General features: G+C 62.3%; 60 protein-coding genes (1 of these 60 only partly in view). 25 read left to right on the top strand and 35 right to left on the bottom strand.

Annotation, left to right across the window (positions count from 1 at the left end; genetic code table 11):
* Window positions 1–215 precede the first annotated feature (215 nt).
* The 3 genes from CKW40_RS21515 to CKW40_RS21505 all read left to right on the top strand — a co-directional run bounded on the left by CKW40_RS21515 (window position 216) and on the right by CKW40_RS21505 (window position 2,369).
* Window positions 216–1,109 (top strand): branched-chain amino acid aminotransferase, encoded by an 894-nt coding sequence (locus CKW40_RS21515; RefSeq protein WP_095201870.1) that lies wholly within the window; start codon window positions 216–218, stop codon window positions 1,107–1,109.
* A 145-nt stretch (window positions 1,110–1,254) separates the two neighbouring features.
* Complete coding sequence (locus tag CKW40_RS21510) at window positions 1,255–1,572, top strand: hypothetical protein (RefSeq protein WP_095201869.1); 318 nt, start codon at window positions 1,255–1,257, stop codon at window positions 1,570–1,572.
* Window positions 1,573–1,730: 158 nt separating this feature from the next.
* Complete coding sequence (locus CKW40_RS21505; RefSeq protein WP_095201868.1) at window positions 1,731–2,369, top strand: MBL fold metallo-hydrolase; 639 nt, start codon at window positions 1,731–1,733, stop codon at window positions 2,367–2,369.
* 183 nt (window positions 2,370–2,552) lie between these two features.
* Here the strand turns inward: CKW40_RS21505 and CKW40_RS21500 are convergent, their stop codons facing one another.
* The 3 genes from CKW40_RS21500 to CKW40_RS21490 all read right to left on the bottom strand — a co-directional run bounded on the left by CKW40_RS21500 (window position 2,553) and on the right by CKW40_RS21490 (window position 3,951).
* On the bottom strand, window positions 2,553–2,996 hold the full coding sequence (locus tag CKW40_RS21500) for a BA14K family protein (protein ID WP_095201867.1): 444 nt from the start codon (window positions 2,994–2,996) through the stop codon (window positions 2,553–2,555).
* A gap of 213 nt (window positions 2,997–3,209) precedes the next feature.
* A complete protein-coding gene (locus CKW40_RS21495) occupies window positions 3,210–3,422 on the bottom strand; it encodes a cold-shock protein (RefSeq protein WP_008877668.1) in 213 nt (70 codons plus the stop codon).
* Window positions 3,423–3,738: 316 nt separating this feature from the next.
* On the bottom strand, window positions 3,739–3,951 hold the full coding sequence (locus CKW40_RS21490; protein ID WP_006202520.1) for a cold-shock protein: 213 nt from the start codon (window positions 3,949–3,951) through the stop codon (window positions 3,739–3,741).
* A 500-nt stretch (window positions 3,952–4,451) separates the two neighbouring features.
* Here CKW40_RS21490 and CKW40_RS21485 point away from each other — a divergent pair, with 500 nt between their 5' ends.
* Window positions 4,452–4,877 (top strand): Kazal-type serine protease inhibitor family protein, encoded by a 426-nt coding sequence (locus tag CKW40_RS21485; RefSeq protein WP_095201866.1) that lies wholly within the window; start codon window positions 4,452–4,454, stop codon window positions 4,875–4,877.
* Window positions 4,878–5,045: 168 nt separating this feature from the next.
* Here the strand turns inward: CKW40_RS21485 and CKW40_RS21480 are convergent, their stop codons facing one another.
* The 7 genes from CKW40_RS21480 to CKW40_RS21455 all read right to left on the bottom strand — a co-directional run bounded on the left by CKW40_RS21480 (window position 5,046) and on the right by CKW40_RS21455 (window position 8,629).
* Complete coding sequence (locus CKW40_RS21480; protein WP_143748356.1) at window positions 5,046–6,107, bottom strand: hypothetical protein; 1,062 nt, start codon at window positions 6,105–6,107, stop codon at window positions 5,046–5,048.
* Window positions 6,097–6,885, bottom strand: coding sequence for a hypothetical protein (locus tag CKW40_RS43070; protein WP_143748355.1), 789 nt, complete (start codon window positions 6,883–6,885; stop codon window positions 6,097–6,099). The genes CKW40_RS21480 and CKW40_RS43070 overlap by 11 nt, the downstream gene beginning before the upstream one ends.
* Window positions 6,886–7,203: 318 nt before the next feature.
* Window positions 7,204–7,428 carry a hypothetical protein gene (locus CKW40_RS21470; RefSeq protein ID WP_095201863.1) on the bottom strand — a complete coding sequence of 75 codons (225 nt, stop codon included), beginning with the start codon at window positions 7,426–7,428 and terminating at the stop codon, window positions 7,204–7,206.
* Window positions 7,429–7,527: 99 nt separating this feature from the next.
* Window positions 7,528–7,665, bottom strand: coding sequence for a hypothetical protein (locus CKW40_RS43870; RefSeq protein WP_179298059.1), 138 nt, complete (start codon window positions 7,663–7,665; stop codon window positions 7,528–7,530).
* 39 nt (window positions 7,666–7,704) lie between these two features.
* Window positions 7,705–7,971, bottom strand: a complete 267-nt coding sequence (locus CKW40_RS21465; RefSeq protein WP_095201862.1) for a hypothetical protein — start codon at window positions 7,969–7,971, stop codon at window positions 7,705–7,707.
* Window positions 7,968–8,237 (bottom strand): hypothetical protein, encoded by a 270-nt coding sequence (locus CKW40_RS21460; RefSeq protein ID WP_095202021.1) that lies wholly within the window; start codon window positions 8,235–8,237, stop codon window positions 7,968–7,970. The genes CKW40_RS21465 and CKW40_RS21460 overlap by 4 nt, the downstream gene beginning before the upstream one ends.
* 185 nt (window positions 8,238–8,422) lie before the next feature.
* Window positions 8,423–8,629 (bottom strand): cold-shock protein, encoded by a 207-nt coding sequence (locus CKW40_RS21455; protein ID WP_095201861.1) that lies wholly within the window; start codon window positions 8,627–8,629, stop codon window positions 8,423–8,425.
* Between the two features lie 326 nt (window positions 8,630–8,955).
* Here CKW40_RS21455 and CKW40_RS21450 point away from each other — a divergent pair, with 326 nt between their 5' ends.
* On the top strand, window positions 8,956–9,192 hold the full coding sequence (locus CKW40_RS21450) for a hypothetical protein (protein ID WP_095201860.1): 237 nt from the start codon (window positions 8,956–8,958) through the stop codon (window positions 9,190–9,192).
* Between the two features lie 187 nt (window positions 9,193–9,379).
* Window positions 9,380–11,014, top strand: a complete 1,635-nt coding sequence (locus CKW40_RS21445; protein ID WP_095201859.1) for a tetratricopeptide repeat-containing sulfotransferase family protein — start codon at window positions 9,380–9,382, stop codon at window positions 11,012–11,014.
* Between the two features lie 80 nt (window positions 11,015–11,094).
* On the opposite strand, the gene CKW40_RS21440 is transcribed toward CKW40_RS21445, so the two are convergent.
* The 3 genes from CKW40_RS21440 to CKW40_RS21430 form a co-directional block, all read right to left on the bottom strand.
* On the bottom strand, window positions 11,095–11,664 hold the full coding sequence (locus CKW40_RS21440; RefSeq protein ID WP_095201858.1) for a dihydrofolate reductase family protein: 570 nt from the start codon (window positions 11,662–11,664) through the stop codon (window positions 11,095–11,097).
* A 92-nt stretch (window positions 11,665–11,756) separates the two neighbouring features.
* Entirely contained in the window at window positions 11,757–12,110 is a 354-nt protein-coding gene (locus CKW40_RS21435) for a DUF1428 domain-containing protein (protein ID WP_095201857.1), read from the bottom strand.
* A 100-nt stretch (window positions 12,111–12,210) separates the two neighbouring features.
* Window positions 12,211–12,633, bottom strand: a complete 423-nt coding sequence (locus tag CKW40_RS21430) for a VOC family protein (RefSeq protein ID WP_095201856.1) — start codon at window positions 12,631–12,633, stop codon at window positions 12,211–12,213.
* Window positions 12,634–12,888: 255 nt separating this feature from the next.
* On the opposite strand from CKW40_RS21430, the gene CKW40_RS21425 reads away from it, so the two are divergent.
* Window positions 12,889–13,503, top strand: coding sequence for a glutathione S-transferase family protein (locus tag CKW40_RS21425; protein ID WP_095201855.1), 615 nt, complete (start codon window positions 12,889–12,891; stop codon window positions 13,501–13,503).
* 41 nt (window positions 13,504–13,544) lie between these two features.
* Here CKW40_RS21425 and CKW40_RS43865 read toward each other — a convergent pair whose 3' ends face one another.
* The 6 genes from CKW40_RS43865 to CKW40_RS21395 all read right to left on the bottom strand — a co-directional run bounded on the left by CKW40_RS43865 (window position 13,545) and on the right by CKW40_RS21395 (window position 21,346).
* Window positions 13,545–13,718 carry a hypothetical protein gene (locus tag CKW40_RS43865; RefSeq protein ID WP_095201854.1) on the bottom strand — a complete coding sequence of 58 codons (174 nt, stop codon included), beginning with the start codon at window positions 13,716–13,718 and terminating at the stop codon, window positions 13,545–13,547.
* A gap of 123 nt (window positions 13,719–13,841) precedes the next feature.
* Window positions 13,842–14,150: a HigA family addiction module antitoxin gene (locus CKW40_RS21415; protein ID WP_095201853.1), complete on the bottom strand. Its 309-nt coding sequence runs from the start codon at window positions 14,148–14,150 to the stop codon at window positions 13,842–13,844.
* Between the two features lie 27 nt (window positions 14,151–14,177).
* Complete coding sequence (locus CKW40_RS21410) at window positions 14,178–14,456, bottom strand: type II toxin-antitoxin system RelE/ParE family toxin (protein ID WP_095201852.1); 279 nt, start codon at window positions 14,454–14,456, stop codon at window positions 14,178–14,180.
* Between the two features lie 92 nt (window positions 14,457–14,548).
* Complete coding sequence (locus CKW40_RS21405; protein ID WP_095201851.1) at window positions 14,549–16,075, bottom strand: ABC-F family ATP-binding cassette domain-containing protein; 1,527 nt, start codon at window positions 16,073–16,075, stop codon at window positions 14,549–14,551.
* Between the two features lie 401 nt (window positions 16,076–16,476).
* Entirely contained in the window at window positions 16,477–19,584 is a 3,108-nt protein-coding gene (gene uvrB / locus CKW40_RS21400) for an excinuclease ABC subunit UvrB (RefSeq protein WP_095201850.1), read from the bottom strand.
* A gap of 127 nt (window positions 19,585–19,711) precedes the next feature.
* Complete coding sequence (locus CKW40_RS21395; protein ID WP_095201849.1) at window positions 19,712–21,346, bottom strand: DUF2778 domain-containing protein; 1,635 nt, start codon at window positions 21,344–21,346, stop codon at window positions 19,712–19,714.
* A gap of 518 nt (window positions 21,347–21,864) precedes the next feature.
* Between CKW40_RS21395 and CKW40_RS21390 the strand changes: the two genes are divergently transcribed.
* The 3 genes from CKW40_RS21390 to CKW40_RS21380 are packed head-to-tail and all read left to right on the top strand — an operon-like array spanning window position 21,865 to window position 26,426.
* On the top strand, window positions 21,865–22,734 hold the full coding sequence (locus tag CKW40_RS21390; protein ID WP_095201848.1) for a protein-L-isoaspartate O-methyltransferase family protein: 870 nt from the start codon (window positions 21,865–21,867) through the stop codon (window positions 22,732–22,734).
* A 48-nt stretch (window positions 22,735–22,782) separates the two neighbouring features.
* Window positions 22,783–25,491, top strand: a complete 2,709-nt coding sequence (locus CKW40_RS21385; protein ID WP_095201847.1) for a spermidine synthase family protein — start codon at window positions 22,783–22,785, stop codon at window positions 25,489–25,491.
* Window positions 25,491–26,426 (top strand): hypothetical protein, encoded by a 936-nt coding sequence (locus tag CKW40_RS21380; protein ID WP_095201846.1) that lies wholly within the window; start codon window positions 25,491–25,493, stop codon window positions 26,424–26,426. The genes CKW40_RS21385 and CKW40_RS21380 overlap by 1 nt, the downstream gene beginning before the upstream one ends.
* Window positions 26,427–26,440: 14 nt before the next feature.
* Here CKW40_RS21380 and CKW40_RS21375 read toward each other — a convergent pair whose 3' ends face one another.
* Entirely contained in the window at window positions 26,441–27,370 is a 930-nt protein-coding gene (locus CKW40_RS21375; protein WP_095201845.1) for a LysR substrate-binding domain-containing protein, read from the bottom strand.
* 100 nt (window positions 27,371–27,470) lie between these two features.
* Here CKW40_RS21375 and CKW40_RS21370 point away from each other — a divergent pair, with 100 nt between their 5' ends.
* Window positions 27,471–28,847 carry a clavaminate synthase family protein gene (locus CKW40_RS21370; RefSeq protein WP_095201844.1) on the top strand — a complete coding sequence of 459 codons (1,377 nt, stop codon included), beginning with the start codon at window positions 27,471–27,473 and terminating at the stop codon, window positions 28,845–28,847.
* Window positions 28,848–28,968: 121 nt separating this feature from the next.
* Here CKW40_RS21370 and CKW40_RS21365 read toward each other — a convergent pair whose 3' ends face one another.
* Window positions 28,969–30,225, bottom strand: a complete 1,257-nt coding sequence (locus tag CKW40_RS21365) for a hypothetical protein (protein ID WP_095201843.1) — start codon at window positions 30,223–30,225, stop codon at window positions 28,969–28,971.
* Window positions 30,226–30,385: 160 nt separating this feature from the next.
* On the opposite strand from CKW40_RS21365, the gene CKW40_RS21360 reads away from it, so the two are divergent.
* Together CKW40_RS21360 and CKW40_RS21350 are read left to right on the top strand one after the other, a co-directional pair.
* A complete protein-coding gene (locus tag CKW40_RS21360; RefSeq protein WP_095201842.1) occupies window positions 30,386–31,414 on the top strand; it encodes a CapA family protein in 1,029 nt (342 codons plus the stop codon).
* 315 nt (window positions 31,415–31,729) lie between these two features.
* Window positions 31,730–32,683, top strand: coding sequence for a DUF3137 domain-containing protein (locus CKW40_RS21350; protein ID WP_179298058.1), 954 nt, complete (start codon window positions 31,730–31,732; stop codon window positions 32,681–32,683).
* A 17-nt stretch (window positions 32,684–32,700) separates the two neighbouring features.
* Here CKW40_RS21350 and CKW40_RS45970 read toward each other — a convergent pair whose 3' ends face one another.
* Window positions 32,701–32,826, bottom strand: a complete 126-nt coding sequence (locus tag CKW40_RS45970; RefSeq protein ID WP_439331002.1) for a DUF2314 domain-containing protein — start codon at window positions 32,824–32,826, stop codon at window positions 32,701–32,703.
* Between the two features lie 17 nt (window positions 32,827–32,843).
* Window positions 32,844–33,194: a DUF2314 domain-containing protein gene (locus CKW40_RS45965; protein ID WP_244571238.1), complete on the bottom strand. Its 351-nt coding sequence runs from the start codon at window positions 33,192–33,194 to the stop codon at window positions 32,844–32,846.
* Window positions 33,195–33,635: 441 nt separating this feature from the next.
* Here CKW40_RS45965 and CKW40_RS21340 point away from each other — a divergent pair, with 441 nt between their 5' ends.
* From CKW40_RS21340 to CKW40_RS21330, 3 genes are all read left to right on the top strand, one after another.
* Entirely contained in the window at window positions 33,636–33,878 is a 243-nt protein-coding gene (locus CKW40_RS21340) for a DUF1344 domain-containing protein (RefSeq protein WP_095201840.1), read from the top strand.
* Window positions 33,879–34,082: 204 nt separating this feature from the next.
* The gene (locus tag CKW40_RS21335) at window positions 34,083–35,705 is read left to right on the top strand and encodes an FAD-binding oxidoreductase (protein WP_095201839.1); all 1,623 of its coding nucleotides are present in this window, start codon (window positions 34,083–34,085) and stop codon (window positions 35,703–35,705) included.
* Between the two features lie 14 nt (window positions 35,706–35,719).
* Complete coding sequence (locus CKW40_RS21330) at window positions 35,720–36,343, top strand: hypothetical protein (protein ID WP_095201838.1); 624 nt, start codon at window positions 35,720–35,722, stop codon at window positions 36,341–36,343.
* Window positions 36,344–36,347: 4 nt separating this feature from the next.
* On the opposite strand, the gene CKW40_RS21325 is transcribed toward CKW40_RS21330, so the two are convergent.
* The 3 genes from CKW40_RS21325 to CKW40_RS21315 form a co-directional block, all read right to left on the bottom strand.
* The gene (locus CKW40_RS21325; protein WP_095201837.1) at window positions 36,348–36,869 is read right to left on the bottom strand and encodes a hypothetical protein; all 522 of its coding nucleotides are present in this window, start codon (window positions 36,867–36,869) and stop codon (window positions 36,348–36,350) included.
* 163 nt (window positions 36,870–37,032) lie between these two features.
* Window positions 37,033–38,163 (bottom strand): hypothetical protein, encoded by a 1,131-nt coding sequence (locus CKW40_RS21320; protein WP_095201836.1) that lies wholly within the window; start codon window positions 38,161–38,163, stop codon window positions 37,033–37,035.
* Between the two features lie 6 nt (window positions 38,164–38,169).
* A complete protein-coding gene (locus CKW40_RS21315; protein WP_095201835.1) occupies window positions 38,170–38,604 on the bottom strand; it encodes a hypothetical protein in 435 nt (144 codons plus the stop codon).
* Between the two features lie 742 nt (window positions 38,605–39,346).
* On the opposite strand from CKW40_RS21315, the gene CKW40_RS21310 reads away from it, so the two are divergent.
* Window positions 39,347–40,285 carry a diacylglycerol/lipid kinase family protein gene (locus CKW40_RS21310; RefSeq protein WP_095201834.1) on the top strand — a complete coding sequence of 313 codons (939 nt, stop codon included), beginning with the start codon at window positions 39,347–39,349 and terminating at the stop codon, window positions 40,283–40,285.
* 17 nt (window positions 40,286–40,302) lie between these two features.
* Here CKW40_RS21310 and CKW40_RS21305 read toward each other — a convergent pair whose 3' ends face one another.
* The 5 genes from CKW40_RS21305 to CKW40_RS21285 all read right to left on the bottom strand — a co-directional run bounded on the left by CKW40_RS21305 (window position 40,303) and on the right by CKW40_RS21285 (window position 45,766).
* Window positions 40,303–41,271, bottom strand: coding sequence for an ankyrin repeat domain-containing protein (locus tag CKW40_RS21305; RefSeq protein WP_095201833.1), 969 nt, complete (start codon window positions 41,269–41,271; stop codon window positions 40,303–40,305).
* 192 nt (window positions 41,272–41,463) lie between these two features.
* Window positions 41,464–41,865, bottom strand: coding sequence for a hypothetical protein (locus CKW40_RS21300; protein WP_244571237.1), 402 nt, complete (start codon window positions 41,863–41,865; stop codon window positions 41,464–41,466).
* A gap of 159 nt (window positions 41,866–42,024) precedes the next feature.
* The gene (locus CKW40_RS21295) at window positions 42,025–42,942 is read right to left on the bottom strand and encodes an NAD(P)-dependent oxidoreductase (RefSeq protein WP_095201832.1); all 918 of its coding nucleotides are present in this window, start codon (window positions 42,940–42,942) and stop codon (window positions 42,025–42,027) included.
* The gene (locus tag CKW40_RS21290; protein ID WP_095201831.1) at window positions 42,939–44,153 is read right to left on the bottom strand and encodes a mandelate racemase/muconate lactonizing enzyme family protein; all 1,215 of its coding nucleotides are present in this window, start codon (window positions 44,151–44,153) and stop codon (window positions 42,939–42,941) included. Before CKW40_RS21290 ends, CKW40_RS21295 begins: the two co-directional genes overlap by 4 nt.
* Window positions 44,150–45,766 carry a GMC family oxidoreductase gene (locus tag CKW40_RS21285; protein WP_095201830.1) on the bottom strand — a complete coding sequence of 539 codons (1,617 nt, stop codon included), beginning with the start codon at window positions 45,764–45,766 and terminating at the stop codon, window positions 44,150–44,152. The genes CKW40_RS21290 and CKW40_RS21285 overlap by 4 nt, the downstream gene beginning before the upstream one ends.
* Before the next feature lie 83 nt (window positions 45,767–45,849).
* Here CKW40_RS21285 and CKW40_RS43065 point away from each other — a divergent pair, with 83 nt between their 5' ends.
* Complete coding sequence (locus CKW40_RS43065; protein ID WP_143748353.1) at window positions 45,850–46,041, top strand: hypothetical protein; 192 nt, start codon at window positions 45,850–45,852, stop codon at window positions 46,039–46,041.
* A gap of 197 nt (window positions 46,042–46,238) precedes the next feature.
* Here CKW40_RS43065 and CKW40_RS43060 read toward each other — a convergent pair whose 3' ends face one another.
* The gene (locus tag CKW40_RS43060; RefSeq protein WP_143748352.1) at window positions 46,239–46,844 is read right to left on the bottom strand and encodes an SMI1/KNR4 family protein; all 606 of its coding nucleotides are present in this window, start codon (window positions 46,842–46,844) and stop codon (window positions 46,239–46,241) included.
* A 219-nt stretch (window positions 46,845–47,063) separates the two neighbouring features.
* Between CKW40_RS43060 and CKW40_RS21270 the strand changes: the two genes are divergently transcribed.
* The 3 genes from CKW40_RS21270 to CKW40_RS21260 all read left to right on the top strand — a co-directional run bounded on the left by CKW40_RS21270 (window position 47,064) and on the right by CKW40_RS21260 (window position 48,817).
* Window positions 47,064–48,005: a phosphoribosylaminoimidazolesuccinocarboxamide synthase gene (locus CKW40_RS21270; RefSeq protein ID WP_095201827.1), complete on the top strand. Its 942-nt coding sequence runs from the start codon at window positions 47,064–47,066 to the stop codon at window positions 48,003–48,005.
* Between the two features lie 96 nt (window positions 48,006–48,101).
* Window positions 48,102–48,497, top strand: coding sequence for an acyl-CoA thioesterase (locus CKW40_RS21265; RefSeq protein WP_095201826.1), 396 nt, complete (start codon window positions 48,102–48,104; stop codon window positions 48,495–48,497).
* Between the two features lie 116 nt (window positions 48,498–48,613).
* Window positions 48,614–48,817 (top strand): hypothetical protein, encoded by a 204-nt coding sequence (locus tag CKW40_RS21260; RefSeq protein WP_095201825.1) that lies wholly within the window; start codon window positions 48,614–48,616, stop codon window positions 48,815–48,817.
* 170 nt (window positions 48,818–48,987) lie between these two features.
* Here CKW40_RS21260 and CKW40_RS21255 read toward each other — a convergent pair whose 3' ends face one another.
* Window positions 48,988–49,356 (bottom strand): winged helix-turn-helix transcriptional regulator, encoded by a 369-nt coding sequence (locus tag CKW40_RS21255; RefSeq protein ID WP_179298057.1) that lies wholly within the window; start codon window positions 49,354–49,356, stop codon window positions 48,988–48,990.
* A gap of 92 nt (window positions 49,357–49,448) precedes the next feature.
* Here CKW40_RS21255 and CKW40_RS21250 point away from each other — a divergent pair, with 92 nt between their 5' ends.
* A complete protein-coding gene (locus CKW40_RS21250; protein ID WP_095201823.1) occupies window positions 49,449–50,054 on the top strand; it encodes an NADPH-dependent FMN reductase in 606 nt (201 codons plus the stop codon).
* A gap of 69 nt (window positions 50,055–50,123) precedes the next feature.
* Here the strand turns inward: CKW40_RS21250 and CKW40_RS21245 are convergent, their stop codons facing one another.
* Entirely contained in the window at window positions 50,124–50,846 is a 723-nt protein-coding gene (locus tag CKW40_RS21245) for an MBL fold metallo-hydrolase (protein WP_244571250.1), read from the bottom strand.
* Between the two features lie 165 nt (window positions 50,847–51,011).
* Window positions 51,012–51,419: a winged helix-turn-helix transcriptional regulator gene (locus CKW40_RS21240; protein ID WP_095201821.1), complete on the bottom strand. Its 408-nt coding sequence runs from the start codon at window positions 51,417–51,419 to the stop codon at window positions 51,012–51,014.
* A 97-nt stretch (window positions 51,420–51,516) separates the two neighbouring features.
* Here CKW40_RS21240 and CKW40_RS21235 point away from each other — a divergent pair, with 97 nt between their 5' ends.
* From CKW40_RS21235 to CKW40_RS21225, 3 genes are all read left to right on the top strand, one after another.
* Window positions 51,517–52,497: a quinone oxidoreductase family protein gene (locus CKW40_RS21235; RefSeq protein ID WP_095201820.1), complete on the top strand. Its 981-nt coding sequence runs from the start codon at window positions 51,517–51,519 to the stop codon at window positions 52,495–52,497.
* Window positions 52,498–52,669: 172 nt separating this feature from the next.
* Entirely contained in the window at window positions 52,670–53,224 is a 555-nt protein-coding gene (locus CKW40_RS21230) for a winged helix-turn-helix transcriptional regulator (protein ID WP_095201819.1), read from the top strand.
* Window positions 53,221–54,210, top strand: the 5' portion of a protein-coding gene (locus CKW40_RS21225) for an HlyD family secretion protein (protein WP_095201818.1). The gene runs 114 nt beyond the window's last position; only the first 990 of its 1,104 coding nucleotides appear in the window; the start codon lies at window positions 53,221–53,223; its stop codon lies off the right edge, out of view. The genes CKW40_RS21230 and CKW40_RS21225 overlap by 4 nt, the downstream gene beginning before the upstream one ends.

The following is a 54,210-nucleotide window of genomic DNA, read 5'->3' as shown; positions in this document are numbered from 1 at the left end:
ATTTCCCTGCAATGGTAATTTTTGACAAGCTTTTGGGCGGATTGCGAACGAAAAGGCAAGGCAGGCCGGTTTTTCCGGAACTTCCTGAGTTTGCCAGAGCGCCATTATCCGCTTACGCTTCGCAACACCGGCCAGCGTCTCCAATCACCTGGCGCGGCCAAAAAGAACACGAAACGACACTAGGATATGCGGGTCGCGGCCCGCGGGAGGTTATCATGGCATCCGTTCCCTTCGATCAGCTGGACGGCTTCATCTGGATGAATGGCGAGTTCATCCCGTGGGGCGACGCCAAGATCCATGTGCTGACGCACGGTCTGCACTACGCCAGCGCGGTCTTCGAGGGCGAGCGCGCCTATGGCGGCGAGATCTTCAAGCTCAACGAGCACACTGAGCGCCTGCATGAATCGGCACGCCTGCTCGGCTTCAAGATTCCCTATTCGGTGGCCGAACTCAACGATGCCTCGACTACGCTGCTGAAGAAGCAGGGTTTCCAGGACGCCTATGTCAGGCCGATCGCGTGGCGCGGCAGCGAGCAGATGGGCGTTTCGGCGCAGAACAACCGCATCAACGTCGCCATCGCCATCTGGCAGTGGCCGAGCTATTTCGATCCGGCGCAGAAGCTGAAGGGCATCCGCCTCGATGTTGCCGAATGGCGCCGGCCCGACCCGCGCACGGCGCCGTCGAAGTCGAAGGCCGCCGGCCTCTACATGATCTGCACCATGTCCAAGCACGCCGCCGAAGCAAAAGGCTATGCCGACGCCATGATGCTCGATTGGCGCGGCCAGGTCGCGGAAGCAACCGGCGCCAATATCTTCTTCGTCAAGGACGGCAAGATCCACACACCGAAGCCCGACTGCTTCCTCGACGGCATCACCCGCCGCACGGTCATTGGGCTGGCCAGGGATCGCGGCCTGGAAGTCATCGAACGCGCCATCCTGCCGGAAGAACTGGAAGGCTTCGAGCAATGCTTCCTGACGGGAACGGCAGCGGAAGTAACGCCGGTGTCGGAGATCGGCGCTTACCGATTCGAGGTCGGTGAAATCGCCAAGAATCTTATGAATGACTATTCTGCCGCGGTTCAGCCCAAGCACGCGATCGCCGCAGAATAACGATAGTCACAGCTTTTCGCGCAAGCAGGGGCGGTTTTCGAGCCGCCCCTTTTATTTCAGCGTTTCTGCATTTGACTTTCATCCAATTCGGCGTCTCATGATGGTGTCGGCCCGGGAGGCTGGCAGCTATGGAGGGACTAATCATATGGACATGAACACGCTTCTTCCGATCATTATTCAGGTGATTACAGGCGTCATCGGTGGTCAGGCGATCGGTGTTGCGCTCAAGAACGCGGCGATGGGTCAGCTTCCCAAGATCCTGGGTGGTGCCATTGGCGGCGTCGGCGGCGCGGCGATCCTCGGCAGCCTGCTCGGCCACGGCACGATCGACCCGGCAGCGGCAGCGGCGGCGACGAGCGGTCTCGGCAGTGCGCTCAACCTCAACAACATCGTTGGCGGCGCCGGCGGCGGCGCGATCCTGACCGGCATCATCGGCGCGGTCATGGGCGCCATGAAGAAGTAAGCCTGACGATTTCAGGCTTGTTCAAATGGGCGGCTTCGGCCGCCCATTTCCGTTTCTGGCCCATTTCCGTTTCTGGGACGACTGACTGTTCGTCTTTCGAGGGGTGGACGCCTTTCGCCGACACCTCTACATCACGCCGAGACATTGAAAGGACGATCATGGGTCAGCTCAATGCCGGCATCGTGCCGGTCACACCGTTCCAGCAGAACTGCACTATCCTGTTCGACATGGACGACAAGCACGGTGTCGTCGTCGATCCGGGCGGCGATATCGACAAGGTGCTGGTGGTGCTGAAGGACAATGCGATCACGGCCGAAGCAATCTGGATCACGCATGGCCATATCGACCATGCCGGCGGCGCGATGGACCTGAAGGAGGCGCTGGGCATCGACATCATCGGCCCGCACGCAGCCGACAAGTCCCTGCTCGACAATCTGGAGAACCAGGGCAGGCGTTACGGCATTGAAGGCGCGCGCAATTGCGTGCCCGACCGGTTCCTCATCGAAGGCGAGACGGTGTCGTTCGGCGGCCACCTGTTCGAGGTGCTGCATTGCCCCGGTCACGCGCCGGGCCACGTCGTCTATTACAACCGCGCGGCCAAGTTCGCCCATGTCGGCGACGTGCTGTTCCGTGGCTCGGTCGGCCGCACCGACCTGCCGGGCGGCGACCATGCGACGCTGATCGCCTCGATCAAGGACAAGCTGTTGCCGCTCGGCGATGATATCGGTTTCATCTGCGGCCACGGCCCTGGCGGCCGCTTTGGCGAGGAGCGCAGGACGAATCCGTTCCTGACCTGAATCTCAACACACCCGGGCAACAACAAAAAAGCGCTGGCCTTGCGGTCAGCGCTTTTTTGTTTGGGGCAGGGAAGCCCTAAGGCGCTTTCGCGCTTTGGAATTTTGTTTGGTGCAAGTCGTTATCCCAAAACCGCTGCGCACCCTCGGGTCAGACCCGAGGGCATGCTTTTGGGCGACATGCACTCAGTTTGCCGTGCAGAAATGCTGCTCGCCGTCATTGCCGGTGAAGGTACCGGTGCGGGAGTTGAAGGTGCGGTAGCGGTCCGAGCAGTATTCGTACCAGTCGCGCGTCCACGGTTCGGCATAACGGTCGGCATAGACCACCCGCGGCTCCGCATAGTAGCGGCGGACCGGTGCCGGGCGGATCCGCACGTCACGATCGTAGTAACCGTCATTGTAGTAACCGTCATCGTAGTAGCGGTTAGCGTCAGGCGGTGGCCTGTCATTGGCCAGCGCGCCACCGATCAGGGCGCCGGCGGCGAGGCCAAGCACGCCGGCGGCGATGGCATCGCCGTTGCCGTGGTGGCGGTGATGACGCCATTCATCGGCGTTGGCCGCGGGCAAGGCCACCAGCATGGTGGCGGCCACGGTGGCGGACAGCACGGCTGTCTTGAAAATTCTGTTCATCTTGGTCTCCTTCGTACCGGGCCGTGCAGTTTTGCAGGGGATGCGGTCCGGCTTTACCCAAGGCTAATATGCGACCGTGGCTGAACGGAGGCTGAACGGATTTCGACCTGCCGGTCCAACAGAGGCGACAAACTGCCGGTCCAGCAGAGGCGACAAAAACCAAGCTCGAAATGAGCTGGGCTGCCCTGCTCGGGTCGGCAGCATGAAGCCGGCTCAGCCGACAGACAGGTTGACGGCCTTGGGTCCCTTGCCGCGCTTGTCCGGCTCGGTGTCGAACGTTACTTTCTGCCCATCTTCGAGACCGGGAAGACCCGACGCCTGCACGGCCGAAATATGGACGAAGACATCCTTCGCGCCATCGTCCGGCGTGATGAAGCCGAAGCCTTTGGCATGGTTGAAGAATTTGACGGTGCCGGTCTGCGGCATGGGAAGCTCCTTTGATCCCATAAACTCCAGTCTCGGGCCGGCAAATGCCCGAGAGGAAATTTGTCCTTTATTTTAGCGTCATCGGCAAGAGAAAGTTTTGCGGGCGCTTAAAGCGCGTCAAGCCCTTGTTATGATGCACGTCGTCGACCCAAAACCGGATCCACTTTTGGGCGACATGCATTTCTGCTTTGCCGAGGACATGAAAAAGGCGCGACGAAAATCGCCGCGCCTTCTTAAAAATCTGTCTGCGTGCCCACAGGCTGGGCGAGCTTGGAACCCTCGTTCGCCCGCCGTCAGGGACGCGCGGCGCCGATGGTCAGGCAGCGCGGAGGTTGACCGCCTTCGGGCCTTTGCCCATGCGGTCCGGCTCGACGTCGAAGGTGACCTTCTGGCCGTCGACGAGCGTGCGCAGGCCCGATGCCTCGATCGCGGAAATGTGGACGAACACGTCCTTGGCGCCGCCGTCGGGCGTGATGAAACCGAAGCCTTTGGTCGCGTTGAAGAATTTAACGGTGCCGGTCTGGGCCATTGGGGAAACTCCTTCACCCGTTCAGTCTTTGGTGGTCCTGCCCGCCACCTGGCGTCGAGGGCAGTTCCCGGTGGTTGCTTCGGCAGTCATGCATTGGCGCATGGTCAAACCCCCCGCCGAAAACGGGGCCGTCAGAGATTCACAGTATCGGGGAAAGGTCGTCCAAAACGTTCCGCTCTCCGGGTCGCAAATGCCCGAACACGGAATTTATCGCACGGAAACGTGAAGGTTGCAAGATAGCGCCGCGGGCCGCCACACTGGACGCATCCCGACGCAAGAATCGACCGATCTGAGCGTCGACCGGGCGCAGATAGGCTTGGTTGCGGATCGGGTCATCGGCCCACAGCCACGGTCACGCATGGGCCAGAGGCGGCTAACGACAGCCGTTGCCAATCGCCCCGGCTCCAGACGTCGCTCCCGGTGTGAGCTGCAAACAGGGGTTGCATTTGACGAGCGAATGGCGAGGATCGGAATGGATCGCGATCGGGGGAGAGGTCAGCATGAAATTCCTGGCGTCAATTTTCTCGCGGCAAGGGGTTGCCGTGCTGTTCCTGTCGGGGCTTCTGGCCGCCTGCACCGTCGTCGTCGATGACGGGCCGGGACCACGCCCGCGTCCGCCGCGTCCCGAACCGGAATTCTGCACCAGGCAATATGAACCGGTCTGCGCCCGGCGCGGCGGCGATCGCCAAACCTTCGCCAATGCCTGCCTTGCCGACCGTGCCGGCTACCGCATCGTGCGTGACGGCCCGTGCCGCGGCGACGGTGATGGCGGTGGCAGTGGCGGTGGCGGTGGCGAAGAGCAGACGTTCTGCACCCGCGAATACGCGCCCGTCTGCGCCCGCCGGCACGGCGAGATGCGCAGCTTCCCCAACGCCTGCGAAGCCCGCGCCGCGGATTATCGCATCGTTGGCGACGGGCCGTGCTGAGAGGGGCTCACCTTCTACGTCTTCGTTAGAGAGTGGTGCTTTCCTCCAGATGGGCGTCGCCAAACTCGTTGCCCGCAGATGTATTAGCAGCTAGCCAAGTTCAGAAATCCGCGAAATTGATAGCTGATGTCGGCTTCAATAATCAGTGGCCCGCCTGTTCATCTTCGCTTATTCAGCGTCGTCGTTTTCGTCAAAATTGGATATATAATCAAAGTAAGCCGTGTACTCTTGCAGCACCTCTAGTTCTTTTAGCGCGTTTCTGAAGTGCGTGCTGTACCGATCGTCCTTGCCGACTATCTTGTCGATCTCCATTATTGTAGAAAATACACCATCGTCTGAAATAGTCTTAGTTTGCTCTGAAATTTCCCCAAACAAATTTATAATCACGTAGTAAATAAAATCATGCGGATATAATAGACCATATATTTGGTCTGGGTTTTCGGAAACATAACTTGTCATAACCCGCCTAAAGTCCTCGGGCATCCCCTGGATTCCTGCTCGCTCAAGTACAATGTACAGAACGCTTCTGAAATATTGTACTGGGTTCTCGGTGCTGAGCTGACTACTGAGCCAGTTGGCTCCAAGTTGAATGAGGCGTTCTTCAAACGCGTTGATCTGAAACGCTTTTATCCACATATTTTGCCAGGAGTCACTCCTGTAGTTTTTATTTAGCCATCGAAAGTAAAATTCGAACCCGTGTTCGGAGACATCATGTTTCTTTTCTTCTCTTTTCTCGGTCGAGAATTTCTTGACATTTCTCCATATTAAATCATTCTTCTGAAATAACCTGTTCTCGCCCGCAACCCACCTTTTGGCTTCACTTATATCATCTAGGACCGGGGAGGCTTGGTTCCACTTGTCAAACATCATGGAGAGGGGATCACCGCAGATCCGACCTAGCTGTAGGTCAAGGATAGGATCCTCAGTTATCTTTGATCGATTTAGGTCCCGATATCGAAAAATTTCTTGAATTGTCATGCTGTAAACGTTCAGGTCGAATGACCTGAACGAAATAATCCCCTTTTCGCCAACGTCGGTCGATGCATCGTTCACCTCTGTGCAAAACTCGTATGATTCGATGTCCATGACCGGCATCATGGAGACTACTTCAAAATTTTCGCTCATTTCTTGAACAAACGGCAGGTTTGAGCCGGTTCGTCGAAACATTGGTATCATCAGGCCTGGCGCGCCGGGTGCCAGATCAATCATATCTGTTATGTTATATTTCATAGAAACCGCTCTCTCGATAGAAACTATCAAGTTTTTCATATATAGCGTAATAGTAGTAATCTTTTCGCAATGGGTATACTGGATAAGTTTCTATAGTTTCCCCAGTTCTATAAATTTTGTCGACGTATTTCTGATTCTTGAGATAGGTTTCTGGTATTATGATCAATAGGGGTTTTCTATCAGAAAACATAAATGATTCTTCAAATTGAAGCTCGATCGAGAATCGTCTATCGTCCATTCTCCTCGACTTGTCTTCGATTAATTTGTAAAGAGCCTTTATCTCTTCGTCCAAGACTCCGACGTCATGGTCGTATTCAAAATCCGCGCGTCGTCGGGCTGCCAGCCGATAGTAGTTCAGATTGCTTTGAAAAAAGGCTCCGATCGCGCGCTCCACATTATTTGAAGTGGGAGCCATGGAGAAATCGTCTAAGTCCATCATACTTACATAGTTTGGATATCGTTTCGTTTTAAAGGCCCCTGAATCGAACGGGTATAGTCGCTTTGCGTTCTTAACCTGAAAATCGAAAACCAAGCAGGATGGCAACTCCCAGTATTCAACCTCTTCCGGGAGGTTTTTCTTATACGCAGCTCGACCAACGAAAAAATATAGTAAGTTCTCGCCTTCGAATCTGTCGCATGGTGATATGGAAAGCTTTCCAGTTTCGATGGATTTTCTAGTAATGTAAGCATCCGTTGTGTGGACTATTGGCAGCGGTCGCGCACTATTTATGCTGTTTCGTTCTAAAAAACGTTCCAGAACAGAGCGCTTTGGGTCCAAAATGACACTCCCAAAAAATGACAGAGATGCTTTCTGTATAATGATAGGAGCAGAAAAGTAGCATGGCATGTGAACATGGGAAAGAGGCGGCCCGGACTGCTCTCGGTGGCGCGGCTACATCTCATCCGATCTTCGCGCCAGCTACTGCGACATCGGATCATTGGTGCCATCGATCTGGTGGCCAGATCCCGATCGCAAAGGCGGTGAGAGGTATTGCGAGGGACTCCTGCAATTTAGCTGTGCAGGCTCAATGTCGCGAGGCGCTTGCGCAGGGATCAGACCAATTGGCGGGCGAGAGGCTGGTGTTCACGACGCTCCTCAAGCCTCAGCCGGATACGCTCCATCGGCCGGGCCAGCGTAAAGCTCGCTGCCGTGCTCATCGGAGATGCGCAGCCGGTCGGGGATCTGCGGCATTGCGAGCGTGTGCAAGAGTGCTGTGGCGCCCTGCAGGGCGGCGCGCAGGGTCGGCGCTTCCAGCGACACCTTGTCGAGTGTTGCTTCCTCGGCGTCGCGCGACCGGTAGAACTCGATGACGAAGTTCAAGCAAGCCTCCGTTGCAGAGCATTGCGTGAGCCTGTTGTGCCAGGTCAGCGCCTGCTCACAGCGGGGCGACGGGGCACATGCGAAGCGCCCCCAGGGCTGTCAGCCCTTGGACTTCGGCTTCAGGCCGCTCTCCGCCTGCTTGACCGATGAGCCGAACGGGGAGGCGGGCTTGGCCACGACCTTGTCCTTCTTCGGCTTGCGCGCTTCGCGATTGCTTCGCTGTTGACCTTTGGACATGGACTGCTCCTTGTGCGTGTTGGCTGGCGTTCGGGGATCTCAGACCGCCGGATTGTTGGCGACAACCGGAGTGTCGACCGGTTCGAGATTGTCTTCCGTGGTGACCCGTTCGTAGGTCTCCTGCTCGCTGCGGATACGGTATTGCGGCGAGCCGTCCTTGACCGGCAGCCTGCTCTTGATCTGGAACAGTTCGGCCGTCTTCTGGACGAGGCCGGTGCGGCTCTTCATGCGCACCGTCTGGCCAATGGCGAAAAGGTGCGAGGGCGTGTCGGTGCGCGGACGCGTATTCTGCTGGAAACGGATCATGCTGCATTCTCCCGGTCGCGCTTCAGCGCGGTTTCGAGTTCGAGGTGGTCGATGGCGATAAGCTGGCTGGTGGTCGGATTCTTCACCGCCCTCGCCGGCAGGTGAATGAAGGTGGCGACTCGGCGCCAGGCAACATGCGACATGCCTTCGATCAGCTCTTCGTCGTGATCGATGTCGTAGTCGCCGGCCGGCAATTGCCCCTCCAGTCCACCGAGCGCGAAAGCCGCGGTGAAGTGGGCAATGGAATGGGTGGTGCGGTCCGGCATCGTCCTGGCCTTCGATTGGTTCACGCCTTGATTGGTTCACGCCTTGGGCGTCAGGTAAAACAGCGGCCTGAAAGCAAAAAAGCGGGGACGAGCCCCGCTTTCCTATTTCCGGCAATCGCTGGAAATAAGCCGCTTTCGAGAGCTGCCAGTACATCCGTGGTCAGCGTTCATCGAATTCGGCCGGATCAGATCAGTTGCAGATTGGCGGCCGACTCGCGGCCCTTGCCGTCACGTTCCAGTTCGAACTGCAGCTTCTGGCCTTCGGCGAGGCCAGGGAAGCCGGCGCGCTCCAGCGCGCTGACATGGACGAAAACGTCCTTGCCGCCATCGGTCGGCTGAATGAAGCCAAAACCCTTCTGGCCATTGTAGAACTTCACGGTTCCGGTGGTCATATCTGTCTTTCGCGGATTGAAAAATCGTCGCATCGCGAACGTGCCGTGCGTCCGGTATCGACGATTTGGAATGAGATTGGCGGGTCGAGAACCTCTGACGCCGCGAGATGCCAATTCTGGCCAAAACGATCCTCCTCATGTAGATCGATCGGGCCGCCTATTCAAGATGATTCAGAAAATAAGCGCGCTGCAGCTGAAAAATAGATCGCTTTAGATCTTCCAATAATTCTGCTATGGGTCGGCATATTTCTAAAAATTCTTGACAATTCGCCGGGGCACTTTCCCGGTTCGATATTTTTTATTTACTCCGGAATGAGGACAAAACCATGGTTTCCACAAGAGGCTCAAGAGGGAAGACCGTCGCGGTCAATCCGGTCATCAATCCGGTCATCAAGCCGATCACCATACATGCCATCGCCGTTGGCCCGACCGGCCAGCCGATGATCGTCAAGTCGGCACGGCTGACCATCAGAAGCGATGAGGCGGCAAGGCGCACGATCTCCGACACCGATGGCACGGTGAGGCGGGCCAGGCAGGTTGCCGAGACTAACCGCCTGATCTGATCGCTTTGACGGCGACGGAAAGGGTGCGAAACCACGCCGAGACTTGAACCTGCCGCGCCAATGGCCTAGATCGCGGCAGGCGGATAAACACGGCAGGTTTCCCATTAACAGAGATCAGAGACGAGCGGCGGGTGCGGGAGCCAGGTCTGGCGCGGGCGGACAGCCGCCGCTGGGCCTCGACCAGTATGTGCAGCAGGCCCTGCAACTGCATCAAGCCGGGCGCCGGCAAGAGGCCGAGACAATCTACCGGCAAGTCCTGGCGCGTCAGCCCAAACACGCGGCGGCTGCGCATTTCCTGGGGCTGCTGCTGCACCAGACCGGGCGCAGCGAAGAAGGGCTCGATCTCATCGAACGCTCGGTGAGCCTGCAGCCGACGAATGCCGATTTCCTCAACAATTTCGGCACGGTGATGCGCGACCTCGGCCGTGTCGACGCGGCAATCGACTTCTTCCGTGGCGCGGTGGATCTGCGGCCGGAGCAACTCGCCGCGCGCGACAATCTCGGCTCGTCGCTGAAGCAGCTCGGCCGGTTCGACGAGGCCGAAGAGATCTATCGCGGCACGGTCGCACGCAATCCCTTCCATGTGCGCGCCCGCATCGGGCTTGCCGAAACCCTGCAGGAAGCCGGACGTCTGGACGAGGCGCTGGCGGTTTTTCGCGAAGCGCTGACCATCCGCCCCAAGGATGCCGAGCTGCTGCACGGGCTCGGCGTCGGGCTGATGGAAAAGGGCAAGCTCGACGAGGCCGCCGACCTGTTCCGGCAGGCACTGGCGATCAACCCCGGCATGGCCACCGCCTGGCTGATGCTGACGCAGGTCAAGCGCCAGAAGGAGCGCGATGCCGAATTGGCCGGCATGGAAGCCCAGCATACCAAGGCACCGCAGGACAGCCTGGCACGCATGCAGCTGTCCTTCGGCCTCGGCAAGGCCAATGACGATTTGAGGGACTACAACAAGGCCTTCGACTACTTCGCCGAAGGCAACGCCATTCGCCGCAAGGGGATCAATTATGATCCCGTCAGGACACGCGCCGAATTCGAGGCGATGAAGACGGTGTTCGATGCCGGCTTCTTCGAAAGGCACAGGCCGAGCCCGATCACCGATGACGCGCCGATCTTCGTCGTCGGCATGCCGCGTTCGGGCACGACGCTGGTCGAGCAGATTATCGCCAGCCATCCCAAGGTCTATGGCGCCGGCGAGCTCAGCTTCCTGAAGAAGGCGGTCGGCAAGCAGTTCCCGGCCAACATGCCGGGCGGCTTCCCCTGGGGTGTATCGGATACGGACGATGCGGATTTCGCCGAGGCAGGCCAGGCCTATCTCGACATGCTGCATGCCCGCTATCCGCATATCAGCCACGTCACCGACAAGATGCCGGGCAACTTCCTGCTTATCGGCTTCATCCACATGATGATGCCGAAGGCCAGGATCATCCACTGTGCCCGCGATGCGGTGGCAACCTGCCTGTCGATCTACAAGGTGCATTTCCGCGGCGACAGCCACCGCTATGGCTACGACCTCGGCGAGCTCGCCGATTTCCACAATCTCTACACCGACATCATGGCGCATTGGCACAAGGTGCTGCCCGGCGTCGTGCACGATGTTCGCTACGAGGATTTCGTCGCCGATCAGGAAGGGCAAAGCCGGGCGCTCATCGACTATCTCGGCCTGCCATGGGACGATGCCGTGCTGTCGTTCCACGAGACCGATCGTCCGGTGCGCACGGCGTCCGCCGCCCAAGTGCGCCAGCCGATGTATCAAGGCTCGGTCGATTTGTGGAAGCGCTATGGGGACCGGCTGAAGCCGCTGCTCGACAAACTGGACTGAAGAGCCAGGCAGAGGTGCCGCGATTGATCAGGACGATGTTTGGTTGAAATCGTTGTCCTGATCTCTTTGGGCAACATGCATCAGCCGGCCTGCGGCTTCTGCTCATAGCGCAGGAAGACGTTGCCGTTGCCGAAGGCTTGCGACCGGGCCAGCCTCACGTTGAGCCGATTGCCGATGCCTTCGAACATCGTCCTGCCGGCGCCAAGCATGATCGGCACGATGACGAACTGGTATTCGTCGATCAAATTCTCCTCGGCCAATTGAGCGACGAGATTGCCGCTTCCCAGGATCGTCATGTGGTTGCCCGGTTGCTGCTTCAGTTCCCGAAGCTTCGCGGCGGCTCCGCTTTTGACCAACTCGGTGTTGTTCCAACTCGCGGTGTCGAGCGTGCGGGAGAACACGACCTTCGGCATGGCGTTCATGCGTTCGGCCACCACCGGTGCGATTTGGGCCGCCATCGGCGTCGGCCAGAACTGGATCATCAGGTCGTAGGTAACGCGGCCCAGCACCAGCATGCCACCGCCCTTGGCATTATCGGCGACGAACGCGTTCCATTCCGGATCCTGGCTGTGCGCCCAGTCCATGGCGCCGTGCCCGTCGGTAAAATAGCCGTCGAGCGAGATGCTGTTGAATACGATCAGCTTGCGCATAAGTCGGTCCTGCCTTGAGAAATGAAGACGAGTTTCGGATCCCGCCGTTGGCGTCGGCACGCGGCAGCGGGCGATCGGTCTGGATGTTCGGTCTACAGCTCCATGAACGGCTGGAAGCCGCCGAAGATCATGCGCTTCATATCGAAGGGCATGGGGCCCCAGTCGGGTGTCAAACGCGGGTCGGCCATCACCTTGGCCATCACCGTGTCGCGGCTTTGCCTGGATTCATAGACCGCCCAGGCGAAGACGACGATCTCGTCGTCTTTTGCCTGAACGGCACGCGGAAACGAGGTCAGCTCGCCATAGGGCATGTCGTCGCCGATACATTCGACATAGGCGAGCGCGCCGTGTTCCATCCATATGGGGCCTGCGAGGTTGGCCAGCTTCTTGTAGTCGTCGAGTTTGGCCTTTGGCACGGCAAGCACGAAACCATCGACATAGGACATGGGGTTCTCCTTTGCTGAAACGGGCGCCGGGTCGGCGGGGATACCACCCGGCGCGGTGAGCGCGTCAGCCGTGGCGGGCGACGCCTGCTCGCCAGGGAATCTACTTGACCGGCGCGTTCATCGCCCAGGCGACGCCGAACGGATCGTTCAGTTGGCCCCAGCGGTCGCCCCAGAACATCACCTGCAACGGTGTGACCACTTCGCAGCCGGCATCGACGGCGCGCTGCCACCAGCTGTCGATGTCGCCGTCGTCGAGATGGAGCTGCAGCGTGTAGCCCTGCGCCGCTTTGTGCGGATGACCATGTTCGGGAAAGGCATCGCCCAGCATCAGCGTCGAGCCGTTGACGTGGAGATGGATATGCATGGTGCGGCCTTTTTCGTCCGCCGGATAGGCAAAGACCTGTTTCGCGCCGAAGGCCTTCTTGTAGAATTCGGCAGCCTTGAAGGCGCCGTCAACCTGCAGATAGGGGGTCAATCCGCCGAGCACTTCTGCCCTGGGCTGAACGGGGGTCTGGTCAGTCATGTCTTGCTCCTCTTTGCGTCTGGTTTGGGCGTTTGCTTGGCCTTGCGAGCCACAGGACGAACGAGGCGACGGCAATCCTACATGGCCCGCGAAATTTTTTTGGCGGCCGGCTACGGACAGGCCGTGCAAGCGGTGGGTTGAACGGAAGGCGTGAAACGAACTTGCGTCGGCGGCCCCCAATCAGAGCGCAATTCTCGCAACCCGCAGGCTAGAACGGATGGATCACGCGCCGCCTGCTCAACTCGTGGGACGACAATGATCCTCTATTACCAGACCCACTCACCTTTCGCGCGCAAGGCGCTGGTCTTCGCGCATGAGGCCGGCATTGCCGATCAGCTCGAGGTCATTCATCACGAGACCAGTCCGACCTTGCGTAACGCTCGCGTCTACGCCGAAAACCCGCTCGGCAAGGTGCCGGTGCTGCTGCGGCCGGGCGCATCGGCGATCTTCGATTCCGACGTCATCTGCGCCTATCTCGACACGCGGCATGACGGCCGCAAGCTTTTGCCGCAAGACGGCGAGGCGCGCTGGCAGGCATTGCGGCTGCAATCGGTCGCTCAAGGGTTAGCGCAGACGGGGATCGCCTTGCGCTGGGAGACGGAAAGGAGGCCCGAACCACTGCGCTATGGCGCTCTGGCGCAGGGATACCGGGACAAGATCGAGGCGAGCTACGACTGGATCGAAAGCACCCTGGACGACGAAGCGCCGCTCCATGTCGGCCATATAGCGCTCGCCACCACGCTGTCCTGGATGGCGTTCCGCCAGCTTCCGTCGTTTCGCGCGCGGGCGCGGCTGACGCGCTGGTTCGAGGCTTTCGAAAAGCGTGCGTCGATGCGGGCGACGCCGCTTTCGGGCGATACACATGACTGACTGGCGGCCGCCATCAATGGTGTGGCTCCCGGCTGCATCAGTCAGGGAGCCCTGCGGATCCGCGGGCTGTTTTGCGCATCGATGACGATTTCCGGCCAGCCGATATCCTTGCGCAGTTCGATCGGCAGGGACAGCAGCTCGCGCTCGCTGCGATGGCGGGCGCGCGTCTGTGCGTAACGGCTGGCGACGCGACCCAGGGATGACAGAATGGACATGATGCTTTCTCCTCAGATGAAGCCGGCATCATTGTGTCGGCATCCCAAGGACGCCGCAGGTCCAGCCGATCCGACAGAGCGGCGGAATTTTTGTTACGACACCGGATTCAATCCAGAACGGGCCTAGGCAACCTTGAGCGTCGGAATAGCTGAAACATCCACTTCACGCTCGGCGTGCCAGGCGTCGAAAGCCGCCTGCATCCGAAGCCAGATCGCAGCGCCATCGCCGAACAGCTTCCCAAGGCGGGCGGCCACTGCCGGCGAAACCGGCTTCTTTTCGCGGATGATATCATAGAGCTGCTGCCGGGAGATTCCGAGCAGATTTGCAATTTCCACCTTGGTCTTTCCAGTTGCCGGGATGATGTCCTCAAGCAGCGCTCCCGGGTGGGAGGGACAACGCTCGATCGGACGCGTCGGCTTGTGCACGTTCATAAGTCGAACTTCTCCAATCTGGCCGCCTCAGTGGTATTGCTCGAAGTCGACACGGGCGGCGTCCGTACCGTCGAATTCAAATGTGATGCACCACGGGCCATTGACATGGACCGTGTCGCGGATGGGATCGAAGCCTTTCAGCGGATGGAAGTCAAAGCCGGGAAGGTTCATCTCCTCCGGCTTCTCTGAAGCTTCCAGTCGGTCGAGCCGGACAAGAATGCGCTTGTGCATCTTGGCGTCGATCTTGCCGGTTTTTCCGGTTTGAAAGAGGTCCGACAGCGCCTTGTTCTTGAAGTACTTGATCATGGATACATGTAAACAGATTGCTTACATAAATCAAGGGATGTAAGCAAATAATTTACAGACAAGGAAACCGGGTCTCAGCAACCCGTCGCCGCTCAGCCACCCGCCTCAGCCACCTCGCGGAAGAATTCCTCCGGATCTTCGACCTCGGTCAGCTTCCGCTTGTCGATCAGCCAGAAGCGGTTGCCGATGGCGCGGATGAAGGAGCGGTCGTGCGAGGCAAGGACGCAGCTTGCCTGGTGCTTGAGCAATTCCTCCTCCAGCGCTTCCTGGCCGTCGATGTCGAGATGATTGGTCGGCTCGTCGAGCAGGTAGAAGTTGGGGTTGGCGAGCCGCAGCGCCAGCATCATCAGCCGCGCCTTCTGGCCGCCGGACAGGACGCCGATCTTTTTCTCCTGCATCTCGATGACCACGCCGGCGCCGGCAAGCAGCGAGCGGGCGCGCTGTTCGCCGACATCATAGCGGCGCGACACCATCGCCAGCGGCGTGTCGTCGCCGCTGATGCCCGACAGCGCCTGGTCGCTGTAGCCGAGCACCGTCGACGGCGTCACCTTGACATTCCCGACCGTGTCGGGTTCAGCGATGGCGTTGCGGATCAGGCTGACGAAGCGCGACTTGCCGACGCCATTGCGGCCGAGCAGGACGATGCGGTCGCCCTGGCAGATATGGCGCTTGCCGGTCCTGAACAGCAGCGTGCCATCAGGCGTTTCGACAGCCGCGTCGTCGAGCGTGATCAGCACCTTGGCATGGGTGCCGCGATTGGCCAGCTTGATCGCACCGGCCGATTTCTCGCGATGCGCCGATACCGCAGCGTCTTCCAGCTTCTCCGCACGCTCCTTGAGCTGCTTGGTTTTCACCGTCAGCAGGTCGCTGCCGGAATTGATGCCGATGTTGTTGAGCTTGGCGGCTTGCTTTCGCAACTGCTGGGCGACCTTCATGTCACGCTCGAACTTGCGTGCCGTCGAGGCGTCGACCTCATCGAGCGCCTGTCTGGCGCGGGAGTAGGGCAACGCGAACACCGGCGACTGTTCCGGGCGCAGGAACAGCGTCCGGTTGGTGGCGGCGTCGAGGAAGGCGCGGTCGTGGCTGGCGATAACGACCGGCACCTCGCGCGGTAGCGCGTTCAGCCAGTTTTCCAGCTGGCTGATGCGGGCAAGGTCGAGATGGTTGGTCGGTTCGTCGAGCAGCAGCACGTCGGGATCGGTGACCCAGACGCGGGCGATCAGCGCCAGCCTTTGCCAGCCGCCGCTCAGCGCCTGCATTTTTCGCTCTCGCATCGCCTCCGGCACATCGAGCGAATCCAGCACCACGTCGACGCGCCACATCTCGCTTTCGGCCTGATCGGCCTGCAAGGCATCGGCCACCACCTGGTGGAAGGTGCGGCTGAGCAGGGCAGGGGGAACCGACTGTTCGACATGGCCGACGCGCAGGCCGCGCGTGCGGGTGATGTCGCCGGAGGTCGGCTCCATCGCGCCGGTCAGGCATCTGAGCAAGGTCGACTTGCCGCGACCGTTGGCGGCAACGATGCCGAGCCGGTCGCCGCTGCCGATGGTGAGGTCGAGGTTGGAAAAGAGCGGCGCACTCATAGTGACGCCGAGGGATTTGAGGCTGATCAGGGCCATTGGATTTCTCTGGTCTCGCCGAAATAATTCCGGATGCACTTTGACGGTGCGCGTGCTGGCCATCAGGCTCGGCGTAGCGGCACCACGAAGGGCAGACCAAAAAATCGAAGCGGGAAAAACCCGGACCGTCCCTGGTCAGCCCTGCAAGCGAACTCGCAGGGCAGAAATCGGGCCACGCTGACGATGGTGATCAATAAACACGCAGCCTTCCTTTCAAGACAAGACGTTGAGTGTGGGGAGCGATTACACCAAAGGCGGGGCTGGTGGCAAGGGCTGGCAGGGGAGAGCGCGAGCGCCGAAGCTGCCAATCTCCCCCCAAAGTGGGGGAGATGTCCGGCAGGACAGAGGGGGGCGCTGTCCCGCCGACATGTCGAATGATTTCGTGGCACGGCGTTCCGAAACTACTTTCCTGGCCGCCCCGTCTTCCCCGGCCGCCGCTTTTCGCGGCGGGCGTCGCCCGGATCCTCGTAAGAGCCGATGCCGGCGCGCTGGCGAACGATTGGTTTGTCGTCGCGATCCTTCGCGCCCCCCTCTGTTCTGCCGGACATCTCCCCCACGAGGGGGGGGATCGGTTGGGGCTTCGCCGGCACTTTTCCCTCGACCGGCTTTTCCGTCCGCCGCACCGTCATCTCGTCCAGCGAGTTCTTCTTGAACAGCGGTTTGACCGGCTCTCCGGGAATGCCGAAATCGGAGCCGTGCGCTTCCTCTGCCGACTGCTTCTTGAACAGCGAGCGCGATACGGCACCCGCCGGCGTCGGCATGTCGGTGCCGGGGCCCATGTCGTCGATCGATGGCTTGCGGAAGAGGTTGGGCCGGGCGGCCTTGGCCGCTTCTTCGGCGGCACGTGCCTCGTCGAGCTTGCGGAAACGCTCCTGTTCCTCGACTGTGCGATGCTTGGCCACACCCTTGTTGTGCTTGCCCTTTTCGCGGCCCGAGACCGGACTTTCCATGTCGGCATATTTGGCCAGCGGGTCCTCGGAGATCGACAGTTCCATCTCGCGAAGCCGCTTGATCTCGTCGCGGATGCGGGCCGCCTTCTCGAAGTCGAGATTGGCGGCGGCGTCGCGCATCTGTTTCTCCATGGCGTCGAGATGCGCCTTGAGGTTGTTGCCCATCATGGCGCCGGCGCTGTCGGTGAACTGCGAAATGTCGGCGCGGACGTGGTCCTTCTCGTAGACCGAGTCGAGAATGTCGGAGATGCGCGACTTGACCGATTCCGGCGTGATGCCGTTGGCGGCGTTCCACTCCATCTGCTTTTCGCGGCGGCGGTTGGTTTCGGCCATCGCCCTTTCCATCGAGCCGGTGACCTGGTCGGCGTAAAGGATGACCTTGCCATCGACATTGCGTGCGGCGCGGCCGATGGTCTGGATCAGCGACGTCTCGGAACGCAAGAAACCTTCCTTGTCGGCATCGAGAATGGCGACGAAGCCGCATTCGGGGATGTCGAGGCCCTCGCGCAGAAGGTTGATGCCGACCAGCACGTCGAAAGCGCCAAGGCGCAAATCACGCAGGATCTCGATGCGCTCCAGCGTGTCGATGTCGGAGTGCATGTAGCGCACGCGCACGCCCTGTTCGTGCAGATATTCGGTCAAATCCTCGGCCATGCGCTTGGTCAGCACGGTGACCAGCGTGCGGTAGCCGGCCTTGGTGGTCTCGCGGATCTCGCCGACGACATCGTCGACCTGGCTTTTCGCCGGGCGGACCTCGACCGGCGGGTCGATCAGGCCGGTCGGGCGGATGACCTGCTCGGCGAAGACGCCGCCGGCCTGTTCCATTTCCCAGCCGCCGGGGGTCGCTGAGACGGCGACCGAGAGCGGACGCATGGCGTCCCATTCCTCGAAGCGCAGCGGGCGGTTGTCCATGCAGGAGGGCAGGCGGAAGCCATATTCGGCCAGCGTCGCCTTGCGCCTGAAGTCGCCGCGATACATGCCGCCGATCTGCGGCACGGTGACGTGGCTTTCGTCGATGAAGACCAGCGCATTGTCGGGAATGTATTCGAACAGGGTCGGCGGCGGATCGCCGGGCTGACGGCCGGTGAGATAACGCGAATAGTTCTCGATGCCGGCGCAGGAGCCGGTGGCTTCCAGCATTTCGAGGTCGAAGCGGGTGCGCTGCTCCAGCCGCTGGGCTTCGAGCAGGCGGCCGGCGCGCTCCAGCTCGACCAGCCGCTGCTTGAGCTCTTCCTTGATCGACTTGATCGCCTGGTTGAGCGTCGGGCGCGGCGTCACATAGTGTGAGTTGGCGTAGATCTTGACGCTTTTCAGTTCCCCGGTCTTCTGGCCGGTCAGCGGGTCGAACTCGGTGATCTGCTCGATCTCGTCGCCGAACATCGAGATGCGCCAGGCGCGGTCTTCCAAGTGCGCAGGGAAGATCTCGATCGTGTCGCCGCGCACACGGAACGAGCCGCGGACGAAGTTGATGTCCTGGCGCTTGTACTGCTGGGCGACGAGGTCGGCGAGCAGAGCCCGCTGGTCGAGCCGGTCGCCGATCTGCATCTGGAAGGTCATCGCCGTATAGGTTTCGACCGAACCGATACCGTAGATGCAGGACACCGAGGCGACGATGATGACATCGTCGCGTTCGAGCAGCGAGCGCGTCGCCGAATGGCGCATGCGGTCGATCTGTTCGTTGATCGAGGATTCCTTCTCGATGAAGGTGTCGGTGCGCGGGACGTAGGCTTCCGGCTGGTAATAATCGTAGTAGGAGACGAAATACTCCACCGCATTGTCGGGGAAGAATTTCTTGAACTCGGAATAGAGCTGTGCCGCCAGTGTCTTGTTGGGCGCCAGGATCAAGGCGGGGCGCTGCGTCTCCTCGATCACCTTGGCCATGGTGAAGGTTTTGCCGGAGCCGGTGACGCCGAGCAGCACCTGGGTGCGGTCGCTGTTGTCGACGCCTTCGACCAAGTCCTTGATGGCGGTCGGCTGGTCGCCGGCCGGCTCGAAGTCCGACACCATCTTGATGGCGATGCCGCCTTCGGATTTTTCCGGCCGGGCAGGGCGGTGCGGCGTCCACAGCACGCCATCCTTGTGCAGCGGATTGCCGGATTCGATCAGCGCCGACAAAGCGGCGACCGTGGCGGTCACACCGCTCGACGTCATCGTCTCGGCTTCTTCGAGCGAGATGTCGAGGCCGGCGACCGGGTTGAGGCCGGCTGCCGTGCGCTCGCGCGCCGTGGCTGCGCCGCCCATCGAGGTGCCGCGCGCAGTCCGACCGGGCGCGGACGAACGCTCGGGAATCTTCTTCGATGGTTTTGGCGCTTTGCCGCCGTCGCCCTTGCCGGTCTGGCGCCCTTCGCGTTCTGCCTCCTGTTCGATCTGTTCGGCCCAATCGGCGATCGAACCGGTCAGCGGCGTGCCCGACAGTTCGGGCTGCGGCATCTCGGCGAAGCCACCTCTGTGGAGCGGCTCCGAGGCGTCGAGGAAATCGGTCAGCGGGCTGCGCCGCTTCGGCGCGGCGCGGTCGTCATTCGCCGTCGGCGGCGTTCTTTTATCGGGGGATTTGGCCATGTCCCGAATATGGGAGGTCTTGGCGAAAATGGAAAGAGCGCGATGCGGCGAGGCGCATGCCCGGATGCGGCTCCTGACAGAAGGCTGTCAGGAGAAGGCAGGTGCCGAAGGGCGCCTGCCTGTCGCGTCAGGCGCCGCGGGCGTTGTCCGTCGCCACCTGGGTCGGCGACCCGTTCAGGCGCGGCACCACGACGAGACGGGTGACCTTGCCCTTCTTGAAGGCGGCGAGGAAGCGGGCGTAGTCCCTGAAGACGACGCAGCCATTGGACTCGGCGCGGCCGCCGCGCAGCATGTAGGTGTGGGCGAGCAGGCCGTTGCGGTTGTATTTGTTGCCGCCGCCGACCGGGGTCAGGCGCAAGGCCTCGACGCCATGGAAGCGGGATTCGCGCAGCGACAGATTGTAGGTGTTGGGTGGCGTCGGGCCACGATCCTTGACGTGGACATAGCGTGGCTGGTCGACCATGGCGCCGAGGCCCGAATGCGCCTCGAGCCGCTGGCCGTCCGGCATGTAGACGGTCTTGGCGCTGATGTCATAGACGGCAACGCCGTGACCGGCTCCGCTTCCGCCGCCCGGCCCGTTGAACAGGTTCCTGAACGCCTGGCCGAGGCCGCCCGAGGGCGTGTCCGGCTTGGCATAGGCCAGCACGTCGCCGCCCTCGCCAGACCGGCCGGCCCGGGCCGGCCTTGTCGGCTGCTGTGCCTGCTGGACCGGCTTCGCCTGCGGCGCGGGTTTCTGCTGCGCGATCTTGGGCGGAGCAATCTTGGGCTGCGGCGCGGGTCTGTCCTGCTCGACGGCCTTGGGTTGCGGCCTGTCATACTGCGGGCGTCGGGTCGGCAGTGGCACGTCGTCGGTCAGCGCATCCGGCAGCGCGGCGGCATCGCCGGGCTGTTGCTGCTGGGTCTCGACAGGCGCAACCGCGACATCGGCCGAGGATTCGGTCATCGGCAGCGGCGAGGCGAATGCCTCGTCATCGACCGGCATCGACTCGACGAGGGCCAGCGCCAGCTGTGCGTTGTCGGGGGTTTGCGACTGGGCAAAGCCCGTCGGCGCCGGCGCGGTCTGCACGACAACGGAACCGGTGTCGGCACGGGCGAAGCGTTCCGCCGCAGGAGCCGGCATGTCATCCGACAGGCTGGCCATAACCTGGGCCGACGGCACCAGCGACGCCTCGATAATCTGCGGCGCGGCCTTGGAAATCACCGGGCGGGCGTCGGCCGTGGCAACAGGCTTGCCGGCGTTGGCAAAGGCGGCGGCGAGCTTGGTCGGCGACAGCGACGCTTCCATGCGTTCGAAGCGCTCCTGCGCCTTCGACTTCAGGATTGGCTGCTCCGGCTTTGCCTGCGCCACGAGGCGCGCGGATTTCTCCGCCAGCGGGCTCACACGGGCCAGCTTGAAGCAGCTGGCGCCGCATTGCACGGCGTGGTCGTGCAGGGCCTGCGCGCCGCCATGGGCATTGGCCAGCACGAACGGCGCCGAAGATCTGAGGAAATGCTGCTTCAGCGGATCGGCCATCGCCAGCGAGCCCGGCATGGCCAGCGTCTGCGGCAGGCCGCCGCCCGACGTCGCCGAAAGCGAGGCGCCGACGGAACTGAGGCCGGCCATGGTGCCGATCAGCCACAGGCCGACGGCGGCGCTGGCACCGGGCATAGCGACCCAGCGGACGATCCGTTTCGGGTTGAAGGAAGGGGCACGCTGCGCATCGACGAACTCGCCGCCCTCGCGCTGGTCCCAGATTATTTTGTGTTTACTCGACAACGCCATGCAACCAATCTTGCTCCAATCGGTTATCCCCGTACGTGGCCTTGTCAGCCGCGACGACCATTCTGTGAGTGATCCCAGGTGGTCCCCGACGCGTTTGCCGCGCCTGTCGTTGGTTGCCGATTGCTTCAAAATATGGACAAAGTTGGTTAACCAATCCCTCTCAAAACCAACAGAGAGACGTGGACTTTGTGCCAAAAAAGGCTCGTCCACGATCATGCACGCGGTATTACAGCCCTTCCGAAGCAGGTTTGCTGCCTGTTTTTGGCGGCCGAGTCAAGCAGAACGGACCGCGTTAAATTAGCAAGAATGCATATTTCCCGGAACAAAGCGTGGGTCGGTTGTCGCTTGCCGTGACTGAAAAAGACCCGATCGACTGGCAAAACTGTTGCCCGCTTGCAACAAAATCCCCGGCTGGACGCCCGTCTCCTGACGGCCATTGACTCGTTTTGGGAGGCGGTGCAATCGGGTTGAAGTGCTTGGTTTTGGGGTGGCAAAGGCCACTTTTGGAGGCTTTTTCCATGAAGCGTCGGGATTTCTTGACGCTGTCGGCGGGTGCGGCGGCGTTCTCCATTCTTCCGGCCAGCGTCAGGGCTGCTCTGCCGGTGGCCTACGACCGCAACGCCGAAGTGCCGTTCAACGACAAAAAGTCGTTCATCGACTGGATGGTGGCCAATCGCGGCGAGGATCCCAAGTTCCTGGCCGAGCGATTCGATCGCTTCCAGATCATGGTCTACAACAAGGACGTGCTGGACGACCGCAACAAGCGCGCCTTCCTTTCGACGCCACGGGAAGAATTCGTGCTGCCGCAGAATCTGGGGCGCGCCTATGACCATGCCTTCCTCGACATCGGCTATGGCGTGACCATTTCCGGCCCGCATCTGGTCGGACGCATGACGACGGCCATTGACGTGCAGTTCGGCGAAGCCGTGCTCGAGGTCGGCACCGGTTCGGGCTACCAGTCGGCGTATCTCGCCAACCTCACCGACAAGGTGCACACGATCGAGATCATCAATCCGCTGGCGCAGCGCACGCGGCGCACCTATGACGGGCTGATCGATCGCGGCTACAGCGTGTTCGGCTCGGTCACCAGCCGCAATGCCGACGGCTATTATGGCTGGGAGAGCGTCGGCCCGTTCGACAAGATCATCGTCACCTGTGGTATCGACCACATTCCGCCGTCGCTGCTGCAGCAGTTGAAACCCAATGGCGTGATGGTCATTCCGGTCGGCCCGCCGGGCGCCCAGCATGTGCTCAAGGTGATCAAGCAGCAGCTCGCCGACGGCACGTTCAACATCGTCCGCTCTGATATCTACAATGGCAAGGTGGTGCCGTTCGTGCCGTTCACCAAGCTCGAAGGCGACCAGATCGTCGGCACGCATAACGGTTGAGTTGTCGCGCCGGTCTGCCGAGCTGAACCGCCGCATCAAGGGGCCTGAATGACGGCTGTCGTATCGACCTCTCGACCAAGCATCGCCTCGCTGGAGGCGCCTCGGCTCGCGCATTACCTGGCGGTCGGGCTGATCGCCGGCGCCATCATCGCGCTGCAGATCGCGGTGATGCGGGTGTTCGCCGTCGGCAGCTGGTCGCATTTCGGCTCGCTGGTGGTCAGCCTCGCCATGCTCGGCTTCTCGCTGTCCAGCGTCGTCATCTTTGCCGGCAAGGGCTGGTTCGATCGCCATTGGCAAGGTGCCGCCACCGCCGCCCTGCTGCTGATCGGCCCGCTTGCCGTCGGCGCCAACCTCGTTGCCCAGACGGTGCCGTTCAACGCCATCTTCCTGGTCTCCGACCCCGCGCAGAAATGGCGGCTGCTCGCCAATTTCCTGCTCTACCTCCTGCCGTTCCTCGCCGGCGCGTTCTTCCTCGGCATCGTCTTCCTGAAAAGCCGCACCGCCTTCGGCCGCGTCTATTTTGCCGACCTCACCGGCTCGGGGCTGGCCGGCCTCGCCGTGCTGGTGTCGCTCTACCTGTTCGCGCCGGAAACCATCATCGTCGTGCCGCTGCTGCTCTGGGCCGCCGGCTCGATCCTGTGGTTTATCGCCTTCGGTGCCTGGAAGAGTGTCGTCGCCGGCGTCGTCGTGGCAGCGCTGTCGGTCGCCGGCTACCTCATGCTGCCGGGCCAGCTCGGCATCCCCGACATTGCCGTGTCGCAATACAAGGGCGTCGCCTATGCCCGCAATTTTCCGGACGGCAAGCGCATCTACCGCAGCGTCTCGCCATTCGGCGACCTGCAGGTCTATGCCAGCTCCTACATGCATTTCGCGCCGGGCCTGAGCGACAATGCCGCCTTCGGCATGCCCGAAGTTCCGGCCAACACCTATGTCGGCATGTACCGTGACGGTGACGGGCCGGAAGGCATCATGCGCAATCTGGCGCCGGCCGAGCAGGTCTATTTCCGCTATTTGCCGATGCACTATCCCTATGTCATCAAGGACAAGCCCAAAACCTTCGTCGTGCAGTTCGGCGGCGGCATCTCCACGCAGGCCGCGCTCAATGCCGGTTCGACCTCGGTGACCGTCGCCGAGAGCAACCCGATGACCTTGCGGGCGTTCCGCGACCCCGTTCTCAAGGACGTCACCGGCGACATCCTGGCCGAGCCTCGGCTCAAGGTCATCGATTATGACGGGCGGCTGTTCCTCGCCAACACGGCGGAGCGCTACGACGTCATCGACCTCAGCCTCGCCGACAGCGTCGGCCTGTCCAATCCGGGCGGCTTCGCCATCTCGGAGAAATACGCCTACACACGCGAAGCGATGCTGAGCTACATGCATGCGCTGGCCGATGGCGGCGTGCTGTCGATCACCCTGTGGAACAAGGAAGAGCCGCCGAAATCGGTGCTGAAGCTCTATTCGACCATCGCCGAGGCGGCGAAAACCTTTGATCCGCAAGGCGCGGCCAACGATATCTTCGCGGTGTCGAGCTACCTCTCGACCACGACCGTGCTGTTCAAGCGCGGCGGCTTCACCGAGGCCGAAATCAAGACGCTGCGCGACTACACCAAGTCGATGTCCTGGGAGGAAGTCTACTATCCAGGAATGGTTTATAACGGTTCGGGCGCGCAAAAGGTGCTCGATGATTACCGCGCCTCGATCTTCGGCAGCGGGCAGGACGCGACACTGACGCAGCAGCCGGCCGCCGATGCGGCCGCGCCCGCCGACCCGACCGCCCCAGTTAACCCGGATTGCGATCCGACGGCGCCGGCCGATCCGACGCTCGATGCCTGCGCGGGCGCCGGTGGTGATAGCGGCCCACAGGTGCTGCCAGCGACGGAGCTGCAGCGCATGACCTGGCATGCGCTTTTGACCGGCGGCTGGGAAAAGCTTGCCGGCGACTACGTCTTCGATGCGCGGGCGCTGAGCAACGACCAGCCCTATTTCGCCGCTTATGTGAAGGTCGCCGACCTGCCGCGCACGCTCGACCGGCTCGACCTGTTCCAGGACGATTGGGGCTATCTCTTGATCTGGGCGACGCTCGGCATTGCCTGCATCACGGCGGCGTCGCTGGTGCTGCTGCCGGTCCTCTTCGGCTGGCGCATCGTGTTCTCGCGATCGCGCGGCAAGCTCGGCACCATCCTCTATTTCGCCTGTCTCGGCCTCGGCTACATCATGGTCGAGGTCGGGCTGATCAGCCGCTTCACCGTGGCGCTCGCCAATCCGACGGTGTCGGCCTCGGTGCTGATCTCCTCGATGCTGGTGTTTTCGGGCCTCGGCAGCCTGTTTGCCGAGCGCATCTTCGACCGCGCCAGGACTCTGCTGCCGGTTGTCCTGCTGGCGGTCTGCCTGCTGCTGCTCGCCTATGGCTTCTATCTGTCGCCGGTGCTCGACTGGATCGGCGCCTATCCCTATGCGATGCGGCTGCTGCTCTGCTTCCTTTTGGTGTCGCCGCCGGCCTTCCTGATGGGCATGCCGATGGCCACCGCCATGACCTGGCTGGCGCGGCTCGGCAAGGAGCATCTGTTCGTCTGGGCCTGGGGCATCAATGGCTGTTTCTCGGTCATCGGCTCGGCCGCCGTGCCGATCGTCGCCACCAGCTTCGGGCTGAGCGCCGTGCTACAATGGTCGGCGATCGCCTATCTCTTCGCCATCCCGGCCTTCTTCGCGGTGCTGTTGCCGTCGAGGGCACCGGCTGTGCGGCTGGTACCGGCCTGATGGTTGACCGGCGCGCCATCGTTGCCGGATTGCTGGCCACGGCGGCGTTTCCGGCGGCAAGCCAGGGGGCGCGTTTGCACAAGGCCATTTCGACCATCGTGCCGTTCAAGGCGTCGCCCTTTCCCTACCGGGGCAAGCTGCCCGACGGCTCCGCGCCGTTTCTCGACGTGACGGGGGCGGATGGAAGGCGTGGCCACACCTCGCCGCGCGGCGGCATTTACTGGGAAGACGAAACCTATTTCGACCGATCGACGTTGCTGGCTGTGCCAAAAGGGTTCGATCCGGCCAAGCCGGCGGTCATCGTGGTGTTCTTCCACGGCAATGGCGCCACCTTGCAGCGCGACGTGGTCGGCCGCCAGCGTGTCGTCTCGCAGGTCGAGGCCTCCGGCCTCAACGCCGTTCTGGTAGCGCCGCAATTCGCGAGCAATGCGCAGGATTCCAGCGCCGGCAATTTCTGGACGCCGGGCTATTTTGCCAGCTTCATGGCCGAGGCGGCACAAGGCCTGGCCAAATTGACCGGCGCCCAGGCGGCGAAATTCGACGCCATGCCGGTGGTGCTGGTCGCCTATAGCGGCGGCTACAATCCCGCTGCCTCCATTCTCAGGAATGGTGACATCAGCGGACGCCTGCTCGGCGTCATCCTACTCGACGCCGTCTTCGACGAAGCCGACATTTTCGCCAGCTGGATCGCGCAGCACAGGAAGAGTTTCTTCGTCAGCGCCTATGGCAAATCCTCGGCCTCCGGCAATGCCGAGATCAGGCAGTTGCTGGTCAGCCAGGGCATCAACGCCAGTTCCGACCCGCCGCGCCGCCTAGAAGCCGGCACCATCGCCCTGCTTGCGTCCGATGTCGCCCACGATATGTTCGTCACCCGCGCCTTCGTCGGCAATCCGCTGCAATGGTTTCTCAGCCGCTTGCACGGCTTCGCGCGCTAGACCTGGGCAGCATTTCAAGCGGGCAGGGCGCCATCGACGCCGGTGCCGGCCGCTGCCAGGAGCGCTGCCGCCACCGCCGCGGCGCGACGTGCCTTCGAGCCATGTTCGGGCCAGACGATGCGGCGCCTGATGGTCAGGGCCGGTATTTCGCGCGCGATTTCGACGAGATGGCCTGCGTCGAGATGGCGGCGCAACACCAGTTCGCTGGCCAGAAGAGCACCCATGCCGGCGATCGCCCCTTGCGCCGCGACGACGGTCAGTCCGAAGCGCGGACCCTGGTCGATGTCTTTCCTTTGCCGTCCCGCCGCAACGAACCAGTCCCGCCAGGTGGGGTAGACATCGTCGCCCATCATCGGGTCGATATGCAGCAGCGGCATCCTGTCCAGCATTTCGGCCCTGTCCGGCCCGGCATGACCCTCGGCCAGCGCCGGCGCGCAGGCCGGGATGACCCGTTCGGTGAAGAGGTCGAGTGCCGCGATGTCCGACGCCGCGCCCTTGCGGTAGCTGATGGCGAGGTCGACGCCTTCCTCCGCCATGGCGTCGAGCCCGACGGAAGCGACGATACGGACCTCGAGCCGTCCTAGCGCCGGGCGCACTAGGGCAAGGCGCGGCGCCAGCCACAGCGAGGCGAAGGACGGATCGGCCGAGATGGTGAAGGTCTCGGCCTGCCGTTCGAAGCGCAGCCGGCGCATGCCGGAGGCGAGCGCATCGAAGCCGCGGTCGATGTCGGGCAAGGCGGCCTCCGCGGCACGGGTCAGCACGATGCCATTGCCTTCGCGCCGCACCAGCTTGGCGCCAAGCCGCTCCTCCAACTGCCGGATCTGGTGGCCGATGGCGCCGGGTGTGACGCCCAACTCTTCGGCCGCGCGCGTCAGGCTGCCGGCCCTGGCGGCGGCCACCAGCGCCCGCAATCCGGAAAGCGGCAAGTCCCGCAGCGTCGTCATGTTTTGAACTTACCTCAAAACTCAGGGAAGGGAACTCGTTTGAGTGTGGGATTTCTCTTGCCTAGGTTGGTCGAAGGAATTCAACCGCAGGGGACGCCAGATGCTCGACACGCCAAAGCATGACAGCCAGCCAAGACACGCAGCTTTACAAGGGGCGCCGATCCGCGCCATGCGCGCCGAAGGCGCACGTGTCGCCGTCGAATTGGCGGACGGCCGCTCGGCAAGATTCTCGACGCGCTGGCTGCGGCTGGCCTGCGAATGCCAGGAATGCGGCGACACCGCCTCCGGCAAGAGGTGGCTGACGCCGGCCGATGTCGGCAAGGCCATCCATGCCGAGAGCTTCGATGTCTCCACGCCCGGGCAGGTCACCACCATCTGGCAGGATGGGCATGTCTCGCATTACGACGCGGCTTTCCTCGCCGGCCATGCCGGCGGCTCGGGCCCGGTCCGTTTCCAGCCGCAGCTGTGGCACAGCGACCTCACTGCCCGGCTCGGCCGCTTCGCTTTCGATGCGGTGGTCGCGGATGACGAAACGCTGTTCCAGTCGCTCCGGGCCTTGCGCGATCACGGCATCGCCATGCTGACCGGCGTGCCGGCCGAGACGGAAGCGACGGCGCGGGTCGCCGGCCGCTACGGGCCGATCCGCGAGACCAGCTACGGCAAGGTGTTCGACCTGATCTCGCGGCCGGATGCACGCGTGGCGGGCGAGACGGCGCGGGCGCAGATCCCGCATACGGACGAGCCGTTCCGCTATTCCCCGCCGGGCTTCATCTTCTTCCACGCCATCCGCACCGGCGCGGGCAGCGGCGGCACGTCGCTGATGGTCGACGGTTTTCATGTTGCCGAATTGATGCGGACGCGCACGCCGGAACTGTTCGAGCTGTTGACGCGGCACGGCGTCACTTTCCACCGCGAGCATGAAGGCGAGGTCTTCTTCAGCGCCGAGGCGCATGTCATCAGCCTCGATGCGGCGGGCGCCGTCACCGGCATCCGCTACAATGACCGGTGCCTCGCACCGCAATGGGCGCCTCTGGAGCGGATCGACGGGCTGATCGAGGCGCTGGCCGAACTGACGCGGCTGATCTGCGATCCGCAGAACCAGTTCCGGCACCAGCTGCAGCCGGGCGAGGTGCTGGTCTTCGACAACCAGCGCGTCCTGCACGGCCGCAGCGCCTTCGACCCGACGCTCGCCGTCAGGCATCTCAGAAGCTGCAACATCGACCGCGACGGCGTGCACAGCGCGTTTCGGACGTTGGCGCGGCGGTTCGCGCCGGCCGAGGCGGAGGTGGTGCTGTATTTGCAACGGGCTCCTACCTCCCCCTTGTGGGGAGGTAGGAGCGCAGGTTCGGGTGAGGGGCCTGGCGCTGACCCCGCAAGAACTGGGTTCCTCGCCCCCGCAAAGCGGGGGAGAGGTGGCCGCGAAGCGGTCGGAGAGGGGGCAGCGCGGCGCTCGTCGATTCCCTCTGAACTTCGTTGAGGCCGAGCCATTCCCCCGCTCCGTCTCGGGCTTCGCCCGAGCCACCTTGCCGGGGCGAGCCACGGGTCTCGCCCGTCCTTCGGACCCCCCACTTCCGTGGGGGCGAGGAACCCGGCTTTCGTCAGTTAAACCACAGCGCAAACGTCAAAAACCCGCCGCCGCCGAACTCGCGCTGGATCTGGTCGAAATCCTCGCTGGTCAGGATCCTGCCGCTTTCGAGGTAGGGCGCGATGCCGGGGCCGGTGATCGACAGCACGAGGTCGAAAGTTTTTGGCTCATCGAAGAAGCGCTTCATGTTGATGCCTTTGCCGGTGATGCGGAAATGCGGCAGCAGCGCGCGGCCTTCGAGCAGGTCCTCGGCCATGGTCAAGGTGGCGAGCCAAGCCTGCACCTGTTCCTCGCCGACTTCGAGGCCGGTGAGTGGATTCTCGCCTTTCTGCTGCGGGCCGGGCAGCCATTCGCGGTCATTGTCGGTCTCGGCGCGGATGGCCTTCCAGTCCTCGCGCGACAGCCGGATCATTTCGAGCAATTCCCGGCGTGCCGCCTTGCGGCGCTCCGGCTCGACCACTGGCCAGTTGATCATGTGCACCATCGAGATGAAATCGGCGATGCGCCATTCCGAGGAGAAGATGCTTGAGCCCATCTCGCTCGGCGGCGGCACGAGAATGTCCTGCAGCGGCAGTTTGGCGCGCGGGAACAGCATGTGGAACGAGCCGTCGAACGTGTTTTTGAAATCATGCGCCAGCCAGAAATCGGCCTGCGCCATCAGGAACTCGGCGTAGCCCTGCAGCCAGTAGCCGTCGGCGCGGTCGAAGCGGAAGGTCGGCGCGGGTGCGCTGTCGCCTTGCGAAATGCTGCCGTGCGACAGCGCGGCCATGATCGCCGCCATGCTTTCATCGGGCGCGATGGTGCCGTCCTCGTTGAGGTCGATGCCGACATGGGTGAGGTCGATGACCATGCCGATATCGGCATCGGCCGGCACCGAGCCCAGCGTCGCTGCGGATTTCGCCAACCTGTCGCGGAAGGCGACCAAGATGGCGCGGAACTCTTCGTAGGTCAGCGGCTCGGGATTGGGATTGGACGGCACCGGCAGCTGCATCAGCGGCAGCATGAAGGATTGCGGGCTTTCGAAACCGTGGCGATGCAGGCCGCTGGCGAGCAGTTCAAGTGCTGTGAAGAATTCGCCGGCACCGGCGGCATAGGCCGACGCCGGATCTTTCGGCGCGGCGGCTTCCAGCGTCGACAGCGCGCTGTCGCGCGCGGCCACGGTCTTTGCCTCGAACAGCGTGGTTGCCGCTTCGGGCATGGCGGCATGCGCCGAGGACAATGGCAGAAGAACAATGAAGGCGGATGCCAGCTGGCCTGCTATTCGTGTCATCTTTTCCTCCCAAGCATTTGTCGCCGACGACCATACACAGATTTGCGGCTATTTGCGGTGTCGCGCCCGTCAGCGCCGATGCGCTGTCTACATCGTTAATTGCCGACGGCTTCAACCCGCCCACGGGACAGTCTAAACAAGGCAAACGATTGGGCATTGCGTGTCGAACTATCCGCTTTCCTACAAACTGTCCTGGCTGCCGCGTTTCCTGAAGCCGTCGCTTGGCGGTGACGGCGACGGGTTTGCGCCGATGGCGGGGACGTTGATGGAGCCACCGCCGGGAAAGACGGTGCGGCTTGCCTTCATCGGCGACATCTCGGCGGTGGCCAACAGCCGTGCGCCGGATTGCGATCCGGCGATCAAAGAGTTGCTTGGAACTGCCGATCTGGTGATCGGCAATTGCGAAAGTCCTGTCGTGGACAGACCGAGCGCGGTGCTCGGAACGAAACTCGGCACGCATCATGCAATGAGCGAGCGGTTCCTGGCCGAGGCGCTGGCGGCGACCGGGATTGCGCGTGAAAAACTGGTGCTGTCGCTGGCCAACAATCATGCGCTCGACCAGGGCGTCGCCGGTTTCGACGAGACGGTGGCGGCGCTGAAGCGGCTTGGCATCCGCACCATCGGCCTGGCCGCGGAGGGGCCGGTACGGCCTGTCAAAGTCGGGCCGCTGACTGTCGGCTTCGCCGCCTTCACGCTGTGGCGCAATGCAGATGAGGGTCTATTTGCCGGGCGTGTGTCGATGGGCAGCGATCTGGCCGGCTGGCCGGGCAACGGCTTCGACCTTCTCTGCGCCGTGCCGCATTGGGACTGGGAGTTCCGGCATTTTCCGCGTGCCGGGACGCGGGCATTGGCCAGGCGCCTGGCCGGGCAGGGCGTCGGGTTGATCGCCGGCCATCACGCTCATGTGGTGCAACCGGTGGAGCGGATCGGAGGGACGGTCGTCGCCTATGGGCTCGGCGATTTCCTCGGCACCGCCCTTGCCCGGCAGCCATGGCCGGGGCGCATTGGCGGGATTTTCTTTGCCGATGTCAGCGCGGATGAGGGGACGCGCGGAGCGATTGCGGCTTACCGGATGCATCCGTTTGTGCGCCTGCGGGACGGGGGCAGTGAGCGGTTGGTGCCGGCGGAGGGATTGGAGGATGCGATGAGGGGAAAGGTTGAAAGACGGCTGAGAGCAATCTTTCCTTAGAGCTGCAAGCGACGAGACTATCTCACAAGCGTCGCGCCGCCCCTCATCCGCCTGCCGGCACCTTCTCCCCGTATAGTGACGGGGAGAAGGGGTTTAGCCGCGCCTGCGGCGCTCCACTTGCAACGCTGGCAATCGGCGAAACCATCGATGATGGCGTCCTTCTCCCCGTCACTATACGGGGAGAAGTGCCCGGCAGGGCGATGAGGGGCGGCGCGGGCATCTGTCGAAGAGGCACCGCAGTCGATACATCGCACAAAACCAGCTATCATGGGCATAGTCAGGCAGCGGGGGGTGGCGGTGGAAGCAGCGGATTTCATGCCTGATGAGACGGTCATCGCCGGCATCCGGAAGAACATCGAGGCCTATGAGGCGGCGCGGGCTTCGGCGGTGCGGCAGGTGCGTTGGCGGGTGCCGCTGTTCGTCGGGCTGGTGCTGGTGGCCGTGGCGCTGATCGCCTGGCTGTTCAACAAGGTCGCCGATCCCAACGAGCAATGGTTTTCGACGCCGCATGTGTTTCTCTATATCATCGGCTTCGCCGTTTCGATCCTGGTCTACTTCCGGGCCAGAAAGCCGGCGACGCGGCTGCAGCAATCGTTCCGCGAAACGCTGATGCCGATCATCTTCGGCTTCATCGGGGATATGCGCTACCAGCACGACGTGACGCCGAATTCCTTCGACCGGTTGCCGCGCGAGACGGTCGGTGGCGCCAGCATGAGCCGCTTCGACGATATCATATCGGGACGCTATGACGGGTTTGCGTTCGAACTCTACGAAGCTGACCTTTGGGATGGGGCGTCGACCAAGACCAAGGCGACAACCTTCAAGGGCGTCATCGTCGCGTTCGAGGCCGTCGAGCCGTTTCCGGGGATACTGGTGGCGACGCGGCGCACCAATGCGGTCATGGGCTTCTTCCGCGGCATGTTCGCCAGCAAAATGAAGGAACTGTCATCCGGCGTGCCCGAACTTGATGCAGCCTACGAATTCCGCACCGACAATGTCGAGGCGGCGCGGCCGCTGGTGACGGGCCGGCTGGCGCAGGCGCTGAAATGGCTGGGCGAGACGTGGCCGGACGACCCGGCCCGCGTCGCGCTCAATGGCGGCGACGGGTTCCTGCTGTTGCCGCAGGCCAAGAATTTCTTCGAGCTGCCGGAGATTTCGGTGCCGCTCGACTACGCCAGGCATGTCGCGCCGATGATCTCCGACATGGGCGCCATGCTGGCGACGGCCGCATTGGTGCGAAAGATCGGGGCAAAGGACGAAGCCAGCTAGTCCGGCCGGGCATACGATCAACAATCGTAGCCGGATTTGGCGCGCATGTAGTCCGCTTCTTCCTTCGACATTCTCTTGAACATCACGCAGACGGTGAAGCTGCCGACTTGCCGCCCGTCGCGTCTGTATCCCCAGTCGGAAATATCGTCCCTGGTGAATTCTATGTTCTGGCCGAGGACGACATTGGCACTGCTTCTGGCTGGTTTGCCAATATGCCGACGAAGCCGGTTTCGGTGCGCCGGAACGGGATGACCCAGAAGTGCTCGCTGATATCCCCATCGCGCACCTCGACCTTCAATTTGAACCTGCCCGTCCCCGAGGGCGGCGCTTCGGTCAGGGCCAGGAACTCATCCAAGCTGGCACGCGCCTTCGCAATCGCTACCGCCATCTCGGGATCGTCCTTAGCGAACATAACCGTTTTGTCGTCGTCCGGATCCGTGGCTTGTGCGCCGGCCAATTCCGGAGCAAACGCCAGCATCAGGGACATCATGGTCCGGACTGCAAGCTTCATCGTGGACCTTCTGTCGCGACGGTTGAAATCATTGCGCATTCGTTTCGGATTTGCAACCATAGCGCGAGTTTCATCCGCCTCTTTGAGATGGCGGTTGAGTAATCCATGAAACAAAACTTGTATCGATGGAAAGTCAGCAGGCTGTTCCGTGATGCAAGCCAGGGCAAAATACGGCGGCTGCGTGGTGGCCGCGAGCCGCCTGCCGCAATCGGCTAAACGATTCTTTTCGTGGACGAACGGCGCGCGCCGAGGCAAACAATACGGCTGGAAATCGCTTCAGCCGCAAGCAATGTGTCAGAATTAAGCCTATGATTTCCTTTGCGAAAATTCACTCAACGTGATTTGCGGCTAGCAGGCTTTCCGGCCCAGTGTCGGCTCGTTCGGTGCCGTCGTTACCCAAGGCGACGGCCCGGAAAACCGAAACAGCACGGAGTACATCCGATGAAAAGAACCCTCTTAACCACCGCCGCTCTGCTCGCCTTCCTCGGTACGGCCTATGCCGCGTCCGTTCAGGGCACCATCCAGGCGGTCGATCCGACGACCAAGTCGATCACGCTCGACGACGGCAAGATCTACCAGCTGTCGCCGGAAGCGAAGATCGGCAAACTGAAGGTCGGCGCCAAGGTGGCGGTGACCGTCGATGACAAGACCGGCATGGTGACGTCGATCAAGAAGGCTTCGTAGACACGAGCGTCATGCGTCAGCAGACCTGCTGACCGGACTTTTCAGCCCCTGCTCCAATCTTGGCCGGTTCCTTCGGGGATCGGCCATTTTCATGCTCCTGTTGACTCATCGCCGGGCCACTGAAGTGGCGGAACGCTGCCCCGGCAGCGCCCCTATGGTTTTTGCCAAAGAGCCGCGCTATCCCTTGGCCAACGGGGGATCTGCATGGCTGACGAACAGAACGGGTTCCGCCTGTCGCGCCGGCTGGTGCTCGGTGTGGCTGTCGTCGGCGGCGCGGTGCTGTGGGGCGGAACCACCATGGCACGGCTGGCACGCGGGCCCTCGGGGCCGAAAAATGCCGGACGCATCGCCGATATCGATGGCATTGCCCTGCCGCTGAAGCCGATCGCCAATCCGCCGGCCTTCGATCCTTCGCTGCCCTGGTCGGCCAAAGGCGGCGACATCAACGATGCCAGCGGCCTGTCGCGGACGCCGGTCTATGGCGTCGTCGAGATCAGCGAGGAGGACCATATCGCCAAGGCGCTGGCCTTCGCCCGCGCCAACGGGTTGAAAGTGTCGCTGGCCACCATCCGCCATTCGATGGGCGGCCATGCCTTCGACGACAACGCGCTGGTGCTCGACCTCAAGAAATTCAACAAGGTCAGCGTCGATGCGGCGGCCAAGACCATGACGCTGCAGCCCGGCGCGCGCTGGCACGACATCCAGAACCTGCTGCATCCGCGTTTCGCGGTGAAGGCGATGCAGTCGACCGACATTTTTTCGGTCGGCGGCTCGCTGTCGGTCAATGCGCATGGCATGGACCATCAGGCGGGCTCGGTTGCCGGCTCGATCCGCTCGATGCGGGTGATGCTGGCCGACGGGTCGGTGACGACCTGCTCGCCAACCGAGAACAGCGAGCTGTTTCGCCATGTCGTCGGCGGCTATGGCCTGTTCGGCGTGGTGCTGGAGGCGACGCTCGATATCGTCGACAACGCCGTCTACCGCACCTCGCGCGAAATCATCAAATCGGACGATTTCCCGAAATTCTTCGCCGAGGTGCTGGAGCCGAACAAGGATATCGGCCTGTTCTACGGCCATCTGTCGACGGCGCCGGGCAATTTCCTCGAGGACATGATCGTCTACCGCTACGACAAGGTGGCCGACGAGCCGCCGGCCGACCAGCCTGATATCGGCGAACCGGGCTCGGTCGGGCTGAAGCGGGTGATCATCAACCTGGCGAAATGGGGCAGCCTGTTCCAGGAGCTGAAGTGGTTCACCGAAAAGACGCTGGAGCCGAAATTCGAGAACTGCACGGTGGCGCGCACGACGGCGATGGCCCAGGGTGAAGCCTGCCTCGTCACCCGCAACAACCCGATGCACGATTCGGTGCCGTATCTGTTCAACGACATGATGGACGAGACCGACATACTGCACGAATATTTTATTCCACGGGCTGCGTATAATCCATTCATCACCGAAGCGCGCGAGATCCTGCGCAACCAGTCCCTGCCGGTGCTCAACGCCTCGGTGCGCATCGTCCACAAGGAGGATGTGGCGCTGACCTACGCGCCGGAGCCGGCCTATTCGCTGGTGCTCTACATCAACCAGCCGGCCGATGCCGAGGGCAATGCCAGGATGCGGACGCTGACGCGGGCGCTGATCGACGTGACGATCAAGCATGGCGGGCGGTTCTTCCTGCCCTACCAACTGCATTACACGGCGAAGGAGTTGCTGGGCTCCTATCCGGAGCTCCCGGCTTTCCTGGCGGCGAAACGACAATTTGACCCGACGGAACTGTTTTCCTCGACCTTCTACCGTGCCATCAAGGCACTGAGCGGGGTTGCGTAGCAGGAGAACAGTCAATGCGGATGGTATCGGCGGCAGCCCTCACACTCATCGCGCTGTGCGCTGGACCGGCCGGAGCCGAGGACCTCAAGGCGTTCAAGCTGACGATCGACGGCGTGGCCGTCGACATCGATCCCGGCGAGAGCACAACGGTGACGCTGCCCGGCGGCAAGCAGAGCAAGGTGACGCTCCAACGCAACGACTTCGCCACCTTTTCCGGCGACAGTTTCTCCTTCGTCCATCCGAGCAGCATTTCGGTGACCAAGACCGATCTCGGCGAAAACATCACGCAATATCTGATGGCCTCGGCGCTCGGCACGATCGTCGTGGTGCAGGAATACGGCAAGATGAACCCGGTGTCGCTCAACCAGCTGATGCTGCAGGAGATGACCAGGGAATCGGTGCAAGCCGGCGCCGAACTGACGCAGCAGCCGACGACGCGCAAGCTCGCCGACGGCAAGGAACTGACCGGCATCCGCGCCGAGGTGAAGACGCGCACCGAGACCGCGTATTTCGAGATCGTCGGCTACGGCCTTGCCGATCAGGGGCTGTTGTTCATCACGCGCGTCGGCAGCGGGGACCTGGCCACCGAACAGCCGCTGATCGACAAGTTCTGGGAGAAGCTGAAGGTCAAGATGTAGGGAGCTACAGCCCCGTCGGCACCAGGCCAGCCAGCCAGTTCACCGAACGCTTTGCCGCGTCGGCGGTCGCGGAAGCGGCGCGGCCGAGATCGGTCTTGACCACGGCATAGCCGTTCTTGGTGCGGTAGAGCACGCCGGTTCCGCCATCGACCACCTGTTCATAGGCGACGGGCCGGGCGGCGTCCGCTTCCACGGCCGTCGTCGGCGTGCCGACCGGGACGCTCGGCCGATGGCTCAGTTCCGGCGGCAGCGGGCTTTGCGTCCGCACAATCCTGCTAGCGGGCTTCAGTTCCGGGCGGGACGCGGTGGCGGCCAGCTGCGAGGAGGACGCCGAGCCTTTGGTGCGGCAGATGCCGGAGACCAGCGGATAGTTGAAATTGCGCTGATGCAGGATCTGGCTCTTCATCGCGGCTTCGCACTCGGCGATGGTCGACCACTTGGCCGGCGTCTCGCCGATATATTCGCACAGCTTGGCGTCACAGTCGCAGCCGACAATGGTCATGGCGACAAGGGCGGTCTTGATCACGGTCTTGTCCCTTCGAGATGCCCCCCGGCAGCCCATTCAGGTGCATGTCGCCCTTCAGGCAACATGCACCATTCCATCGCGCGCGAACAAGGCGGGATTTGGCCGCGATTGTGGAATGAGCATGGCGGCACGCCTGATCCTGGCTGGGCGTGGCCGAAAGGCATCAATAATCGTAGACGTGTTCGAGTTTTGCGCCTGCTTTCATCAGCGACGGCAGCACCAGATGCAGCTTGCGCACGGCAACGACCATGCCGGTGCGGCGCGTCGAGGTGTCCGCCGGCAGCGGATAGCTGAACAAGATGTGCATGCCTTCGGGAACGGTGATCGCGTCGGTCGAGAGCACCGTGACCATGATCTCGTCATTGCCGCCGATCTCGACGAAGGAGACGCCCTTGTCGATCAGCCGCGGGATCATGTCGGTGAACACCTGATAGCGCTTGGTGACGAAGATGGTGCCATCGGCGCCGTAATCGCGTTCCAGCAAGGTGTCGGGCTCGTTGCGGGTGGCTTCGCCGACCGGACCCTTGGCCCAGACATGGATATCGAGGAAGGCCGGGTCGGAGGTGGCGGCGAGCGCCTTCTTGATCAGGCCGGCATAGCCCTGCTTGATGGTATCGGCGAGACCGAAGGCGAGCTTGCGTTCGCTGGTGCGGACGGAGCTGTCACCCGGGGCCGGCTGCACGGCAAACAGGCCGGCGCGTTTCTCGGCATAGGGGAACTGGTACCACGGCACCTGGTCGAGAAAGCCTGCGTAGTCGGCCGCCACCTTGGCCTGGTAGATGTCGGCGGCGGTGCGCTTGGCCGATGTCGCCTCGGTGATGCGGCCGACCGTGTTCTCATAGGTCCATTGCAATATGTGCTCGATCGAGTGGCTGGTGCCGATGATGACCAGCATCTGGTGGTTGGCATAGTTGAACTTGTAGGGGGAGCTGGCGCGGATCACCGTTGCGTAATCCTGCCAGAAGCGGCCGACATAGGACCAATAGGGAAAGCCGCTCGGCTCGTCCTTGGCGACGAAGCCGGCATATTCGCGCGCTGCGTAGACGATCGCCCATTCGGGGTAGGTGAGGAAGGTCGATTCCTCGGGCCTTTGGTAGCCGGGGATTTCGGCGCGGACCTTGTCGGCCAGCGCCTTGGGCGGCGCGCCATCGGCGATGCCGGGCAGCGGCGTCTTGTCGAGCGACGGGGTGGTCAGGAAGCCGTAGCTCAACCCGACGACCGGGATGAGGATGATGATGACGATCAGCCAGACGATCGTCTTGATGAGGCGCTTCAGCCAGCGGAACAGGAACATGGCCGGTCAGGCCGTGGCGAAGTGGTCGTGTATGCGCTTTGACAGCCAGAAGCCGACATAGACGGCGAAGCCGCCGATGACGAGGTGCGGCAGGTTGGCGAAGAAGCGGGCGGGGAACTCGATGTCGTTGAGGGAGCGGAAGCCGTTGATGAAGATGCCGGCATCGAGGCAGCCGGAGCCGGTGATCAGCCCGAGCACGCCGTCGAACAGATAGATCGAGCCGAACAGCTTGAAATAGAAAACCGCCAGGCGGTGCGAGATGAAGGCGGCGACCAGCGCCCAGACGCCGGAGAAAGCGTGCAGCAGGTCGTCATACCACTGCAATGAGAACAGACCGAACAGATTGCCGTTGGCATCGTTGAACGCCGGTATGTAACCGATGGCGACGACGCCGAAGAACAGGAAAGCATAGGCAACCGCAAGCTTCTGGATCAGCGTCATGAAGTATCCCCCTTCTACGAGCCCATTCGCAAACGGACTCTGACGACGCTGGGATACTAACCGATTTTAGCGCGCGGTGAAGCGGCGCCCGCAAGATCGCCGGCAAAGGACATCGGGAGGGCCAAAAGACAGTCGGCGCCGGGATTTCTCCCAGCGCCTCCCTGTCAGATCAGGACACGGTCGCGGCAGCAACTTCCGTAAAGTCGTCGCGCCATGCCGGCCTTGATTTTGACGGTCCTGCCAGTCCGCTACCCGAGAGCAGCGTCCGTTCAGAACCTCGCCGGTCTCCACCCTTGCGGGCTTTGCCCTGCGGCCATCGAAGGTTTTTGCCGTCCTTCATGGCAGCATCGGTCCGCCGTCGGCGTTGGCACGCTTTCCGCGGCCCCGTAGCTCTCGGCTTCCGTCCCTCGAAACAGGCAAGCCTGTTCTCGCTTCGGGCCGTACGGGCCTCAGGAAATCCGCCTTTCACTTTCGCCTTTCGGCTGGGCGATCAGTGGCCGCCTGAGATGGGTTTAACGTACGCCGGGTAAGGGTCTTGGGGAATGGCCCTGGGCCTGTGGATAGCGGGATTATCGGGGACCGTTTGCGAAGAACCCCGGAATTTCGACGCCGGCTGCCTTAGACAGCCTGCCCCCGCTTTTTGGTGCTCCGACCGACAGTGGCCCTTGCTCCGCTGGCTGGCGCGGGCTTCAATGCCGGCAAACGATCGGGCGTGTATGTCCGGCGCCGGGGAGGGTGCGTTTTGAAAGTCGGGGTGGTTCTCAATCCGATAGCCGGCGGCGGCCGGCTGAAACGGCATTGGCCTGAGGTCAGCGCCTCGCTGAAGAAGCACTTCGGTGATTTTGAGTTGCGCGAAACGCAGGCCGAGGGCGACGCCGAACGGTTGGCCATCGACCTCGCCGCCACCGGCTTTGACCTGGTGATCGCCGCCGGTGGCGACGGCACGGCGAGCGAGGTGGCCGACGGGCTGCTGCAGGCGTCCGAAGAGAGCGGCAAGACGACCGAACTTGGCCTGCTGCCGTGCGGCACCGGCATCGATTTCGCGCGCGGGCTCGGCCTGCCGAAGGCGGTGGACGCGACCTTGAAGCGGATCGCCGAGGCGAAGGGGCGCAAGGTTGATGCCGGCCGCATCTGTTACATTGACGACCATGGCGCGCTGGCCAGCCGCCACTTCATCAACATTGCCAGCCTTGGCCTCTCAGGGGCAACGGACCGCGCGGTCAATGCCGACAAGCGCAAGGGCAAGATGTCGGCCAAGGCACTGTTCCTGTGGCGCACCGTGGTCGAGTTCATCCGCTACCGCTTCCAGGATGTGCGGATCACCGTCGATGATGGCACGCCGGTCGAGGCGCGCATGGCGCTGGTGGCGGTGGCCAACGGCAAATTCTTCGGCGGCGGCATGATGATCGCGCCCGACGCCGAACTGACCGACGGGCAGTTCGACATCGTCATCCTGCGCGCGGCAGGCAAGCTGAAGCTGATCTGGGACATCCGCCTGCTCTATGGCGGCCGGCACCGCAACCATCCGGCGATCACCATCCTGCGCGGCAAGAAAGTGGTGGTCGAACCGCTCGGCGATGTCGAGAAGAATGGCGCGCTGGTCGATATAGATGGCGAGTCGCCCGGACGCATACCGGCGACCTTCGAGATGCTGCCCGGCGCGCTGACGCTGAGATATTGAGTCCAGTTGTTGAGCGGTTAGGGGGCGGTCTTGGTCTTCAGTAAATCAATGATCTGCGTATCGGCCTTTGACTTGATGGCTATATCAACAGGCTTCAGCCCATCTCTGTCGACAATGTTGGCGTCCGCCCCTTTGTCGAGCAGCCATTTTATATAGCCAAATTGCTGGTCGCCGCTTGCCTGTCCCGGGCTCTTGTAAGCAGCGTGGGACAGCAGGGTTTTGCCATTTTCCATCTTGTTGATGTTTAGGCCATGATCAAGCAGCAACTGCGTGATGTCTATGTTCCGGCTATACCCGGCGCCTGATACCGGACCCCATCCTTGCTTGCCGTTGAACTCCAAATCGGCTCCCTGCATCAAGGCCTGCTTCACGCCTTCCAGGTTCCCCCAAAAGGCATAAATTCCAAGCATGGCCTTCGCGTTGGACCACTCAGGGGCAATCCCGTGCGCCTTGGCATTTTTCAACCTTTCATAGTCCACCACCGCTTCCCGATACTGGGAAGAGTTTTTCAGCACGGCCATGTAGGTGATCTTCTTCTTGTGCTTCGGTGAAAAATCTTCGCCGCCATAACTGCCCCTGGCACCGCAAGTCATGTTCCGGCACTGGCCCGTCGGGTCGTCTAGAGTAATGCGCTTCGAAGTCGGGACGACATGCAGCACGCACCCATTTCCACTGGTGGTGTCGTAGTAGGTAAGCCGTGTGTCGTCTCGCTCGGCTATCCCGTATATTGAACACGTGTGCCCATTGTAGAATTGCAATGATGCCCTGAAATAGACGGAATCCTTGTCGTATGGGACCAATTCGAGGACGTCCGTAGACTCATATTCCGTACCGTCTACGAGGCCGTTCTTGAAATTATACCAGTACATCCCCTCCAGCTTGCTCAAATCCTTTGGAAGGGATGAAGGTGCGTGCCTTTCCGCAGCCGCGGATGCGTTGTCAAATCCACACAGGGCCAGAAATACGAACAAGGTCAGTCTCTTCATATCTGTTTCCAACACGAAGGTTCTGAGATGACGAGTGGTCGCTTCAAGACATTTAGCGGCGAGTCGCGAGGCCGAACACGGACCACTTTCGGAATGCTGCCCGACGCGCATCGACACTCGCCGTCTAAGCCTGCTTGAAAACCGTCGCGGCGAGGTAGAGCGCCAGCACCACGAAGATGAACAGGTCCGAGATCATGGCGATGTTTTCGTTGCTGTTGCGATGGCCACTGCGCAGATGCAGGGCGCCCGCCAAGCCATAAACAGGCAGCCGACGATAGCCGTTGGCACCACCCATTCGCGGTTCAGCAGCGACAGGCCGCCAACCACGCCGATGGCGAAATTGGCGAAGCCCAGCTCGCGGACAATGACCTCCGCCGCCTTGTCCTTGATGCCGAAAATGGCGTCGGCGGTGAAGGCCGGGTTTGTTATTTGCCTGACTCCGGCAAGCAGCAACCGCATGCCCACCGCCCAGAAGACGAACCACTTGCCGACGAGAAACACGAGGCCGGCGTCGCTGTGGAATGCGAAGGATTCGATGAGGATCGAGGCGACGGGAAAGACACCCATCAACAGCACAACGACTGCCAGATACATGAACCACCCCCAAAGCCGACCCGGCTTTCCCGCCATGGGCTTATCTGAGCCGAGCTGAGGTTCTGAATCAAGCGGCTGCGAGATTGATTCAAGTGTTTGCGGAACTGAATCCGGCTATCTATTCAAGAAGATGAAATTGCTTGGTTTTTCGGCCGCCAGTCAGACTTCCAATTTGGCCGGAAACCCAGGCGCGCGCAGGTCGGTTCCCACGGCGTCTTCGAGCAATTTGACGATCTGGGTCGACCAGGCGCTGCCGCCATAAGCAGCCTTGCCCTGCTCGAAAATCGCGTTGACGCGCGATGCCAGCTCGAGCGGCACGCTGAAATCCTTGCCCATGCCCAACGCGAAGCCGAGATCCTTCAGCGCCAGGTCCATGGTGAAGCCGATATCGTAGGAGCCGTTGAGGACGAGCTGGCTTTCGGTCTCATGGACGAAGCTGTTGCCGGAGGAGGCGACGATGGCGTGGTAGGATTGGGCGAGGTCGAGCCCGCCCTTTTTCGCCAGCATCAACGCCTCGCCAGCGGCGACGAGATGGATGAAGGCGAGCATGTTGGTGATGACCTTGATCACCGCCGCCGAGCCGATCGGCCCCATCAGGAACGATTTTGCGCACATTGCTTCGATGGCCGCGCGATGGCGTTCGTAAAGGGCGGCATCGCCGCCGACCAGCGCGGTGATTTTGCCGACCGCCGCCAGATGCACGCCGCCGGTGACCGGGCACTCCAATGTCTCAACGCCTTTGGCGGAGGCGAGGGCGGCGAGGCGCACGATCTCGTCGCGGCCGTTGGTCGACATCTCGATCCAGGTGCCGCCCTTGGGCAGGCCTTCGAGCAACCCGCCGGGCCCGGCAAGCACCGCCTCGCTGACCTTGGGCGAGGGTAGGCAAGAGATGGCATTGTCCGCCCGCGCCGCCGCCTCGGCCGGGCTGTTGGCGGCGGTGGCGCCGAGCGCCACGAGACGCTCGACGGCAGACGGGTCGCGGTCGAAGACGGTGACCGCAAAGCCGTTGCGGATAAGGCTGGCGGCAAGGTTGCCGCCGAGATGGCCGAGGCCGATGAAGGCGTAGCGTTCGCTCACGGCATCAACGGTGTCTGCATCATCTGCAGGTGCAAATCCTTGCCGGTGTAGGGATGCGCATCGCAGACCGCTTCGTTGAGCTCGACGCCCAGCCCCGGTTCCTTCGACGGGATGACATTGCCGTCCTGCCACTCGATCTTCTTCTTCAGGAGCGTGGCGTGGAAACCGTCCCACTGCTTCAACGACTCCAGGATCAGGAAGTTGGGCAAGGTCACGGCAAGCTGGATGTTGGCGGCACCGACGATCGGGCCGCAATAGCAGTGCGGCGCGACCTGGATGTGGTAGGCCTCGGCCATGGCGGCGATCTTCTTGGTTTCGAGAATGCCGCCGGAGCGGCCGAGATCCGGCTGCAGGATGGTCGCCGCACGGTTCTCGATGACGCGGGCGAATTCGAATTTGGTCGTCAGCCGCTCGCCGGTGGCGATCGGGATCGATGTGCCTCGCGCCACTTGCGCCATCACTTCGGGCATGTCAGGTGGCACCGGCTCCTCGAACCACAAGGGATCATAGGGCTCGATGGCGCGTGCCATGCGCAGCGCACCCGATGCGGTGAACTGGCCGTGCGTGCCGAACAATATGTCGGCGCGGGTGCCGACCGCCTCGCGGATCGCCTTGATCATGCGGGTGGAGACGTCGATGTCGATGAGGCGCGGCTGGTGGCCGTCGAAGGCGGTGTAGGGGCCGGCTGGGTCGAGCTTGACGGCATTGAAGCCCTGCTCGACATATTCGAGCGCACAGGCCGCCGCCATTTCGGGGTCGTTGTAGACGTTCCTGCCGTCTGGCGCGTCCTCGGAATGGACACTGCCGGTGTGCGGATAGAGATAGGTGTAGGAGCGCAGCGTCTCATGCACCTGGCCGCCGAGCAGTTTGTAGACCGGTTTGTTCGCCTCCTTGCCGATGATGTCCCAGCACGCCATTTCGAGCGCCGAGAAGCAGCCCATGCCGGACACGTCGGGGCGCTGGGTGAAGCCGGAGGAATAGGCGCGGCGGAAGAAATTCTCGATGTCGTGCGGATCGCGGCCGACGAGATAGCGCTCGGCCATGTCCTCGACCATCTTCGCGGTGATATGGGCGGAGAAGGTGGCGTTGTAGGCCTCACCATAGCCGACCACACCGCCATCGGTGGTGAGCTTGACGAAGATGAAATACTTGCCGCCGATGCCGGGCGGCGGGTTGCCGACAACCCAGGTCTTGACGTCGGTGATCTTCATTTTTGGTCCTCCAGAACCAGTTCGGCGCCCTTCCACCCGGTCATGATCGAGGCGGCGTTGGTGTTGCCGGTGATGTTGTCGGGAAAGATCGAGGCGTCGATGACGCGCAAGCCTTCAAGCCCGTGCACTTTCAGGCGCGGATCGACGACTGAGCGCTGGGGATCAGGCCCCATGCGGCAGGTCGAAACCGGGTGATAGACGGTGCCGGAGCGTTTCCTGAAATCGGTGATCAGGTCGGCGTCCGATTGGATCGACGGGCCGGGCAGGACCTCTTCCCTGATGATTTCGGCCATGGCCGGCATCGAGGCGATCTTGCGCACGAATTTCACCGCCGCCAGCATCTCCTCGACATCGGCATTGGTGGAATAGGCGTTGGCGGTGATCTTTGGGTAGTCCAGCGGATTGCTGGAGCGGAGCATGATCTCGCCCCGGCTCGACGGGCGGCAATTGGACAGGCCGATGGAGAAGCCAGGCCACGGGTCGGGCGTCAGGATCGGCCGTTCGCCGCTCTTCGGGATGACGGTCGAGAAGGCCTGAAAATAGAGCTGCATGTTGGGGCGCGAGAACGCCGGGTCGGTGCGGAAGAAGCCGCCGCCATGGTTCATCGACAGCGATAGCGGACCGGAACGCGTCAAGATGTACTGCATGCCGACCAGCAGCTTGCCCCACCAGGGGCGCAGGACCTGGTTCAGCGTCGGCACCTTGCCCTTGAAGGTGTAGTTGATGCCGACATGGTCCTGCAAATTGGCGCCGACGTTCTCGTTGGCGTGGACGGCCGGGATGCCCAACCCGTTGAGCAGCGCCACCGGGCCGACGCCGGAGAGCTGCATGAGCTGCGGCGAGTTGATCGAGCCGGCGGAAAGGATGACTTCGCGGCCGGCCCGCGCCGTCTTGGTCTGACCGTTCTGCAGATATTCGACACCGACGGCGCGTTTGCCTTCGAACAGGATGCGGCTTGCCAGCGCGTTCGTCTCGACGCGGACGTTGCCGCGCTTCATCGCCGGGCGCAGGAAGGCGCGGGCGGCGGACATGCGGCGGCCGTTCTTGGTCGAGATCTGGTAGGTGCCGACGCCTTCCTGTGCCGCGCCGTTGAAATCGGGGTTGAGCGGCAGGCCGGCCTGCTGGCCGGCGGCGAGATAGCGCTTGGTCAGCGGATGGACGGCGTTCGCCGTTTCGCTGATGTGCAGGGGACCGCCGGTGCCGCGCCATTTGTCGGCGCCGGCCTCATTGTCCTCAAGCGCTTTGAAGATCGGCAGCAGATCGTCATAGCCCCAGCCGGGATTGCCGGCGGCGCGCCAGTCGTCGAAATCCTCGCGCGCGCCCCGGATCCAGACCATGGCGTTGATCGAGCTCGAGCCGCCGAGCAGCTTGCCGCGCGGCCAGTGGTCGACATTGCCGCCAAGACCGGGATCGGCTTCCGTCTTGTAGTTCCAGTTGACCGCGGGGTCGAAGAATGTCTTGCCGTAGCCGAGCGGCATCTGCACGTAGAAGCGGCGGTCGGTGCCGCCGGCTTCCAGCACCAGCACCGAAAAACGACCCGAGGCTGATAGTTTGTCCGCCAGAACCGAGCCGGCCGAGCCGGAGCCGACGATGATGAAGTCATAAGTCTGCATGATAATTCTGGGCGGCTCCGGAAATCTGGCCGCAGCCTAGACGCCATGGGTTCGCCGAGTCGCCGCGCCTTCCGGCATGCGTTGTGAAAAAAGCGACCGGCGGCCATGTCGCAATCGACACCGAGCATGCCGGTTCAATCAACAAGCTGTCCATCTTCGTCGGTCACCGACAATCTCGCGACCTGCGTCAGGATATGCGTCTCCAGCACTTGTTCGATAACAGTGACGGCGCGGCGCACTTTCCTTTTCGATCGAACGGGGATGTCGAGGCGTGATGAGACACGGTCGACGTCGTCGAGCGAAAGCGACGCAAGCTCGTTCGATCGCAGGGCGCGATAGAGACCTCGGCGAATATCCATATCCTGAAGTTGAGGTCATGATCGTCAGGAGGCACCGCGAAGTCGATACGAATACGACGTGCCATGTAACGGTCCCCGCCTGACAGTTTGAATATTAGCCAAGGTTTTGAAGCTCAGTTATAGGAGCCGCGTTCGCGCCCATGAGGATCGAACAGGGCCCCAGCTTTATTGGCTTCTTCCAGCAGGAAGGTGAACACGCTTGAGTAGGATTTGGCCAAACCGGACAGAGTGCTCGCCCACTGAAAGACCCTCCCATCCGGATTCATAGCAATCAAATCTCTATTGTGGCCGAGCGAGCCAACAAAGAGAATATCGTCCGGTGCACTGATAGGTCGCCTCTTCACATTCGGTTCCATTATGGAGAAGGGTTGTTGACCTGCCTCCACCAGATTTGTGCGTGACCAGCTACCTCGCAGCCCGTATATGCTTATATAATTCGCAAACAGACCTATCCCGTTGTGAAGCATGAGAAAACGGCGGAAATTATCTGGAATTCGGTTCGAAATTTCAGACTCCATCTGCCCAATTCCGATGACGCCAAGTGGTGCATACAGCTGATGCAAATACGCTTCAGGCGCACGATGTGGCGTATGGCCGATCCACTCTGTTCCATCCGGATAGGGTTTCTGACCGAGGCGTCTCCACCTGTCGACCAGGGCTCGGAGCTCTCTGTATGCACGAGTATCGTCTTCGCTCGACCATTCTTTCTGCGTGCGCATTGCTCCTGGCGGCTCCCTGAGGTTTCTGGACCGGTCAACTGTCCATCAATGGTGGTGCGCGCTCTACCGTTAGTGCGTGCGCCGTGCAGCATACCGGCAACACAGGCGAGAGGTCGAGTTGCGGGGAATACCGACAATGGAGCTTGATATGCATGGGGTCGACAGCTTATGCGAGGGCATCATTTTGCTCTGGCCACTCTGCGGAAGGCAGGAAATCATATGCGGACCCTGTCGGATGCCTTCATTCCCGAGCTGCCGGGCCACTACAAGGGCAAGGTCCGCGAAAATTACGACCTGGCCGACGGCCAGCGCATCATCATCGCCACCGACCGTCTCAGCGCCTTCGACATCATCCTGACCTCGATCCCGTTCAAGGGCGAGATACTGACGCAGACGGCACGCTACTGGTTCGAGGAAACCGCCGATATCTGCCCGAACCATGTGCTCGAATATCCCGACCCCAATGTGGTCGTCGGCACAAGGCTCGATATCTTGCCGGTCGAGATCGTCGTGCGCGGCTATCTCGCGGGCACCACCAGCACCTCGATCCTGACGCGCTATAAGCGCGGCGAACGCGACATGTATGGAATGCGCCTGCCCGACGGGCTGCGCGACAATGAAAAGCTGGCCGAGCCGGTCATCACGCCGACGAGCAAGGCGGCGGATGGCGCCCATGACGAGCCGCTGTCGAGGGCGGAGATCCTCGAACAGGGATTGCTCACGCAGGCGCAGTGGGACACCGTCTCGGATTATGCCTTGAAATTGTTTGCCCGCGGCCAGACGCGCGCCGCCGAACGCGGCCTGATCCTCGCCGACACCAAATACGAATTCGGCACCGACAGAAACGGCACCATCATCCTGGCCGACGAAATCCATACGCCGGACTCCAGCCGGTACTGGATCGCGGGGAGCTACGAACAGGCGCTGGCAAGCGGCACGCGGCCGGAGAGTTTCGACAAGGATTTCATCCGCTCATGGGTGGCGGCGCGCTGCGATCCCTACAAGGATCCTATTCCGACGATCCCCGACGAGATTGTCGAACAGGCCTCTCGCATCTATGCGCAGGCTTACGAGGCGATCACGGGCAAGGCGTTCGTTCCCGACGTTTCCGGGGACACCGTTCTCGATCGCATCCGCTCGAACCTCGCGCGCTACTTCTAGCGGACCCATCCAATGCCGCGTTGACGCGTCCGCGCCGTGACGCTACGGGATCGAGGGCAATCGATCTCGAGCCCTCGATCTCAAGGGATTTCTCGCATGGTGCAATACGCGGACGGACGGCCGATCGGAGACCTGACGCTGCGCACGCTGGCCATGCCTTCGGACGCCAATGCAGCCGGCGATATCTTTGGCGGCTGGGTCATGGCACAGATGGACCTTGCCTGCGGCATCCGCGCCGCCGAGCGCGCCCGGGGCCGCGTGGTGACGGCGGCGGTCAAGGAAATGTCCTTCGCCAAGCCGATGAAGATCGGCGACACGCTGTGCATCTACACCCATGTCGAACGCGTCGGCCGTACCTCGATGACGCTGAAGGTCGAGGCCTGGGCGCAGCGCTATCTGTCCGATCTGATGGAAAAGGTCACCCACGCCGATTTCGTCATGGTGGCGCTGGACGGCGAGGGCAAGCCGAAGGCCGTTCCGGCCGAGGGTTGACGAAAGCCCGGTTTTCCAATCCAGCGCAATTGTAACATCGCCGGCGCGGGCGATGCGTTCCGCGACATCCAATGGTTGCCTTCACGCCCGATTGTGCCGGCGTTGGGGGAAAGACAATGCGTCAACACATGCTGAACAGCTGGCTCGTGGCAGCCCTTGTCGCCCTGGTCTGCCTGCTCGGCGTCACCGCCTATGCCGAAGTCAAAAACGACGTTCCGCACACGACTTGCTTGCAAGGCGGCAAGGGTGACCGCAAGCCGGCCACGACATGCACGACCTGCGGCACGACGCCTTGCGAGGGCTTGTCGCCGAGAGCCTGAAGGGCTGCCTTTGGCCCGCGATTGTCGTCGTCAAAGTAGCCTGTGTGCTGGTCTGCCCCGAGCGCCATGAGACAAAGCTGCCCAGGCCGCGTTCAGAGGATCGCGTACACGCTTGCCGTCAGGCGGTTTCGCTCACCGCGAAACGCTAGAGTCCTTGCGACGCAAGGGTTTCAGCCATGCATGCCGTCGAATTTTTCGCGTGCCGCCTGGACGCGCTGGGTGTTCCTGCGCGCCCATTCGCCAAGCGCGCTGACCGGGATCAACAGTTCGTGACCGAGTTCGGTCAGCTCATAATCGACACGCGGCGGAATGGTCGGGAACACGGTGCGGGTGACGAAACCGTCGCGTTCCAGCCCGCGCAAGGTGGTGGTCAGCATCTTCTGCGAGATGCCGCCGACAGCCGCGCGCAACTCGTTGAAACGCAGCGGTCCGCCGCCCAGCTTGCCGACCACGAGCACGGTCCATTTGTCGCCGACGCGCTGCAGGATTTCCGAAATCGCGCGGCAGTCTTCGGTGTTGTGCGGGTGCCTCAGTAACAAAACGGTGCCCCCTTGCGTCGGCAGTTGACAGTATCTCATATAGCGCCGGTATCTAAACGATACCAGCTTTTTACTGGAATGGAGAGCCCCCCATGTCAAAGCCGAAAATCGCCATTATCGTCGGTTCGACGCGCGCCGCGCGCTTCGCCGATACACCGACCCAATGGATCGCCAAGATCGCCAAGTCGCATGCCGATATCGACGTCGAGATCGTCGACCTCAGGGACTTCCCGCTGCCGTTCTTCGACGAAGTCGCCTCCTCCGCCTGGGTGCCGTCGACCAACGAGGTGGCGCAGCGCTGGCAGAAGAAGGTCGCCGAATTTGACGGCTTCATCTTCACCGCCGCCGAATACAATCACGGCCCGACGGCCGTGCTGAAGAACGCCATCGACTACGCCGCCAATGAATGGAACAAGAAGCCGGCGGGCTTCGTCGGCTATGGCAGTGTCGGTGGCGCCCGTGCGGTCGAGCAGCTCCGCCTCCATGCCGTCGAGCTACAGATGGCACCGGTCAAGTCCGCCGTCCACATCGCCTGGGGCGACTACCTCGCCGTCCGCCAGGGCGAGAAGAAGCTCGAAGATCTCGAGCACCTGAACCAGGCCGCCACGGCTCTGGTCAACGACGTCGCCTGGTGGGCCAAGGCGTTGAAGAAGGCCCGCGATGCCGACGCGCTTGCCGAGGAAGTCAAGGCGGCCTGAAGGCTCTTTGAGATTATCCTCCCAAGGGATACGGGGCGGCGCATGCGCCGCCCTTTTCAATCAAAGCGGCTATAGCGGCTCAAATCGAAAGCTGCCGCCAGACCGGACGACACGGCCGATACCGGGCGAGTCCAGATGCGCGCCGGCGACGAAACAATGATCGTCCGCCGCCAGCGCCAGCAGCCGCAACCGGCTCTCATGCGCCTGATCCTGATCCGTGTCGAATTCCCACGTCACCTCGGGCCGATCGAACTGAAGCGACGGGACGTGAACGGTATCGCCCCAGATCAAAATGCTCTCGCCGCCGCTCGAAACGCGAAAGCAGCTATGACCCACTTCATGGCCATGAGCGTCAATAACGTCGACATGCGTCCCGATACGGTCTCCGGCCTCGAATGGTTCCGCCATGTCGTGAAACCGTTCGAGCCGCGCGACGATGCGGAAGAGGCCGAGTTCCTCCCGGGGAACGAGCAAGCGCGACAGACGCGGGAAAGCGTCCCGGCCATCAGCAAGCACAAGGCCATGGATGTGGTCGAGATGCGTATGGGTGAAGCAGACGGCGCGGACTTTTTCGACATCGATGCCGGCTTCGTCCAGCGCCTGGGGAAGGCGGCCCATGGTGGGGTGCCAGGCATTCGCGGCGCCAGTATCGATCAAGATGATCTCGTTTCCATCGTCAATCGCGAAGGCGTTGACGGAGAGCCTGAGTTGACCATCAACCAGCGTGACCTGGTCCGGCAAGTCATCGCCAAAAGGCTTGTCGCCGTTTTGCCGAAGCCGCCTGATCGGCATGTCGACATAGCCATCGCGCAAGGCCGTGATGCGCAGGTCGCCAAGAGTGTAGGTCTGATAAAGTTCGCCCGAGGCTATGCGATGCATTTTTGCCGATCCGTTCTGAAGACAATCGTCAGTCCGCGATGGGCAGCCGGTGTCGGCAACCCGTCCCGCCAATGAGGTCTATGCCAGGTGCGCATGCTGGGCCTGCCTTGGCCGGATGATGCAGTCGGCGAGGCGATGCTTCTCGTTTAGTTCGTCGGCGTGGTGCTGGCCCCACTGGCAGAGCGCCAGCAGGATCGGCTCGAGGCTGAGGCCTAGGCTGGTTGCCGAATATTCGACGCGCGCGGGCACTTCGGCGAAGATCTCGCGGCTGACGAGGCCGTGCTCCTCCATTTCGCGCAGCTGCTGGATCAGCACTTTCTGTGTGATACCAGGCATCAGTGCCTTGAGCGCCGACAGCCGCCTTGGACCATCGAAGAGGTGGTAGAGAATGACCGCCTTCCAGCGCCCGGCGATCACTTTCAGCGCCCGCTCCGCCGGCAGCATCGGCAGTCGCTTGATCGGCATTTTTGTGGGCGAACCGGCCATGGTCACCTCCTGGTCAGCAGGGGACAAATGAGTGTGTAGTCGAGGCCTCGCAGATAGTGGCAAACCACCGCCGATGCCAGTGCGATTGGAGTTTGCCATGAAAGCCGTCCAATTCAGCCGCTTCGGCGGCCCCGAGGTGCTCGAGGTCGTCGAGCTGCCGGCGCCGGTGCCGCAGGCCGGCGAGGTGCTGATCCGGGTGCACGCCGCCGGCATCAACTTCTTTGAGGTGCTGATGCGCGTGGACTGCTACGCGGTGACGCCGCAACTGCCGATGTTTCCCGGTGTGGAAGTGGCGGGCGTTGTCGAAGCCGTCGGGCAAGGGGTGGATGCGGCGCTGCTGGGAAGACGTGTCGCCGCGCCGCTGTTTGCCTCGCAGCGTTCTTATGGCGGCTATGCCGAGCAGGTGACGATGTCGGCCGATCTGGCCGTGCCGCTGCCGGATGACGTCTCGTTCGAAGACGCGACAGCGCTGATGGTGCAGGGGCTGACGGCGCTGCATTTGCTGCGCCAGAGCTCGCCTCAGGGCAAGTCGGTGCTGGTGCCGGCGGCTGCCGGTGGTGTCGGATCGCTGCTGGTGCAGCTTGCAAAGTTAAAGGGTGCGGCCAAGGTGATCGCAGCTGCCGGCGGTAAGGCCAAGCTCGATCTTGCCCTGTCGCTCGGCGCCGAAGTGGCCATCGACTACGCCCATCCGGATTGGCCTACACATGTCCGCGACGCCACCGATGGGCAGGGTGCCGACATCATCTACGACACGGTTGGCGGCGCGCTGACGGCGCAGTCGCTGCAGGCTTTGGCGCCCGGTGGCGAGCTGGTGTTCGCGGCGCTTGGCCGCTATGGGCTCGCGGCCTCCGAGCTGGAAACCATGATCGGCCGCAACCAGTCGCTCAGGGGTTTCGCGCTGCTGCCGCTGCTATCCCCTGATGTGCTGCGGGCCAGCCTGTCCGAGCTGTTCCAACTGGCGGCGAGCGGCCGGCTGCGGGTCGCGATCGGCGGCCGTTTCTCGCTCGACCAGGCCGGCGAAGCGCACCGGCTGCTAGACGAGCGCCGCTCGACCGGCAAGGTCGTGCTGGTGGCTTGACCGGCGACCAGCGGCGTACCCGTTGGGATCTGTTTCACCCAGTGGGCCGGATGGGGCTCCATCCACGATCCCCCAACGACGAAAGCCACCTCTTTCCGATCACATCCGAGTGACTTGCATAATGCAACTAACTCGGCTATAAGTCACTTTCATTTTGAAAGAGACTCCGGCCATGGTTGCCAAAACAAGCTTCGAAACACGCCCGTGCCCCATCGCGCGCAGCCTCGACGATGTCGGCGAATGGTGGAGCATCCTGTTGCTTAGGGACGCCTTCCAGGGGCTGACGCGCTTCGACCAGTTTCAAAAAAGCCTGGAGATCGCGCCCAACATTCTGACGCGCCGGCTGAACAGCCTGGTCGAGCGCGGCCTGTTCGAAAAGCGCGCTTACTGCGAGCGGCCGCTGCGTCATGAGTATGTGCTGACCGCCAAGGCACGTGATTTCCGCCCGGTGCTGCTGTCCCTGCTCGCCTGGGGCAACAAGCATCTGGCCCCCGAGGGCCCGAGCCTCGTGGTGGTGGACAAGGCTGACGGGCGCTGGGCCGAGCCGGTGCTGGTCGACCGCCAGACCGGCAAGGAGCTCGACAGCGAGGGCTTCACCATGGCGACGGCACCCAAGGCCACCGACCGCATGCGGCAGCGCTATAGCTTCAGCAGCGAAGGCTCCGGCCTGCCGCTTACCGACAACACGGTGATTGAACACAGGTCGGATGAGGCACGCCGCCAATGAACAAGGTTCTCTCCGCTGCCGAGTTGCAGCCTGCGCAGCCATCCGTCGTGCAGATTCCCGCGCCCGCCAAAAAGCGTCGCAAGCCGTTCGTCATGCTGGGCGCCGCGATCGCCATCGGCATTGCCGGTTGGTATGGCTTTCAGTGGTGGCAGGCCGGCCGATTCCTCGTCTCCACCGACGATGCCTATGTCGGCGGCAACGTCACGCCGCTGGCGCCACGGGTCGCGGGGCACATCGACCAGATCCTCGTCGAGGACAACCAGCATGTCGCCGCTGGCCAGCTCATCATCCGCATCGACGACCGGCCGTTTAAGGCGGCGGTGGAGCGTGCGCAGGCTTCCGTCCAGCAGCAGCAATCGGCCCTCGACAATCTCCGCGCCCAGGTCTCGCTGCAGAATTCGCTGATCGAGCAGGCGCAGGCCGATCTCGACGCCAAGAGTGCCGCCGCTGCGTTCACCGCCCAGGATGCTCAACGCTATGCGGTGCTGGCCAGCACCAGGGCCGGCACGCAGCAGGACGCGCAGAGAAGCCTTGCCGCCGACAACCAGGCGAAGGCCTCCGTTTCCGCCTCCCGCGCCGGGCTTGCAGCGGCGAGGCAACAGCTCGATGTGCTGAACACGCAGATATCGGAAGCCACCGCCGCGGTTTTGGCCGCCAAGGCCGATCTCGACACGGCTGAGCTCGATCTTGGCTTCACGCAGATCCGCTCGCCCATCGACGGCCTTGTCGGCAACCGGCTGGCACAGGTCGGCACCTATGTCTCGCCGGGCAGCTATCTCTTGACGATCGTCCCGGAGACAGGGCTGTGGGTCGATGCCAATTTCAAGGAAGACCAGTTGCGCAGCATGGCCGACGGCCAGGCGGCGACGGTCTATACCGACATCGCGCCCGACGCGCCGCTCAAGGGCCATGTCACCAGCCTGGGGCCGGCGACCGGCGCGATCTTCAGCGTCATCCCGGCGCAGAACGCCACCGGCAATTTCACC

It is taken from the genome of Mesorhizobium carmichaelinearum (genome assembly GCF_900199455.1).
In the GTDB taxonomy this organism is placed as follows: domain Bacteria; phylum Pseudomonadota; class Alphaproteobacteria; order Rhizobiales; family Rhizobiaceae; genus Mesorhizobium; species Mesorhizobium carmichaelinearum.
Note: the sequence above shows the minus strand (reverse complement) of the source record. Positions and strands in the feature narration are given on the sequence as shown.

Coding starts and splice junctions, on each gene's coding strand:
- CKW40_RS45965 (WP_244571238.1), bottom strand. CDS start 33,194: ATGAAGCTTGCAGTCCGGACCATGATGTCCCTGATGCTGGCGTTTGCT.
- CKW40_RS21435 (WP_095201857.1), bottom strand. CDS start 12,110: ATGTCCTATGTCGATGGTTTCGTGCTTGCCGTGCCAAAGGCCAAACTC.
- CKW40_RS21230 (WP_095201819.1), top strand. CDS start 52,670: ATGGTTGCCAAAACAAGCTTCGAAACACGCCCGTGCCCCATCGCGCGC.
- CKW40_RS21235 (WP_095201820.1), top strand. CDS start 51,517: ATGAAAGCCGTCCAATTCAGCCGCTTCGGCGGCCCCGAGGTGCTCGAG.
- CKW40_RS43060 (WP_143748352.1), bottom strand. CDS start 46,844: ATGCGCACGCAGAAAGAATGGTCGAGCGAAGACGATACTCGTGCATAC.
- CKW40_RS21390 (WP_095201848.1), top strand. CDS start 21,865: ATGAAGCGTCGGGATTTCTTGACGCTGTCGGCGGGTGCGGCGGCGTTC.
- CKW40_RS21335 (WP_095201839.1), top strand. CDS start 34,083: ATGGCTGACGAACAGAACGGGTTCCGCCTGTCGCGCCGGCTGGTGCTC.
- CKW40_RS21490 (WP_006202520.1), bottom strand. CDS start 3,951: ATGGCCCAGACCGGCACCGTTAAATTCTTCAACGCGACCAAAGGCTTC.
- CKW40_RS21270 (WP_095201827.1), top strand. CDS start 47,064: ATGCGGACCCTGTCGGATGCCTTCATTCCCGAGCTGCCGGGCCACTAC.
- CKW40_RS21305 (WP_095201833.1), bottom strand. CDS start 41,271: ATGAAGAGACTGACCTTGTTCGTATTTCTGGCCCTGTGTGGATTTGAC.
- CKW40_RS21260 (WP_095201825.1), top strand. CDS start 48,614: ATGCGTCAACACATGCTGAACAGCTGGCTCGTGGCAGCCCTTGTCGCC.
- CKW40_RS21395 (WP_095201849.1), bottom strand. CDS start 21,346: ATGGCGTTGTCGAGTAAACACAAAATAATCTGGGACCAGCGCGAGGGC.
- CKW40_RS21370 (WP_095201844.1), top strand. CDS start 27,471: ATGCTCGACACGCCAAAGCATGACAGCCAGCCAAGACACGCAGCTTTA.
- CKW40_RS21320 (WP_095201836.1), bottom strand. CDS start 38,163: ATGTTCCTGTTCCGCTGGCTGAAGCGCCTCATCAAGACGATCGTCTGG.
- CKW40_RS21330 (WP_095201838.1), top strand. CDS start 35,720: ATGCGGATGGTATCGGCGGCAGCCCTCACACTCATCGCGCTGTGCGCT.
- CKW40_RS21410 (WP_095201852.1), bottom strand. CDS start 14,456: ATGATCAAGTACTTCAAGAACAAGGCGCTGTCGGACCTCTTTCAAACC.
- CKW40_RS21285 (WP_095201830.1), bottom strand. CDS start 45,766: ATGCAGACTTATGACTTCATCATCGTCGGCTCCGGCTCGGCCGGCTCG.
- CKW40_RS21240 (WP_095201821.1), bottom strand. CDS start 51,419: ATGGCCGGTTCGCCCACAAAAATGCCGATCAAGCGACTGCCGATGCTG.
- CKW40_RS21515 (WP_095201870.1), top strand. CDS start 216: ATGGCATCCGTTCCCTTCGATCAGCTGGACGGCTTCATCTGGATGAAT.
- CKW40_RS21480 (WP_143748356.1), bottom strand. CDS start 6,107: ATGAAATATAACATAACAGATATGATTGATCTGGCACCCGGCGCGCCA.
- CKW40_RS21245 (WP_244571250.1), bottom strand. CDS start 50,846: ATGCCGATCAGGCGGCTTCGGCAAAACGGCGACAAGCCTTTTGGCGAT.
- CKW40_RS21385 (WP_095201847.1), top strand. CDS start 22,783: ATGACGGCTGTCGTATCGACCTCTCGACCAAGCATCGCCTCGCTGGAG.
- CKW40_RS21495 (WP_008877668.1), bottom strand. CDS start 3,422: ATGCCGCAGACCGGCACCGTCAAATTCTTCAACCATGCCAAAGGCTTC.
- CKW40_RS21430 (WP_095201856.1), bottom strand. CDS start 12,633: ATGACTGACCAGACCCCCGTTCAGCCCAGGGCAGAAGTGCTCGGCGGA.
- CKW40_RS21365 (WP_095201843.1), bottom strand. CDS start 30,225: ATGACACGAATAGCAGGCCAGCTGGCATCCGCCTTCATTGTTCTTCTG.
- CKW40_RS21375 (WP_095201845.1), bottom strand. CDS start 27,370: ATGACGACGCTGCGGGACTTGCCGCTTTCCGGATTGCGGGCGCTGGTG.
- CKW40_RS21405 (WP_095201851.1), bottom strand. CDS start 16,075: ATGGCCCTGATCAGCCTCAAATCCCTCGGCGTCACTATGAGTGCGCCG.
- CKW40_RS21265 (WP_095201826.1), top strand. CDS start 48,102: ATGGTGCAATACGCGGACGGACGGCCGATCGGAGACCTGACGCTGCGC.
- uvrB (WP_095201850.1), bottom strand. CDS start 19,584: ATGGCCAAATCCCCCGATAAAAGAACGCCGCCGACGGCGAATGACGAC.
- CKW40_RS21340 (WP_095201840.1), top strand. CDS start 33,636: ATGAAAAGAACCCTCTTAACCACCGCCGCTCTGCTCGCCTTCCTCGGT.
- CKW40_RS21425 (WP_095201855.1), top strand. CDS start 12,889: ATGATCCTCTATTACCAGACCCACTCACCTTTCGCGCGCAAGGCGCTG.
- CKW40_RS21455 (WP_095201861.1), bottom strand. CDS start 8,629: ATGACCACCGGAACCGTGAAGTTCTACAATGGCCAGAAGGGTTTTGGC.
- CKW40_RS21485 (WP_095201866.1), top strand. CDS start 4,452: ATGAAATTCCTGGCGTCAATTTTCTCGCGGCAAGGGGTTGCCGTGCTG.
- CKW40_RS21450 (WP_095201860.1), top strand. CDS start 8,956: ATGGTTTCCACAAGAGGCTCAAGAGGGAAGACCGTCGCGGTCAATCCG.
- CKW40_RS21380 (WP_095201846.1), top strand. CDS start 25,491: ATGGTTGACCGGCGCGCCATCGTTGCCGGATTGCTGGCCACGGCGGCG.
- CKW40_RS21290 (WP_095201831.1), bottom strand. CDS start 44,153: ATGAAGATCACCGACGTCAAGACCTGGGTTGTCGGCAACCCGCCGCCC.
- CKW40_RS21460 (WP_095202021.1), bottom strand. CDS start 8,237: ATGCCGGACCGCACCACCCATTCCATTGCCCACTTCACCGCGGCTTTC.
- CKW40_RS21250 (WP_095201823.1), top strand. CDS start 49,449: ATGTCAAAGCCGAAAATCGCCATTATCGTCGGTTCGACGCGCGCCGCG.
- CKW40_RS21300 (WP_244571237.1), bottom strand. CDS start 41,865: ATGTATCTGGCAGTCGTTGTGCTGTTGATGGGTGTCTTTCCCGTCGCC.
- CKW40_RS21415 (WP_095201853.1), bottom strand. CDS start 14,150: ATGAACGTGCACAAGCCGACGCGTCCGATCGAGCGTTGTCCCTCCCAC.
- CKW40_RS21315 (WP_095201835.1), bottom strand. CDS start 38,604: ATGACGCTGATCCAGAAGCTTGCGGTTGCCTATGCTTTCCTGTTCTTC.
- CKW40_RS21440 (WP_095201858.1), bottom strand. CDS start 11,664: ATGCGCAAGCTGATCGTATTCAACAGCATCTCGCTCGACGGCTATTTT.
- CKW40_RS43870 (WP_179298059.1), bottom strand. CDS start 7,665: ATGTCCAAAGGTCAACAGCGAAGCAATCGCGAAGCGCGCAAGCCGAAG.
- CKW40_RS21350 (WP_179298058.1), top strand. CDS start 31,730: ATGCCTGATGAGACGGTCATCGCCGGCATCCGGAAGAACATCGAGGCC.
- CKW40_RS21505 (WP_095201868.1), top strand. CDS start 1,731: ATGGGTCAGCTCAATGCCGGCATCGTGCCGGTCACACCGTTCCAGCAG.
- CKW40_RS21500 (WP_095201867.1), bottom strand. CDS start 2,996: ATGAACAGAATTTTCAAGACAGCCGTGCTGTCCGCCACCGTGGCCGCC.
- CKW40_RS43865 (WP_095201854.1), bottom strand. CDS start 13,718: ATGTCCATTCTGTCATCCCTGGGTCGCGTCGCCAGCCGTTACGCACAG.
- CKW40_RS21510 (WP_095201869.1), top strand. CDS start 1,255: ATGGACATGAACACGCTTCTTCCGATCATTATTCAGGTGATTACAGGC.
- CKW40_RS21465 (WP_095201862.1), bottom strand. CDS start 7,971: ATGATCCGTTTCCAGCAGAATACGCGTCCGCGCACCGACACGCCCTCG.